Below are 47,626 nucleotides of genomic sequence, written 5' to 3'. Positions count from 1 at the left end.
TCGGGCCGTCTCCGTGTCGGGCCGTCTCCGTGTCGGGCCGTCTCCGTGTCGGGCCGTCTCCGTGTCGGGCCGTCTCCGTGTCGGGCCGTCTCCGTGCCGGTCGGCCCCTGGTGTTCCGTTCGCTTTGGAGCTGATGTCACGAACGATTCAGCTGGGTGACCGCTGTCGCACCCATCGAGTGTCCGTCCAGGGCGATCCGTGCCGGGTCGACCGCCGGGCGGCGGCCTGAATCGTTGGCGACATCAGCTCCAAAGTGTGTGGGGGTGGTGGTGCCGGCGTCGCTACGGGCAATGCGGGGATTTTGGACCGGTCGACCCGCCGGGGGCGGAGACCTACCGGCCGTGACCTGCCGGGAGTCGTCGGAAGCCGCCGCTGCGAACACGGGCGGCCTCGGGTCAGTCGGTCACGCCGGCGGGCGGGTCAGCTCGACCTCGTCGCCCGCCAGGACCTCGACATCGCCTTGCGGGCCACGGATCTCCAGCACGGGTACGCCCTCGTCAAGCTGCATCGTGCGGCGCTCGGTCCCGCTCGGCATCCGCGCGACCACCGTGGCCCCGGGAGGCAGCTCCACCGGTCGGCGCTGGGGCGTCTCACGAACCCGGGTGCCTTGACTGCGGCTGGTCGTGACCAGTCCTTCGGATCGAAGGATGGAGATCGCCATGCGGACGGCATCCCGCCCGATGCCGTACTCCTGCATCAGCCGTGTCTCGCTACCCACGGTCGAACCAGCGGGCAGGGTCTCCGACTCGATCCGCTCGCGCAGCAGGTCGGCGAGCTGCACGTAGACGGGTGTGTGCGAGCGCGGATCGATGGTCATGGTGTCAGCGTGGTGGCCTCGTGGCCAGGGCCCATCGTGGCTATATGGCTACAAGGCCTTGTTGCCTTGTTGCCCCCTTGGTATGGTTTCAGTCACGGTCGGTGCGCGGGCGGAAACGCTGATACGCGCCGACTCTGCTGAGCAGCCCTGCTGCCGTACCGCTGATCTGAGCTGCGGTGGTGGGGCGGGGTGGTCCGCCCGTGCGCGGCGGGCGGGTGCGGCCACCCCTTCCATTCTTCGCGCAGCGAGCAGAGAGGTGAGGCGATCGTGCGTGCCTTCTTCCGGCGACCCCGCCACAACGAGCGGCCTGCGCCGAGTCGCGGGCCCGGCGCCAACTACCGCTCCTCGGCGTACCTGCCCTTGCTGCCCTGGCAGGTGCGCGAGCGGCGGTTCCGGCCGACCCGGCTCGGCCGGCGGGGCCTCGACCCGGAAGAGGTGCAGCTCTTCCTCGACCGGGTGGCCGGCGACCTCGACCTGGCCTACCGGGCGCTGCGGGAGAGCCGACTGGAGACGGCCCGGATCAAGGACGCGTTGCGGCGCTGGCAGTCCGAGCAGGCGCAGCGGGCCGACGCCGGCCGGCGCTGATGGTGGATCGGGAACGCTTCGTCGTACACCTGCCGGTGCTCGCCGCCGACCTGGCCGGCGCGGTCCGACTGGCCCGGGCGGTGGCCCGGTGGGCGAGCCTGCTCTCCCCGGCCGATCCGGGGGAGACCACCGTCTCCGCCGAGGACGAGCAGGGCGTACGCCATCGGGTCTTCTGCGACCTGCGAATGCCGGGCGGCCGGCGCTGCCTGCTCCGGGCCGACCACGACGGACCCTGCGCCCGCCGCCTCACCCGCCGCTGACCGGGTCGTTACTCCCGCCGGTAGTTGCGAGACGACGCTCCGAGAAGGGCGACGATCCCGCAGGCGCCCCGTACCAGTGGTCCGGGCCGTTGTTCGGGTTCCGCTCAACGGGCCGGGGGCTGCGCCTGCCGCGCCGCTTGGCCTGCCGGCGGATCTCGGCGTACGCCCGGACGTCGGCCTGCCAGGCGCGCCTGCTCGCGACCAGGGCGTCCAGTGCCCGCAGGAGCGCGGCCTCGTCCCGGTCGTACGGGCCGGCGATCTCGCCGAGGTAGCTCAGCGTGGCGTGGAAGCCGAGCGGCCGGTACAGCTGCACGCACGAGCGGAGCGCGGACACCCGCCGCCGATGCGGGAGCGAGACGTCCCGGACCGTGCGGGCGTACGCGCTGAAACTCATCCGGCGAAGGCTAGCGGCCGGGTGTGGCGCGGCGCTGCCCCCGAAGGCACAATGCTGATGACTGCCGACCCGACCCCGCCGGAAACGGCCGCCACGAATGCCCAGGGTGGACGGTCAGGAGATGTAGTGCAGGATCACGTTGTGGACGTGGTGGCTCTTCTGCGCGCCCCGGAACTCCACCTCGTAGGTGTGCGTGCCGACGTGGATGGCGATCGCGCCGGTGGAGAAGAACGACCCGCCCCACGACTTGTTGCTCACCACGCTCACGCTGGTGATCTTCGAGTACGGGATGCTGGTGATGGCGTACCGCTTGCCGATGAACGACCGGTCCTGGATGATCACGCGCCGGTCGGTGAGCCCGATGAACCCGGTGCCGGTGCCGACGGCGTCGTAGACGGCGATGATCTGCTCTCCTTCGAGCAGTCCACTCTGGATCTGTTGGAACTGCTCCTTGCGGTCGTACGTCGCATTGGCCATGGACCCCACGGTAGAAAGCGGACGCCAACCCGCCCGGTCGACTAGTCTGCACGCCGCACGGGGGACGCTGGGGAGGGAACAGGACATGACCACCGACGACACCAGGTCGAGGCGACCGGCGCCGCCCGGCCTCCCCGAGATGGCCGAGGGCGAGTGGGAGCCGTGGGCGGGGCGCGGGCCGGCGCGCGGCCGGATGAGCCGGCTGGCGGTCGCGGCCTTCGTCTTCGGCCTGCTCGGCGGCGTGCTGGGGGCGATCTTCGGGGTCGTCGCGCTGCGCCGGATCAGACGGACCGGGGAACGCGGCCGGGGCTTCGCGGTCGCCGGCCTGGTGCTCTTCGGCGGCTGGGCGCTCGCGCTCGCGCTGGTGCTGGTCCTCACCGTGGCAACGCCCCGGTCCGACCCGGAGGACGGCGTCCGGGGGCTGCGGGCGGGTGACTGCTTCCGCGTCGACGACACCCCCACGGGTACGCGCACCGCGCCGGAGGAGGTCAGCACGGTGCCCTGCACCGCACCGCACGACGCGGAGCTGGTCGACCGCCTGCCCGCGTACGAGCGGTACGCCGACGAGGCGTACCCGGGGACGGCCGCGCTCTCGGCGCGGGCCGAGACGGCCTGCCGGCAGCGGCAGGGCAGCTACGTCCTCGACCCGCTCTCGCTCCCGGCGGACGTGCGGCTGCGCTGGTATGTCCCGTCGCGGGTCGAGTGGCAGACATATCCGCAGATCACCTGCTATCTCGCGGCCGGGCCGGCACCGCTGACCCGGCAGCTCCGCCAGGACGCGACGGCGGTCCGCCCCGAGCAGCTCACCTACCTGACGGCGACCCGTGAACTCGACGAGGCCCGGGCCGTCCTCGCCGCCCAGGGCCCGACCGCCGCGCCGGCCGAGCTGCGCGCCCTGGTGGAGCGAGCGGCGACCGCCAACGGCAGGTTCTGGCTGGCGCTCAGCGCGCAGGCCTGGCCGGCGCAGGTCATGGAGCCGATGGAGAAGCTGATCGCCGAGGCGCAGGAGGCGGCGACGTACTGGCGGGACGCCGAGAAGGCCACCGACCGCGACCAGACGCTGCGGCTGGTGGCGCAGGCCGAGCAGCGTCGCGAGGCGCAGACCGAGCTGGCCGTACGCCGGGCTCTTGGTCTGTCGACGGTGCAGGGCGAACCGGCCCGCTGACCGTGAAGCCCCCGCCGGTCGCGCCCGAGGACGCGGCACGGCGGAGCTGCGGAGCGGGACGATACCGAGCGTCACCCACCGGCCACTCGGCCGGCCCGGTCCCGCACGTTCCGGGGAAGCCGCGCGGCACCCGGTGGCCATAGGCTGGTGAGAGGCCGCCGGTCCACCGGCGGGCGCGGAGACGGGGGCCGCCGGATGGACATCTGGCACGGGGCTGCGGTGCTGACGCGCGCCGCTCAGGGGCCGGTGACCGCCCGGTACGCGTCCTCGATCCGGGCCGCCAGCAGGACCTCACCCTCGGTCAGCGGCTCGCCGTCGCCGTGCCCGACCCGGATCTGGGTCTCGGAGTCCCGGCGGCTGATCTCGGGACGGAGCCGGAGCGCATCCGCGACCACCTTGACCCGCTCGGTCAGGGCGGCGTGCTGGGTGTCGTCCATGACGAGGATCCGCCGGATCTGCTCACCCTCCCGGGTCCACCCGGTGAGGAGCGTCAGCGCGTCGCTGAGATAGTCGTGCTTCGCCCGGCTGTTGAACAGCCCGCGCATCACCGCACCTCCCAGGCGTCGTTGCCGGCTTGTGGCCAAATCGTCGCCGTCCCGTGTCCTCACGATGTTCTCTAGTCTGTCGTCAGGTGAACGGTGTGTCCACGCCCACACTTCCGTGTTCTGTTGGCCTACCGGTCGGGCACGGTACCCAAACCGACGATTGATCTGGCACGCTGGACGCCCGTGCGGACCGAACGGGTAGGCGGAAACGGACAGGCCGAGCGGCGCGAGCCGAAGGTGATCGTCGGGGCGGCGATCATCCGCGACGGGCGGGTGCTGGCCTGCGCGCGCTCCGCGCCGCCGGAGGTGGCCGGGATGTACGAGTTTCCCGGCGGCAAGGTCGAGCCCGGCGAGAGCGAGACCGCCGCGCTGGCCCGCGAGTGCGCCGAGGAACTGGCCGTACGCGTGGAGATCGGCGACCGGGTCGGCCGCGACGTACGGATGGCCCACGGCCGCTCGGTGCTCAAGGTGTACGTGGCCCGGCTCCTGCACGACGACCAGCCGAAGGCCCTGGAGCACCAGGCGATGCGCTGGCTCTCCGCCACCGAGCTGGACACCGTCACCTGGCTCCCCGCCGACGCCCCCATCGTGGCCGCCCTCCGCCCCCTCCTGCTCGCCGCCACCCCGTCCTGACCCCCGCCCGCACCCCCGGGACCGCCGTCGATCACGAAGCTGTTGTCGCGACACGCGACGGACGACAACTTCATGGTCAACAAGTGAGGTGCCGGTGGGGAAACCGACAGGGGGGCGAAAAGGGGACGGGGGCCGGCGGCTGTCGCCGCGGCCCCCGTCGATGCTGTCGTGCTCAGTGCTTCTCGTCCTGGCCCGGGTGGGCGAAGTTGAGGTGCTCGGGCGGCAGCGGGAAGGTGACGTCGTCGCCGAACGGCGACGGGGCCGCCGCCCGGTCGAAGGTCAGCTCCGTCAGCGGCAGCTTGCCGGTGGCGTCGACCGCCGGGGCGGTCGGGTGCGGGACCTCGCGGTGCCAGTTCACGCCCTGCTGCGCCTGTACCTCGGCGCTGGGGTCGTGCGACCCGCCCGCGTGCGAGTGGATCCCAGCCTGACGAACGCCGCTGTGCACCACTGACTCCTTCCCCGCGCTGCCCGCGGTGCTCTGGGGCGTGTCACCCCGACGGAAGATCTTGCTACCAAGCCACACGAGGGGATCGTACCTGCGGTCGACGACCCGCTCCTTCATGGGGATGATCCCGTTGTCGGTGATCTTGATGTGCTCGGGGCAGACCTCGGTGCAGCACTTGGTGATGTTGCAGAACCCGAGCCCCTGCTCGGCCTGCGCGTAGTCCTTGCGGTCGGTCTTCGCGTCCAGCGGGTGCATGTCGAGCTCCGCGGCCCGGATGAAGTACCGCGGGCCGGAGAAGGCCTGCTTGTTCTCCTCGTGGTCGCGGATCACGTGGCAGACGTTCTGGCAGAGGAAGCACTCGATGCACTTGCGGAACTCCTGCGAGCGCTCCACGTCGACCTGCTGCATCCGGTAGTCCCCGGGCGCCACCCCGGCCGGCGGCGCGAAGGCCGGCGTCTCCCGGGCCTTCTCGTAGTTGAAGGAGACGTCGGTGACCAGGTCCCGGATGATCGGGAAGGTACGCAGCGGGGTGACCGTGACCGTCTCGCCCTCCTCGAAGGTGGACATCCGGGTCATGCAGCTCAGCCGCGGCTTGCCGTTGATCTCCATGGAGCAGGAGCCGCACTTGCCCGCCTTGCAGTTCCACCGGCAGGCGAGGTCGGGCGCGTCGGTGGCCTGGAGCCGGTGGATGACGTCGAGGACCACCTCGCCCTCGTTCACCTCGACCATGTAGTCCTGCAGGTCGCCGCCGCTCTCGTCGCCCCGCCAGATCCGGAACTGTCGCTTGTTGCCCATCTACTTGCCCGCCTCCTCAGCGAGGGCGTCGAACTCCACGAGCTCCTCGTCGGTCAGGTACTTGGCCAGCTCGGCGCGGTCGAAGAGGCCGATCAGCTCCGGCCGCATCACCGGCAGCGGCTTGTGGTCCAGGCGTACGGCGTCGCCGTCCAGGGAGCAGACCAGGTTCACCTGCCGCCACTTCGGGTCCATCTCCGGGAAGTCCTCCCGGGTGTGCCCGCCGCGGGACTCCTGCCGCTCCAGCGCCGCCTTCGCGGTGCACTCCGACACCACCAGCATGTTGCGCAGGTCCAGCGCCAGGTGCCAGCCCGGGTTGTAGCGCCGGCCGCCGCTGGCGCTGACCTTGGCGACCCGCTCGCGCAGCTCCGCCAGCCGGCTCAGCGCGTCGGCCAGCTCGCCCTCCCGGCGGATGATCCCGACCAGATCCCCCATCACCGCCTGGAGGTCCTGCTGGAGGGTGTACGGGCTCTCGCCGGTGTCCCGCTGCAGGGGCGCCAGCGCCGTCTCCACCGCCGTCTCGACCGCGCCGATCGGCACCTTCGGCCGCGCGCTGAGCTGGTCGGTGTACGTCGCCGCGTGCCCGCCGGCCCGCTTGCCGAAGACCAGCAGGTCGGACAGGGAGTTGCCGCCGAGCCGGTTGGAGCCGTGCATGCCGCCGGAGACCTCGCCCGCGGCGAAGAGCCCCCGCACGGTGCCGTACGCGGCGCCCGAGTCCGGGTCCACCTCGACGCCGCCCATCACGTAGTGGCAGGTCGGGCCGACCTCCATCGGCTCCTTGGTGATGTCGACGTCGGCCAGCTCCTTGAACTGGTGGTACATCGAAGGCAGGCGGCGGCGGATCTCCTCGGCCGACTTGCGGGAGGCGATGTCCAGGTAGACGCCGCCGGCCGGCGTACCCCGACCGGCCTTGACCTCGCTGTTGATCGCGCGGGCGACCTCGTCCCGGGGGAGCAGCTCCGGCGGCCGCCGGTTGTTGTCCGGGTCGGAGTACCAGCGGTCCGCCTCCTCCTCGGTCTCCGCGTACTGCTTGCGGAAGACGTCGGGGACGTAGTCGAACATGAACCGCTTGCCGTCGGAGTTCTTCAGCACGCCGCCGTCGCCGCGGACCGACTCGGTGACCAGGATGCCCTTGACCGAGGGCGGCCAGACCATGCCGGTGGGGTGGAACTGGAGGAACTCCATGTTGATCAGCGTCGCCCCGGCGCGCAGCGCCAGCGCGTGTCCGTCCCCGGTGTACTCCCAGGAGTTCGAGGTGACCTTGTACGACCGGCCGACCCCGCCGGTGGCCAGCACCACCGCCGGCGCCTCGAAGAGGACGAACTCGCCGGACTCCCGGTAGTAGCCGAACGCGCCGGCGACCCGGTCCCCGTCGAGCAGCAGTTCGGTGACGGTGGTCTCGGCGAAGACCTTGATCCGGGCCTCGTAGTCGCCGTGGTCGCGCTTGTCCTCCTGTTGGAGGGAGACGATCTTCTGCTGGAGGGTGCGGATCAGCTCCAGGCCGGTGCGGTCGCCGACGTGCGCCAGCCGCGGGTACTCGTGGCCGCCGAAGTTGCGCTGGGAAATCTTCCCGTCCTTGGTGCGGTCGAAGAGCGCCCCGTACGTCTCCAGCTCCCAGATCCGCTGCGGCGACTCCTTCGCGTGCAGCTCGGCCATCCGGAAGTTGTTGAGGAACTTGCCGCCGCGCATGGTGTCGCGGAAGTGCACCTGCCAGTTGTCCCGGTTGTTCACGTTCCCCATGGCGGCCGCCGCGCCGCCCTCGGCCATCACCGTGTGCGCCTTGCCGAAGAGCGACTTGGAGATGATCGCCGTCTTCTTGCCAGCCAGCCGGGCCTCGATCGCCGCGCGCAGGCCGGCACCGCCGGCTCCGATCACGACGACGTCGTAGTGGTGTCGTTCGATGCGAGTGGTAGTGGTCATGTCCAGGCGCCCTCTAGTTGATGAACCGCAGGTCGGTGAACCAGCCGGCCGCGACCGCCATGACGTAGAAGTCGGTGAAGGCGAGGGTGCCGAGGGTGATCCAGGCGAGCTGCATGTGCCGGGTGTTCAGGCTGGACACGAACGTCCACGCCTTGTACCGCACGGGGTGCGCGGAGAAGTGCTTCAGCCGCCCGCCGATGATGTGCCGGCAGGAGTGGCAGGAGATGGTGTACCCCCAGAGCATCACCACGTTGCCGATCAGGATGAGGTTGCCCAGCCCGAAGCCGAAGCCCTTGGGCGAGTGGAACGCGTAGATCGCGTCGTATGTGTTGATCAGCGAGATGATCGCGGCGGCGTAGAAGAAGTAGCGGTGCGAGTTCTGCCCGAGCAGCGGGAACCGGGTCTCGCCGCCGTACGCCTGGTGCCCGTCCGGCACCCCGCAGGCCGGCGGCGACAGCCAGAACGAGCGGTAGTACGCCTTGCGGTAGTAGTAGCAGGTCAGCCGGAACAGCAGCAGGAACGGCAGGGTCAGCGCCGCGTCCGGGATGATCCACCAGCCGGGCAGGAAGCTGCCGAAGTGCGAGGCGCCCTCGACGCACCGGTTCGTCACGCAGGGGGAGTAGAACGGGGTCAGGTAGTGGAACTCGTCCACCCAGTACCACTTGTGCATGAAGACCCGGACCGTCGCGTACGCGATCCAGGCGGTGAGCCCGACGACGGTGAGCAGTGGGGCAAACCACCAGCGGTCGGTCCGCAACGTCTTCGCCGCGATGGCGGCGCGCGCCCGCGCTCCCCGCGGCTTCGTTGCCGTTGATGTCATTCGAGTCGTCTCCCTGACGGGGCCCTCACGGGCGGCGGATCACGTTCCGATCGGTCAGCGGACCGGCGAGACCGCGTCCACTGCCACGTCTTGCGCACGCAGGCGACCGCACCGGCACACCGGCGCAGCTAAATGACACACGTTACGCCGATCTCCACGGCCCGGCCGCGCAACGCAGTGTCCCGTGTGTCCCGCTGGTTGGAAAGACCCGGAGCATGATCAATGTGCGGTGACCGGAAAAGATCGACTCCGGGTCGACGCCGGACGCCTCAGCCGGACGCGCCACCGGTGAAGTTCCAGGCCGCCAGCCGCAGCGGCGGCGCCTCCCACCAGACGCCGTCCAACCGGTCCGGCTGGCGGACCGGCCGCCGGCCCAGGCCGAGCACCGCGCCCGGCGCCAGCGCCCGCGGGTACGACTCGGTGAACCGGAAGTCGCGAACCGCCCGGGTCGGCACGCCGTCCTCGACCAACCACACCCCGTTACGGGTCAGCCCCGTGATCACCAGGCTCTTCGGGTCAAGTACCCGGGTGTACCAGAAGTCGCTGACCAGCAGCCCGCGCCGCACCCCGGCGACCAGCGCGGCCGTGTCCCGGTCCGCCACCGCCCCGGGCGTGGCGTCGGCCCCACCGTCGAACGGCCCGCCGGTGCCGGTCGGGGCGAGCAGACGGAGGTTGCGCGGGATCGGGCCGAAGGTGGACGCCCCGACCATGCCGTGACCGGTGGACCCGCCGCCCACCTCGGCGCCGCTGCGCCGGTCGTGCGCCACCGCGCGGGTGACCCCGGCCTCGACCAGCGTCAGCGCCCGCCGGGCGGTGCCCTCCAGGTCGTACGGGAGGGCGGAGCCGTGCAGCGGGTCGTCGACCAGGGTCACCGACGGGTCGAACTGGGCGGCGCCCGGCTCGGCGAAGGACTGCCGCTCGGCGTACCGCTTGCCGTTGAAGCCGTACCAGGAGAAGTTCTGCAACAGGTCGGCCACCGCGGCCGGCTCCAGCACCACCTCGTACCGGCCCGGGCGCAGCTCCACCGGGTCGGCGGCGGCGCGTGCCTTGCCGGCGGCCCGGGCGCCCAGCGCCGCGCCGTCGAGGTCGGCGAGGCGGTCGGCGCAGAGCCGGGCCACCCCGTCCGCGCCGCCGGCCCGGGCGATGCCGTCCATCGCCGCCTCGGTGGTGCGGCCCTGCGCCGTGTGGCCGGCGGAGTTGGCGAACGCCCCGGACCGGTACGACGTCCTGCAGTAGCCGGCCGCCTCCAGGCCGCCCACCGCGTCGACGAAGGCGCGGACCCGGTCCGCCCGGGCGTCCGGCTCGGAGTAGGCGGTGTCCTCGTCGAGGATGCCGCTGGAGCGCACCGCCGTGGGCGGGGTCAGCCCCGGCCAGGCCGGATCCGGCGGGCAGAGCCGCGCCGCCGCCACCGTCCGCTCGACCAGCGCGCGCAGGCCGTCGGCGTCGACCAGGCTGCCACCGCCGGCCGCGGTCCGGCCGTCGACGTGCAGGCGCAGGCGCAGCGAGACGCCGGACTCGGCGACGTTCTGGTGGATGAAGGAGTTGGCGAACCGGGTCAGCGCCAGGTCGTGCCGGGTCACCGCCACCTCGGCCTGCGCGTCCGGCCCGGCGAGCCGGCGGACCAGCTCCACCACCTGACCGGCGACGTCCAGCTCGGTCATGCTGCCACCTCTTCGTTCGCGACTGCGGGACTCGCTCGCTGCGCTCGCTCATTCCTCGCGCTCACGCACGGACCCCCACCCGGACGTCGCGGAAGCGGGCCGGTGCGGCCGGGTGGCCGGTGTGGCCGACCTGGCCGGGCTGGCCCTTCCCGCAGTTGGGCGTGCCCCAGGCGACGGTCTCGGAGGAGAGCATGTCCATCGAGCGCCAGAAGAGCGGGCCGATGCCGGTGTAGGTGGGGTTGCGCAGCATCCGCCCGCGCCGGCCCTTCTTCACCTCCCAGCCGATCTCGCAGCCGAACTGGAAGTTGAGCCGCTTGTCGTCGATCGACCAGGAGCGGTTGAGGTCCATCAGCACCCCGTCGTCGGTGGCGGCGACGATCTCGTCGAGGGTGTGCGGACCCGGCTCCAGGCCCACGTTGGTCATCCGCACCATCGGCAGCCGGGCCCAGCCGTCGGCCCGTACGCTGCCGCCGTGGTCGAGACCGGCGACGGCGGCCGAGTCCCGGCCGGCGAGCACCCCCACCCAGCGCCCCTCGCGGACCGCGTCCCGCCGCACCGCGGGGGAGCCCTCGTCGTCGAAGCCGAAGCTGCCCAGCGCCCCGGGGATGGTCGGGTCGATGGTGACGTTCATCAGCTCGGAGCCGTAGCGCAGCGACCCGAGCTGGGCCAGGTCCAACCAGGACGTGCCGGCGAAGGCGGCCTCCCAGCCGAGGATGCGGTCCAGCTCGATGGCGTGCCCGACCGACTCGTGGATCTGCAACGCGAGCTGCTCGCCGCCGAGGATGAGGTCGGTCTCGCCGGCCGGGCACTCGGGCGCGGTGAGCAGCGCCCGGGACTCCTCGGCGATCCGCGCGGCGTGCGCGGCCAGGTCCAGCGACTCGACCAGTTCCCAGCCGGTGGTGCCGTACTGGCCGCGGTAGCTGGGGTAGGAGCGGCGCTGGGTCTCGCCGTCGCCGATCGAGGTGGCCGAGATGCCGCCGCCGCACTCGCGGATGCGCTGGTCGATCCGGTGCCCCTCGCTGGAGACGAACCACTTGGCGGTGTCCCAGACCTGGTAGAGCCCCTCGGCCAGGTCGGCGCCGTGCTCCCGCATCGTCGCGGTGGCGCCGACCAGCAGGGTCGCCCTTGTCGGAGAGGGCGACCCCGAGGGGGTCGACCCGGCACGGCGAGGCCCAGCTCGCGACGGCCGCCCCGGCCGGCACCAGGTCGATCGGCGGGCCGGGCACCCGCGCGCTCGCGGTGGCGATCGCCGCGGCGCGCCGGCCGGCGTCGCGGGCCGCGGCGCCGGACAACTCGGGTACGGCGTGGAAGCCCCAGCTCGACCCGACCAGCGCCCGCACGCCCAGGCCGACGCTCTCGTCCTGGGTCAGCTCCTCGATCGCGCCGTTGCGGGCCGACATCGACTCGTAGCGGCGGTGCATCACCCGGGCGTCCGCGTACCGGGCGCCCGCGTCGAGGGCGGCCTGGACGGCGGCGGAGGCCGCGTCGAACTCGGTCATGCGCCCGACCCTAGGCGAGCCGGCCGACATCCGTCAGGGGACGAGCTCCTCCGGCCGGATCGTGGCTCGTACGGGCTCGATGAGTTCCAGTGCCTCCCCGGGCTTGGTCACCGACATCTCCTTGTAGTGCCTGCCATGCCGCCGGTAGAGGTGCAGGGTGGCGTTCTCCTGCTCGACCAACAGGTACCACTCGATGCCGGCAGCCGCGTAGTAGTGCATCTTGAGCACCTTGTCCGTGGCCGCATTGCTGGGGGAGATGATTTCGCAGACCATCCGCACATCGCTGGCCTCGACGTTGACCTCGTCGAAGTCAATGGGGCCGGTGATCACCAGATCGGGGATCGGAATTCGGCCGGGCCGGAGCCGGACGTTGACCGCTTCGAGCACGTGCAGCCCAGCGTCGCGTGCGGGGGTGCGGAACGCTACGCGCAGCTCACCGGAGATGTTCTGGTGGCGGGGGGTGGGGGCTGGGGTCACGTGGAGGCTCCCGTCGAAGAGTTCGACGCGTTGCTGCGTCTCGCCGAGGGCGAGGTACTCCTCTTCCGTCCACGGTCCGTCGTGGCCGAACACCGCCGCGGTCATGGTCACCTCCACCTCTCTGGCGGGAATCCTTTCGTGACTGCCGCAACCATGGTCGCACCTGACGTGCGACCGCGGACCGAGGCCATCAAGTTGCGGTGGTGGATGTCCTGGTGAGGACTGTCCGGGCCCGTTGTCGACTCGTTACGCTGTGGGCCGCTGACAGCTCCGCCTCTGTAGCTTATTTTCACCCTCGGAAGCTTGTTGTAGGTTCTCTACAACCTGAGGGAGGCGGTCGTGGACAGTCCGGAACCCGTGTCGTCCGGGCAGTCGGACGACCGCCCCGGCGTGCCGGAGCAGCGCGCCGGTGAGGCGGCCCACCTGCGGGTCGACGACCTGCGGGTCCGGTTCGACACCACCGACGGCGTGGTGCGCGCGGTCGACGGGGTGTCCTTCTCCGTGGCGCGGGGGCGGACGCTCGGCATCGTCGGCGAGTCCGGCTCGGGCAAGAGCGTCACCTCGCTGGCCATCCTGGGCCTGCACGACGCCAAGCGGACCACCATCACCGGGGAGATCACCCTCGGCGGTCGCCAACTGGTCGGCCTCCCCGAGGAGGAGGTACGCCGGCTGCGCGGCCGGGACCTGGCGATGATCTTCCAGGATCCGCTGTCGGCGCTGCACCCGTACTACACGGTCGGCCGGCAGATCGCCGAGGCGTACCGGGTGCACCACCCGGCGGCGGGCCGGCGGGAGGCCCGCACCCGGGCGGTCGACATGCTCGGCCGGGTCGGCATCCCGCAGCCGGCCCGCCGCTTCGACCAGTACCCGCACGAGTTCTCCGGCGGCATGCGGCAGCGGGCGATGATCGCGATGGCGCTGGTCAACGACCCGGACCTGCTGATCGCCGACGAGCCGACCACCGCGCTGGACGTGACCGTGCAGGCGCAGATCCTGGACCTGCTCACCGACCTGCAGGCCGAGTTCCACTCGGCGATCATCCTGATCACCCACGATCTGGGCGTGGTCTCCCAGGTCGCCGACGACGTGCTGGTCATGTACGGCGGCCGGGCGGTCGAGCGGGGCACCGTCGAGCAGGTGCTGCGGCGCCCACAGCACCCGTACACCTGGGGGTTGCTGTCGAGCGTGCCCTCGCTGCACGGCGACGCGGACGCGGACCTGCTGCCGATCCCCGGCACGCCGCCCTCGCTGATCAACCTGCCGTCGGGCTGCGCCTTCCACCCGCGCTGCCGGTACGCCGGCCGCAACGGCGACCGCTCCCGCACCGAGGTGCCCGAACTGGGCCCGGCGGGCGAGGCCGGGCACCTGGTCGCCTGCCACCTGCCGGCGGCGGAACGCACCCGGCTCTACCGGGAGGACGTGGCACACGTGGGGGTGGCTCGGTGAGCGCGAGGAACGCGGCGAAGCGGAGTCCCGCAGTCGCGAACGAAGGTCGGCGTCGATGAATGGGACCGAACCGCTGCTGCGGGTACGCGGACTGGCCAAGCACTTCCCCGTGCACAGCGGATTCCGGTCGACGGGGGTGGTGCGGGCGGTCGACGGGCTGGACTTCGACGTGCGGGCGGGGGAGACGCTGGGCCTGGTCGGGGAGTCGGGCTGCGGGAAGACGACGACAGGTCGGATGCTGGTGCGGTTGCTGGAGCCCACGGCCGGGAGCATCGCGTTCGCCGGCCGGGACATCACCCACGCCCGGCGGCGGGAGTTGCGGCCGCTGCGGCAGGACCTTCAGATCATTTTCCAGGACCCGTACGCCTCCCTGAACCCGCGGCACACCGTCGGCCGGATCGTGGCGATGCCGTTGCAGGTCAACGGCATCGACCCGCCCGGCGGGGTACGCAAGCGGGTGCAGGAGCTGCTGGAACTGGTCGGGCTCAACCCGGAGCACTACAACCGGTATCCGCACGAGTTCTCCGGCGGGCAGCGGCAGCGCGTCGGGATCGCCCGGGCGCTGGCGTTGCGGCCGAAGCTGATCGTCGCCGACGAGCCGGTCTCCGCGTTGGACGTGTCGATCCAGGCGCAGGTGGTCAACCTGCTGCGGGATCTGCAACGCGATCTCGATCTGGCGTTCGTGTTCATCGCCCACGACCTGGCCGTGGTGCGGCACTTCTGCCAGCGCGTCGCGGTGATGTATCTCGGGAAGATCGTCGAGATCGGCGACCGGGACGACATCTACGAGCGGCCCCAGCACCCGTACACCCGGGCCCTGCTGTCGGCGATCCCGGACGTAACGAGCCTCGGATCGGGCGGGCGGATCCGGTTGACCGGTGACGTGCCGACGCCGCTGAACCCGCCCTCGGGCTGCCGCTTTCGGACCCGCTGCTGGAAGGCCCGGGACGTCTGCGCCACCGAGGAGCCGGCCCTGGTGGCCCGCGACGGCGGCCGGCAGGACGTCGCCTGCCACTTTCCGGAGACCGGCCCGGCCGCGACCGGTGGCCCGGCGCCGAGCGCCGGGCGGCGTGACGAGCCGGCCGTGGCGAGCCCCGAGGAGGTGGCGAAGTGAGTCTGTCCCCGGTGGAGGGCGTGGCGCTGGCCGAGATCGAGTCCGGCGCCGACGCGGGAGAGAAAAAGGGTTTCGTCGGCCGGTCACCCGGGCAGCTGGCCTGGGCGCGATTGCGCCGCGACCGGACCGCCGTGGTCAGCGGTGCCATGCTGGTCTTCTTCGTGCTGGTCGCGCTCGCCGCCCCGCTGATCGAGATGGCCTACGGCATCGGCCCCCGCGAGCAGTTCCAGAGCCGGCTGGACGACTTCAGCATGCCGCTCGGCTACGCCGGTGGGGTCACCGCGGAGCACTGGTTCGGCCTGGAGCCGGGACTCGGCCGGGACATCTTCATCCGGCTGGTCCACGGCCTGCGGACTTCGCTCTTCATCGCCTTCGCGGCGGCCGTGATCACCGCCGCGATCGGCATCGTGCTGGGCACCCTGGCCGGCTACCTCGGCGGCTGGATCGACGCGGTGATCAACTGGATCACCGACCTGACCCTCGCCATGCCGTTCCTGATCATCGCGCTGGCGCTGACCCCGACCATCGCGCTGCGCTTCTACGGCCAGCGCGAGGCGGTGCCACCGTCGTTCCAGGTCGGGGTGCTCATCGCCATCTTCGCGCTCTTCGGCTGGACCAGCACCGCCCGGCTGGTCCGCGGGCAGGTCATCACGCTGCGCGAACGGGAGTTCGTCGAGGCCGCCCGGGCCAGCGGCGCCGGCCTGGGGCACATGCTCTTCCGGCAGCTGCTGCCGAACATCTGGGCACCGATCCTGGTGTCGTTCTCGCTGGCGGTGCCGGCGTACATCACCAGCGAGGCGGCGCTGTCGTTCATCGGGGTCGGGCTCACCGACGACACGCCGAGCTTCGGCCGGATGATCTACCGGAGCCTGGATTTCCTGCAGACCGACCCGGCGTACGTCTTCTTCCCCGGCATCACGATCTTCGCGCTCGTGTTCGCCTTCAACCTCTTCGGCGACGCGTTGCGCGACGCGCTCGACCCGAAGTCGTCCCGGTAGGTGATGTCGAGATGGCGCGATTCCTGATCAAGCGGATCTTCTCCGCCACGCTGACCCTGTTCGTGGTGAGCGTGCTGACCTTCCTGATGTTTTTCGCGCTGCCCCGGGACCCGGTCAGCGGCATGTGCCCGAAGAACTGCAACCCGGAGCGGCTGGAGCGGGTCCGCCAGGAACTGGGGCTGCGCGACCCACTGGTCACCCAGTACGCCGGCTACATGAAGGGCATCGTCACCGGCCGGGACCTGGGCAGCGCCCAGGGCGGCAAGTGCGATGCGCCCTGCCTGGGCTGGTCGTACGTGGCCAACGAGGCGGTCTCCGACACCATCGCCCGGGTGCTCCCGGTGACCCTGAGCATCGTCATCCCGGCGGCGGTGCTCTGGCTGCTGCTCGGGGTGGGCCTCGGCATGGTCTCCGCGCTGCGCCGCGGCACCTGGCTGGACCGGGCCGCGATCGGCTTCTCGCTGACCGGCGCCTCGTTGCAGCTCTACTTCGTCGGCGCGGTGCTGCTGATGGTCTTCGTCTACAGCCTGCGGCTGCTGCCGGTGCCGAGCTACACGTCGCTGTTGGACAATCCGTTGAAGTGGGCCAGCGGACTGGTCCTGGCCTGGGTGGCGCTGGCCTTCCTCTTCTCGGCCATCTACGCCCGGCTCTCCCGCGCCCAGATGTTGGAGACGCTGTCGGAGGACTTCGTCCGGACCGCGCGGGCCAAGGGCCTCTCCAGGACCGAGGTGTACGGCCGGCACGCGCTACGCGCGGCGATCACCCCGGTGGTCACCATCGCCGGCCTGGACATCGGCGGAGCGCTCGGCGGCACGGTGATCACCGAGCTGACGTTCGGCCTGACCGGGATGGGGCGTACCGCTGTGGACGCCGTCAAGGCGGGCGACCTGCCGACCATCATGGCCACCGTGCTGATCTCCGCGGTCTTCGTGGTGCTGGCGAACGTCCTGGTGGACCTGCTCTACGCGGCGATCGACCCCCGGGTCAGGCTGCGTTGACCCCTCGTCGCCGCAGGCGGGGACGACCGCCGGCCGACGGTGACGAAATTTATCGACAACTGTTACACAACTCGAAGGTTTTCTTCTTTACGATCCTCGGGACGTCGGCGTTCACGCCCGGCGGCACCTGGGTGGAGGAGGTAAAAGATGCGACTACGCGCAGCGGCCGCCGCAGGCGGTGCGATCGCTCTGGTTGTGACATTGGGTGCGTGCTCGGAGAACACGGGCGAGGGCGCCAAGGTGGACACCAACCGGCAGCAGACCGGGGTCATCGCCACCGACCCGAAGGACTCGCAGGGTCCGGCGGCCGAGGTGGACGGGGCTAAGAAGGGCGGAACGTTCACCATCATCCGGGAGACCCCCATCTCCCACCTGGACCCGCAGCGGACGTACTCGTTCGCCGGCCTGATGACCAACCCGCTCTTCGCGCGCTACCTGACCACCTGGAAGGACGACGGCAAGGGTGGCCTGGTGCTCGTCGGTGACCTGGCCGAGACGCCCGGCACCAACGTCAACAACGACTGCAAGGTCTGGGAATTCAAGATCAAGGACGGGGTGAAGTTCGAGGACGGCAGCCCGATCACCGCCAAGGAGATCGCGTACGGCATCGCCCGTTCCTTCGATCCGGACCTCACCGGCGGCCCCACGTACATCCAGGAGTGGCTGGCCGACAGCCCGCAGTACGACACCAAGTGGGACTTCAAGAAGAACAAGACCTCGCTGCCGCCGGGCCTGACCGCGCCGGACGCGAGGACGCTGCGCTTCGAGTTCGCCAAGCCCCGCTGCGACCTGCCCTTCGCGGTCTCCCTGCCGACCACCGCCCCGCTCAAGCCCGAGCAGGACACTGGCGTCAACCTTGACCAGAAGCCGTTCTCGTCCGGCCCGTACAAGATTGCCAAGAACCAGGTCGGCGTGCAGCTCACCCTCGACCGCAACCCGAACTGGGACCCGAAGACCGACCCGGTGCGCCACCAGTACCCGGACCAGTTCGTCTGGACCTTCGGCCCGACCGCGGACGCCGCCAACAACCGGGTGATCGCCGACAACGGCGCCGACCAGAGCGCGCTCGCCTTCAACTCCGTGCCGGCCTCGCTGGTCGCGCGGGTGGCCCAGGACGCGGCACTGAAGTCGCGGACCCTCCTCTCCCCGACGCCGAGCGCCAACCAGCTCGTGATCAACAACCAGCGGGTGAAGGACCTGAAGGTCCGGCAGGCGCTGAACTGCGCCATCGACCGGGAGGGCCTGATCAAGGCGATCGGCGGGCAGACCGTGGCCCAGCCGTTGACCACTCTGATGCCGCCGGCCACCATCGGCTACAAGGCGTACGACGCGTACCCGGCCGGGGCTAACGGCAACATCGACAAGGCCAAGGAGTTGCTCGGCGGCCAGACCCCGGAGCTGGTCCTCGGGGTGGCCGACAACACGACCGAGCAGCAGATGGCCACCCAGCTCAAGGGGAACCTGGAGCGGGCCGGCTTCAAGATCACCGTCCGGAACATCCCGGACGACTCGAAGCTCGACGAGGTCAAGAAGAAGGACAACCCGTGGGACCTGTACATCGGTAACTGGGCGGCGGACTGGCCCAGCGGCGCGTCCATCCTGCCGGTGCTGTACGACGGACGGACCATCAAGGCCGAGGGCAACAGCAACAGCGCCTACTTCAACGACCCCGCCATCAACGCCGAGTTCGACCGGGTCCTGGCCCTGCCCCCGGCTCAGCAGGGGCCGGAGTGGGCCAAGCTCGATGAGCGGATCATGAAGGAGCAGGCGCCCGTGGTGCCGCTCTTCGTCGACGTGGCCTACAACGTGCACGGCTCCAAGGCCGGCGGGGTCTTCATCTCCAGCGTCTTCGGTTACCCCTCCTTCGTGAACGCGCACGTCAAGCAGTAACCCGCGGTGCAGACGGGCCCCGGTCGACAACGGCGTCGGCCGGGGCCTCCGTACGTCTAGAGGTGGGTACGCAGGAAGTCCAGCTCCAGCCGGAGCAGCCGTTCGGACAGCCCGTTCGCGGCCAGGTGGCTGGCCCCGGTCAGCGGCAGCACCGCGTGCGGGCGGCCGGCGGCCAGCAGCGCCGCCGACAGTCGCAGCGTGTGCGCGGCCACCACGTTGTCGTCGACCAGGCCGTGCACCAGCAGCAGCGGCCGGGCCTGCTCCGCCCCGACCAGCGGCTCGGCGGCCAACTCCACCAGCGAGTGGTGGCCGTACACGTCGATCCCGTCGTCCGGCAGGCCCAGGTAGCGCTCGGTGTAGGCGGTGTCGTACAGGTGCCAGTCGGTGACCGGGGCGCCGGCGATGCCGCACCGGAAGAGCTCCGGGTGGCGCAGCACGGCCAGCCCGGCCAGCCAACCGCCGAACGACCAACCCCGGATCGCCACCCGGTCGAGGTCCAGGTCCGGGTGCTTGCCGGCCAGCGCGGTCAGCGCGTCCACCTGGTCGGTCAGGATCACGTCGGCCAGCCGGCGGTGGACCGCCTTCTCGAACGAGGGCGCCACCCCCGGGGTGCCCCGGTTGTCGACGGTCACCACCGCGAAACCCGCGTCCGCCCACCACTGCCGCTCCAGCCAGGCCGCCCGGGCGGCCACCACCTCCTGGTGCCCCGGGCCGCCGTACACGTCCAGCAGCACCGGCAACCGGGTGCCCTTGACGTGGTCGCGCGGGTACAGCACCCCGGACGGCAGCCGCCGGTCGGTCACCCGGACCAGCGTCGGGCGCGGGGCATACGGCGGGGTGGCGGCCAGCGAGCGCAATTGGGCCACCTCGTGGTCGCCGCGCCAGATTGACCAGTTCGTCCCGGCGTCGTCCAGCGAGGCGGTGCCGACCGCCAGCACGTCCCCGCCGACCGCGGCGGTGTGCCAGCCGGGGGTGCCGCTCATCCGGCGGGCGTCCACCCCGCCGCCGATCACCGTGCGGACCCGGTACAGGTGGCGCTGGCTCGGCTCGCCCTCGCTCGCCTCGACCAGCAGGTCCGCCGGGCCGTTGCCGGTGGGCAGCCGCCCCACCACCCGGCGTACGTAGAGCGAGGGCGGGGTGAGCAGGGTCCCGTCGGCGAAGAGGCAGCGGGCGTCGTACCCGTCGTGGGCCAGCTCCCCGCCGACCAGCACCCGGCCGTCCGGCAGGTGCGCCGGGGTGCCCGGGACCGGCTCCACCCAGCGCGGGTCGGCCAGCTCGGCGTGCACCTGCGTCTCCCCGGTACGCGGGTCGACGGCCAGCACCAGGCCGTGCTGCTGCGAGCGGCGCAGCACCGTGATCAGCGGCCCGCCGTCGGCCCACTCCACCGAGGCCAGGTAGGGATAGGTCTCGCGGTCCCAGTGCACGTCGACCCAGCCGCCGTCGAGGTCGAGCAGGTGCAGGCTGACCTCGGCGTTCGGCCCGCCCGCCTGGGGGTACGCGACGGTCGTCGGCGGGCTCGTCGGGTCGGCCGGGTCGTGCAGGTACCAGCGCGGCAGCCGGGACTCGTCCACCCGGGCGGCGAGCACCGACCGGCCGTCCGGCGCCCACCAGTAGCCGCGGAACCGGCCGAACTCCTCCGCCGCGACGTGCTCGGCCAGCCCCCAGGTCACGCCGGAGTCCTCGCCGGCCAGCAGGGTGTCGGCGCCGTCGGACTCGACCACCCGCAGCTGGCCCCGGCGAACCCCCTCGGCGGCGTCGGTGACGTACGCCAGCCGCTCGCCGGTCGGGTCCGGCCGCGGGTCGATCACCGGCCCGACGGTGCTCACCTCGACCACGTCGCCGTGCACCAGGTCGGCCCGGAACAGCCGCCCGGCCAGCGGGAACACCGCCACCCGGCCGGCCGCGTCCAGGGCGTACGAGCCGATCCCGGCGCTGCTGAGCCGCAGCCGTTCGCGCAGCGCCCGCTCACCGGGGCCGAGCGCGCCCGCGTCGGCCTCGGCGCCGAGCAGCGCGGCCGGCTCGGCGATCAGCCGTTCCTCGCCGCTGGGGACGTCGAGCGACCAGAGCGCGTCGGCCGGGTCCTCGGGACCGCCCGAGCGGAGGAAGACCACCCGGGAGCCGTCGTCGGCCACCGAAACGGCGCGCGGCGCCCCGTGGCTGAACCGACGGGTGCGGGCGGCCAGCTCGGGAAAGTCCACACCTGCAGATCGTAGGGCGGCGCCAGTCGTGATGTGGCCGACCTGGGCGGACGCGTCAGGCTCGGCGGACAGAGACCGCCGGTTAGAGTGACGGTCGTGACGACGCTGCCCGATCGACGCCTCCTGCTGGTTCACGCGCACCCCGACGACGAGTCCATCGGCACCGGGTCGACGATGGCGTGGTACGCCGCCGGCGGCGCCCACGTCACGCTCGTGACCTGCACCCTCGGCGAGGAGGGCGAGATCCACGTGCCGGAGCTGGCGCAGCTCGGCGCGGCCGAGGCCGACCAGCTCGGCGGCTACCGGATCGGCGAGCTGGCGGACGCCTGCGCCGCGCTCGGCGTCACCGACCACCGCTTCCTCGGCGGCGCCGGCCGCTACCGCGACTCCGGCATGATGGGGCTGGCCACCAACGAGCACCCCCGGGCCTTCTGGCAGGCCGACCTCGACGAGGCCGCCGGGCACCTGGTGGAGATCATGCGCGAGGTCCGCCCGCAGGTCATGATCACGTACGACCCGAACGGCTTCTACGGCCACCCCGACCACATCCAGGCCCACCGGGTGGCGACGCGGGCGCACGAGCTGGCCGCCGCCGAGGGCTGCGCCCCGGCCAAGGTCTACTGGACGGCCATGCCGCGCAGCGTGCTGGAGGCCGGGCTGACCCACTTCACCGAGTCGTCCGACAACCCCTTCGAGGGCATCGGGAACGCCGACGAGCTGCCCTTCGGCACCCCGGACCCGGAGATCGCCGCCCGGATCGACGCCACCGACCAGCACGCCGCCAAGGAGGCGGCGATGCGTGCGCACGCCACCCAGATCCCGGCCAACTCGTGGCTGTACTCGATCGCCGGCAACTTCGGCGCCGAGTTCATGGGCGTGGAGTACTTCACCCTCGCGGTGGGCGAGAAGGGCCCCGGCAGCGGCCCGTACGGCTGGGAGGACGACCTCTTCGCCGGACTGGCCACCGACGGTAAGGACCGCTCCCCGGTCGCGGTGGCCGGGCTCCGGTGACCCTGCCCGCCGCGCCGATGCCGGTCGTCGAGGAGCAGCTCACACCGCCGCCCCCGGGCCGGTCCGCGCGGCTGCTCGATCTCGCCCTGCGGATCGCCGGCGGGCTGGTCTCGGTGGTCGGCGGGGTGCTCACGGCCCTGCTCGGGCTGCTGCTGTCCACCGTCCGGGTGGGCGGCCACCTGATCGGGGTGTCGGTGCCGGTCACCATCGGCGCGGCCATCGCGGTGAGCTGGTTCGCGTACGCGACAGTCGGCCGGAAGTGGGCGGTGGCGCTGCCCGCGCTGCCGTGGTTCGTGCTGATGGCCGTGGCGGCGGTCCGCACCGCCGAGGGCGACCTGCTCGTCGCCGGGGACAACTGGGTGGGGCTGGGCATGATCACCGCCGGGGCGATGACCTTCGCGGTGATGGCGTTCCGGCAGATCCTCGGCCCGGCGCAGCGACGTCACGACGGGTGATGACGCGACACCGGCTGTGGTGGTAGACATTCCTGCCAGAAGGCCCGCCGGTGGGGCGGGCGTACGGCGGGAGGCGTGCGATGGGGAATCGGTGGCGGGCGGTCAGCGTGCTGGCGGCGGCGCTGTTCGCGGTCAACGTGGCGGCTCGGGTGACCATCAAGCTCGGCTTCGACGGGAACGACACCGCCGCCGACCGGGTTTCGCTGGGCATGTTCGTGGTGATCGGGCTGATCCTCGCCGGGGTGGTCTTCGTCCAGGGCCGGACCCGTCCGGCCGGGCGGTGGGGCGCCGACGTGGGTGCGGCGGTGCTGGTGGCGCTGCTGCTGACCGTGCTGGTCGGACCGCTGCTGGTGGGCGACAACCCGTTCGGCGGGGGCGCCGGCCTGTTCTTCGCCCAGATCTGGCTCTACCTGCTGGCCGCCGGGGCCGGCGTGGCGGTCGGCTACCTGGTGCTCACCGCGCTCGGCCTCGACCACCGCTCACAGCTGCTCAAGCGGTACGCCGAGGTCAAGTCGGCCAAGCCGCGCCGGGTCGTCCGCCGCTGACCCCCGCGGCTCCGGTGCGCGCACGTCCGGCGCGCGCCACGCCCGGCCCCGGCACCGTCCGGGTGTCCGGTTCCGATCGGCCCGCGCACGGTCCTCGCCCCGGCGTCGGGGCGGCGGCAACCTCGGTTTGAGCGACATGCCTGAGAGGCATGTTCATGCCTGCCCGGCATGTCGCTCGTGAGGGTGTTCGTTCTCCGGCCGGAGCCGGGCCGGGCGTCGCCGGTCCCGGCGCGGCCGCCGATTCTCAGTGCGGGGCGACGCGGGTGAGGTAGGTGTGGTGGGTGGTGAAGCCGAGCGCCCGGTAGAGCGCCACCGCGCCGCTGTTGCGCTGCTCCACCTGGAAAAAGGCGTGCGTCGCGCCCTCCGCAAGGCCCCAGCCGACCAGGGCCCGGACCACCCGGCCCGCCAGCCCTCGTCGCCGGGCCTCGGGCACCACCTCGATCAGGCTGAGCCCGAGCCAGCGTCCCTGCCCGGTGACGGTGCCCCGGCCGATCGCGACCAGCGCGCCGTCGGCGTACACGTGGGCGAAGCGGACTCGGTCCACGGCGGTGAGCACGTGCCGCGCGGCGTCCGGCAGGCCGCCCTTGCGGCCGGCGGCGATCGCGAGCCAGTCGTCCGACGGCGCGGCGGCCAGCTCGACCGGCGGCGAGCCGGCGCGGGCCGGCGTGGCCGGCGGCACCGTGGCGAGCGCGACGGTCTGCACCAGCACCGGCGGCCCGCTGCCCCAGCCCCGGGCGTCCAGCTCCGCGCCGACCGGCGCGGCCAGCGGGAGCGGGGTGTTGACCATGGCTGGTTGGCCCTGGTCGGCGTACCAGCGTTCCACCGCGTCCAGCGCGGCCGGCAGCGGCCGGTCCGGGTCGCCGACCGGCAGCGCCGAGTTGGCCCGGCCGGACCAGCCGGCGGCGGCGCGCAGCCGCCAGTCGCCCAGCCGGCCCCGCACGACGGCGGGCCAGGCCTCGTCGGAGGCCAGCTCCAGCTCGACCACGGCCGAGGCGGTCGGCCGGCGGGTCGGCGGCACCCGCTTGGCCCGGTGCACCTCGGCCACCGGCACCCGCAGCCGGCCCTGCCCGGTGGCGAGAGTGAGATGGGTCTCGGTCAGCTCGACCAACTCGCCGAGAGCGTCCGAGAAGAGGGGCCGGCCGTCGCGAATCCCCACAATGCGGCGCACCACGATCCGGTGGCCCACGTCCTGCTGTCGGAGCACGATCGACCTCCTCCCCGGCGAGATACTAGGCTCTTACCGTCGCGGGTGATCGCGGCGAGTCTTGCGGAGGAGAAGACCGGTGACCTACATCATCGCCGAGCCGTGCGTGGATGTGCTCGACAAGGCATGCATCGAGGAGTGCCCGGTCGACTGCATTTACGAGGGCAACCGGATGCTCTACATCCACCCCGACGAGTGCGTCGACTGTGGTGCCTGTGAGCCGGTCTGCCCGGTGGAGGCCATCTTCTACGAGGACGACGTCCCGGAGCAGTGGAAGGACTACACCGGGGCCAACTACGAGTTCTTCGAGGACCTGGGCTCGCCGGGTGGCGCGTCGAAGATCGGCAAGGTGGAGAAGGACGCGACCTTCGTCGCCGCCCAGCCGCCGCGCGGAGAGGGCCACTGAACCGGTCCGCGCCGGTCTCGTCCCGGCTGCCCGAGTTCACCTGGGACACGCTGGACGCCGCGGCCACCCTGGCCGCGGCGCACCCGGACGGTCTGATCAACCTCTCGATGGGCACGCCCGTCGACCCGGTGCCCCCGGTGATCCGGCAGGCGCTGGCGGACGCGGCCGACGCGCCGGGCTACCCGCTGACCGCGGGCACCCCGGCGCTGCGGGACGCCATCGCGGCCTGGGTGGCGCGGTCCTGCGGCGCCGGCGTCGACGGGCTCGGGGTGCTGCCGACGATCGGCTCGAAGGAGCTGGTCGCGTGGCTGCCCACCCTGCTCGGCCTCGGGCCCGGTGACGTGGTCGTGGTGCCGTCGATCGCCTACCCGACGTACTCCGACGGGGTCCGGCTGGCCGGCGCCACCACCGTACGCGCCGACTCGCTGACCGCCGTCGGTCCGACCTCCCGGGTACGCCTGGTCTGGATCAACTCGCCCGGCAACCCGACCGGTCGGGTGCTCCCCGCCGCCCACCTGCGCAAGGTGGTCGACTGGGCCCGCGAGCGGGGCGCCGTGGTGGCCAGCGACGAGTGCTACCTGCCGCTGGGCTGGTCGGCCGACGCCGAGCCGGTCTCGGTGCTCTCGCCCGAGGTCTGCGGCGGGTCGTACGACTCGGTGCTGGCGGTGCACTCGCTCTCCAAGCGCTCCAACCTCGCCGGATACCGGGCCGGGTTCGTCGCCGGTGACCCGGCGCTGGTGGCCGAGCTACTCAAGATCCGTAAGCACGCCGGCATGATCGTGCCCGCGCCGGTGCAGGCCGCCATGGTGGCCGCGCTGTCGGACCAGGCGCACGCCGACGAGCAGCGGGAACGCTACCGGGCCCGGCGGGAGACGCTGCTCGCCGCGTTCACCGGGGCCGGTTTCACGGTGGAGCACTCCGAGGCCGGGCTCTACCTGTGGATGACCAGGGGCGAGGACTGCTGGGCCACGGTCGACTGGCTGGCCCGCCGGGGCATCCTGGTCGCCGCCGGCGTCTTCTACGGCCCCGGCGGGGCGCAGCACGTCCGGGCCGCGCTGACCGAGTCCGACGCGCACGTCGCCGCCGTCGCCGCCCGGCTCGCGCAGGCCTGACGCACCGATGGGCGGGGCCGGCGCGGTGGTCCGGGCGGCGGTGGTCGGCACCGGGCTGATCGGCGGTTCGGTGCTGCTCCGGTTGCACGCCGCCGGCTTGGACGTGGCCGGCTGGGACCCGGACGAGTCCACCCGGCGGCAGGCCCGGCGGGTCGGCGTACCCGCGCCGGAGCGCCTGGTCGACGCGGTGGCCGACCGGGACGTGGTCTTCCTCTGCGGGCCGCTGCCCACCCTGCCGCAGATCCTGCTGCAGGTGGCGGCGGTGACCGGCGAGGACTGCCTGCTGACCGACGTCGGGAGCACCAAGGCGGAGCTGGCCGCGTTCGCCGCCGCGCGGGGGCTGACCCACCGCTTCGTGCCCGGTCACCCGATGGCCGGCACCGACCGGGCGGGCCTCACCGCGGCGGTGCCGGGGCTCTTCGACGACGCCGCCTGGGTGCTCTGCCCCGCCCCGGGGCCCGGTCTGGCCGCGTTCCGCCGGCTCACCGCGCTGGTCATGGAGGTGTTCGCCGCCCGGGTGGTGCCGATGGCGGCCGACCGGCACGACGCGGTCGTCGCGCTCGCCTCGCACGTGCCGCACCTGCTCGCCGGCGCCCTCGCCGGCGCGGCCGAGCGCTCCCCGCTGCGCGACGCGGTCCTCGGCCTGGCCGCGGGCAGCTTCCGCGACGGCACCCGGGTTGCCGGCACGCCGCCGGAGCGGACCGCGAACATGCTGCTCTCCAACCGGGCGGAGGTGCTGGCCGCGCTGGCCTCGGTCAGCTCCTTCCTCGACGAGTTGGCCGCCGCGCTGCGCGACGACGACCGGGCCGCGCTGACCGCCCGGCACCGGGAGGGCCGGAACGCCCGGTCCGCGCTGGCCGGCCGCCCGACGGTCGAGCTGCGGCGCGCCTTTCCGCTGGCCGGCGACGGGGACGCGGAGCTGCGCTTCCTGCACGAACTGGGCGCGGCCGGCGGCTACCTCGACGGGTGCCGGACGACCGGCGACGAGGTCGAGTACTCGGCCCGCCGGTTGGCCGTGGACCCGGGCGGCCCATCGGTCCCGCCGTTAGGGTGAGGGCGTGACGGACGGACCGGTCGTGGCGGTGCGCGGCGAGGCGTACCGCGAGGTTCCGCCCGAGCTGGCCCGCTTCCAGGTCACCGCGACGGCCCGCGAGCGGGACCGCGAGGCCACCCTGACCCGGCTCGCCGAGCGGGCCGCCGCCGTGCGGGTGCTGCTCGACGAGCACGCCGCCGCGCTCGACCGCCGGGAGACCGGCGACCTGCGGGTACGCCCCGAGACGAACCGCTCCGGCGAGCGGGTGGTCGGCTACCACGGCAGCGTCACCACCGGCGTCACCGTCATCGACTTCACCGTCCTCGCCGAGCTGATGCTCCGCCTGGCCGACCAGGAGCAGGTCCAGGTGGCCGGGCCCTGGTGGTCGCTGCGGCCGGACAGCCCGGCCCGCCGGGAGGCCCGGCACGCCGCCATCGCCGACGCGCTGCACCGCGCCCGGGAGTACGCCGAGGCGCTGGGCTCCCGGGTGACCGCCCTGCTGGAACTGGCGGACGCCGACGAGGGGTTCGGCCCGACGGCGTCCGGCGCGACGTTCTCGTACCGGATGGAGAAGGGCGCGCCGCCCGAGCTGGAGCTCGACCCGCAGCCGCAGACCGTGCACGCCGTGGTGCGGGCCCGGTTCACCGTCAGCGACCCGGTCCTGCCCTGATGCCCGAGGCGACCCCGCTCCCGGTCGAGGGCCTGGTGGCGCGGGCCCGTGCCCTGGCCGAGGCCGGTCCCCGGCAGCTGCTCGGCATCGCCGGCGCGCCCGGCGCGGGCAAGTCCACCCTCGCCGAGCGGATCGTCGCGGCGGTCGGCCCGAGCGCCCGCCTAGTGCCGATGGACGGCTTCCACCTGGCCCAGGCGGAGCTGGAGCGGCTGGGCCGCGCCGCACGCAAGGGCGCGGCGGACACCTTCGACGCCAACGGGTACGTCTCGCTGCTGCGCCGCCTGCGCCGGCTGGAGCCGTCCGCGGTCCACGCCCCGCTGTTCCGCCGGGACCTGGAGGAGCCGGTGGCCGGGGCGGTCGAGGTGCCGCCCTCGGTCCGGCTGGTGGTGACCGAGGGCAACTACCTGCTGCTCACCGACCCGCCCTGGGACGAGGTGCGGCAGCTGCTGCACGAGGCGTGGTTCCTCGACCTGGACGCGGAGTCGCGGCTGCGCCGGCTCGTCGCCCGGCACGAGGCGTACGGACGGACGCCGGCGCAGGCGGCGGCCTGGGCGCACGGCACTGACGAGTCCAACGCCGCCCTGGTCACCGGCACCGCGCACCACGCCGACCTGGTGGTGCGCCTAACCGACCCCCTGCCGGGGTGACGGGACGGTCCGTCGCAGCAGCCGGGCGACGACGGCCCGTTCCCGGTGGAACTCCACCGCCTCCGGGTACCCGCTGTGGTTGCGGATGGGCGGGTCGGCGACCTCCCCGCCGCTGGGGTGCAGCGCCTCCGGGTCGGTGACCGGCACGTCCCGTTCCCCGGCGGTGACCTGCCAGCCCAGCGGGTCGGTGGGGCGCCAGAAGTTGGTCCAGGCGACGCACCCGTCGGGCCAGGTGAGGGTGCCGGCGAGCACCCGGAGCCGGTCCGGTCCGAAGTACGCCGGGAAGATCCGGCCGTAGAGCCGGGTGAGCTGGCAGCCGTAGGAGAAGAACCAGATCCGCCGGCGCCAGCGAGCCGGCAGTTGGAGCAGCATCGCGGCGCAGATGACGGTCCCCTGGCTGTGCCCGGAGAGGATCACCCCGTCCATCCGGCGCGGGTCGTGCTCGGCGAGCGCGAGGAGCCCGGCGACCCGGGTCTGGAGTTCGGGCACCGCCCGCTCCGCGTAGCTGGGCGGGGCCAATGGGTGGGCCGCGCGGGGCCAGAAGGTGCCGATGTCCCAGACGACGCCGACCGAGCGGCGGACGGTGTCGTTGCGGTAGACGAGCAGCCCCAGCCCGGCGATCACCGCCGGCAGCCAGCCCAGCATCATGTCGCCGACGTCCGCGACGGTGTGGACCACCGCCTGCCAGCCGGTGGCGGGCTCCGGGCTGGGGTGGCTGCCGGAGAGCGCCGCCGCGCAGCAGAGGGTGGCCAGCACCACCGCCACGGTGGCACAGCAGCCGACCAGCCAGACCGCGTGTTCGCCGACCAGCCGGTGCAGGGCCCGGTAAGCGCTGACGTCGCGGCAGCGGCGCAGGTCGTGGGCGGAGTGGTGGACGGTCCCGGGCGCGGTCAGCGTGGCGTACTCCCGGCGGCGCAGCTCCTGGAAGAGCAGGCCGGCGCGGATTCCGGTGCCGGCGAGGACGAGCAGCGCGACCGCGAAGGCCAGCCCGGCCCAGTACACGGCCAGCGGTGGCCGCACCCGTTCGGGCCCGGCGCCGTCGAGCCGGCCGGCGACCAGGTGCAGCAGCCCGGCGCTGTAGGCGATGGCCATCATCCAGCCGGCGCCGGCGATCAGGGCCGGGCCGCGGCCGCCCCAGGCCAGGCCGGTGTGCGGGCCGAGGGGTTGCTGCTCGGCGTCCGTCCGGGCCGGGGGCAGCAGCAGGCCGGTCGCGGCGACCGCGATCGCCGGTACGGCGAGCATCCAGGTCTCCAGCCCGTCGGGTGCGGCGGGGGCGCCGGGCAGGCCGCCCTCGGTCCAGCCCACCCCGAGCGGCAGCAGCGCGGCGCCGGCCACCGGCGCGAGCAGCGCCTGGCGCCCCGACCGGGTGACCGTGCCGATGGCGATCAGCAGCAGCACCTGGTACGTGGCCAGCCAGGCGACGGTCGTGTCGTACCCGGGCAGCGACCGGTCGGCCAGGCAGCCCGGCGTGTCGGGAGCCCGGGCGCAGCCGGCCGGTGGCCGGAACTCCGACAGCGGCCGGCCGGCGGGCCCGTCGGGCATCATCAGGAGCACGAAGGTGCCGGTCAGTCCCAGGCCGACGAGCACGCCGACGGCCGTGCTCCACCGGCCGAGCGGGGTGTCCCCGCGGCGTCGGGTCAGGTAGGGCCGGCCCACCGCGACGACCGCCGTTCCCACCACCGCGGCGAGGGCGGCGACGGTGGGCCAGGCGACGGCCGCCCGGACGCCCCGGGGCGGGTCCATGACGAGCACCGCCGCGAGCGGTACCGACGCGGCGACCGCGGCCGCGGTGCACAGGTGCAGCACGGCCGCCCGGCGCAGCTGCCCCTCGCCGCACCAGAAGGTCGGGTCCTGCAACGGGTTGGCCAGGGGCGGCGGCTGGTCGGCGGGGAGCGCCGCCTCGGTCGGGCGGCGGGCGGGGCGGGGGCGCGGCGGGGCGGGCATCTCGGCCTCGTACTGGTAGGTGCGCCAGGCGACCATGCCGAGCCCGGCCAGCACGGCCAGCGGCAGCAGCAGGCCGACGGCCAGCGCGTGGGCATCCGCCCGCCACCAGCCGTGGCCGAGGAACTCCCACGGGCCGGGCAGGTGACGCAGGCAGTCCTGGTCCACGCACTGCCAGGCGATCAGGTCAACGCCGACCCCGGTCATGGTGATCGCCAGGGTGGCGGTGAGGCTCAGGCAGAAGAGGCGGATCAGCCAGGCGGCGATGCCGGAGCGGCTGGCCCAGCGTTCCCGGTCCGGGTCCGGCGGGATCTCGGGGCGGGCGTGCAGGGCCACGTTGGCCAGGGTGAACGGGAGCAGCAGCGTCCACAGGGCCCGCTCGACGTCCCGTGCGGTCCGCGCGCCGGAGGTGAGCTGCCCCCAGCTGTACGCCTCGACCGCGATCGGGTCGTCCGGGCCGGCCGCGGTGGACCGGTAGAAGCCGGTGACCCTGCCGCCGGCCACCAGGGCGGGTTGCGGGCCGTTCCCGCCGGGTTCGGCTCGCAGCCCGAGGGTCTGGTCGGGCGGGGTGTTGGACACCCCGTGCACCCGTAGTTCGAGCACCCGTTCGCCCATCCGTGCCCCCTGGTGTCGCGCTCACTACCCAGAGTGCACTCTGTTGCCCGGTTCCGCCCACCCCCGGACCGCCGTTTCAGCAGCTCAAACCGGTTATTCCAGGGCGCGTACCGGTCGGGCGGGGTTGCCGACAGCGACCACGTCGGGTGGCAGGTCCCGGGTGACCACGGCGCCGGCGCCGATCACGGTGTTCGCGCCGACGGTGACCCCGGCGAGCACGATGGCCCCGCCGCCGAGCCAGACGTTGTCGCCGATGGTGATCGGCTTCGCCGCCTCCCACTTGTCCCGGCGGGGTCCCGCTTCGATCGGGTGGGTGGGGGTGAGCAGTTGCACGCCGGGTCCGATCTGGACGTCCGCGCCGATGGTGATCCGGGCGACATCGAGGAAGACCGTGTTGAAGTTCACGAAGCAGCGGGGGCCGATGTGGATCTGCCAGCCGTAGTCGCAGTGGAACGGCGGGCGGATCCAGGTGTCCTCGCCGAGCGAGCCGAGCAGCTCGCGCAGCGCGGCCAGCCGCCCCTGCGGGTCGGTGGCGGAGCTGGTGTTGAAGCGCTCCGTCAGCTGGGCCGCGCGGTCGAGGTCGGCGATGATGTCCGGCTCGTTGGCGAGGTACGGCTCGCCGGCGAGCATCCGTTCCCGCATGGAGGTCACCGGCCGATCATGCCTGGCCGGGTCGTTGCCTTGTGCCAGGAGCGTCATGTTCCGGACTTCACTTTGCATACCCGGTATGCAATCCTGGTCGCTGTCAATGTGACTCCTGTCAATGACGACGCTTCACGAGGAGGATCCGTTGCACCGAACCAGAAGGAAGACCGCCGCGCTCGGTCTCGTGCTCGGCCTGGCGCTCGGCGTCCCCGCCACCGCCTCGGCCGCCGCACCGACCGCCCCGGCCCGCCCCACCGGGGCGTCCCGGCCGGCCGTGCCGCCGCCGACGGCGACCGGGGGGTCGACCACCGTCACCCTGCTCACCGGGGACCGGGTCACCGTCACCGCCTCCGGCGACGCCGCCGTCCGGCCCGCCGCCGACCGGGGCGACCTGCGATTCCTGGTACGCCGGGAGCGCGGGCACCTCACCGTGGTGCCGCAGGACGCGCTGCCGCTGATCCGCTCCGGCCGGGTGGACCGGCGGCTCTTCGACGTCACCGAGCTGATCTCCGCCGGCTACGACGACGCCCGCCGCGACGACCTGCCGCTGCTGGTGTCGTACGCCTCCGGGGAGGCCCGGCGCGGTGTGGCCGCGCTGCCCGGCGCCCGGGTGACCCGGGACCTGCCGGCGATCCGCGGCGCGGCTCTGACCACCGGCAAGTCCACCGCCGGCGCGGTCTGGTCCGCGGTCACCACCGGCTCCACCACCCGGCTCGGCGCGGCGGGGGGCGTCGAGCGGATCTGGCTCGACGGCCGCCGCCGGGTCACCCTGGACCACAGCGTCCCCCAGATCGGGGCGCCCACCGCCTGGTCGGCCGGCTTCACCGGCAAGGGCGTGACCGTCGCGGTGCTGGACACCGGCGTCGACACGGCCCACCCCGACCTGACCGGCAAGGTGGCCGAGTCGCGCAACTTCACCGAGGTCACCGACGACCGGGACACGGTCGGCCACGGCACCCACGTGGCCTCGACCATCGCCGGCAGCGGCGCCGCCTCCGGCGGCCGGTACAAGGGCGTGGCGCCGGACGCGACGCTGCTCAACGGCAAGGTCTGCGAGGACGTCGGATGCACCGACTCGGCCATCCTGGCCGGCATGCAGTGGGCCGCCGTCGACAAGCGGGCCACCGTGGTCAACATGAGCCTCAGCGGCTGGGACTACCCCGAGGTCGACCCGCTGGAGGAGGCGGTGCAGACGCTGACCGCCCAGACCGGCACCCTCTTCGTCACCGCCGCCGGCAACTCCGGGTCGGACGCCTCCGTCGGCTCCCCGGCCAGCGCCGACGCGGCGCTCGCCGTGGGCGCGGTGGACCGCGACGACCAGCTCGCCGGGTTCTCCAGCCGCGGACCCCGGGTCGGTGACGACGCGGTGAAGCCCGACATCACCGCGCCCGGCGTGGACGTCGTCGCCGCCCGGGCCGCCGACGGCTTCATCGGCGACCCGGTGGGGGACAGGTACGTCAGCCTCTCCGGCACCTCGATGGCCACCCCGCACGTGGCCGGCTCGGTGGCGCTGCTGGCCCAGCAGCACCCGGACTGGAAGGCCGGCCAGTTCAAGGCGACCCTGATGGCCGCCGCGAAGCCGCACCCGGCGCAGACCGCGTACGAGCAGGGGGCCGGCCGGGTCGACCTGACGCGCGCGATCGGCCAGCAGGTCACCAGCGACCCGGTCAGCGTCTCGTTCGGGCGGGCGCTCTGGCCGCACGGCGACGACGCGCCGGTCACCCGCACGGTGGCCTGGCGCAACGCCGGCCCGACCGCCGTCACCCTCGACCTGACCACCGAGGTCACCGGGCCGGGCGGCCAGCCGGCGCCGGCCGGCATGTTCCGGCTCGGCGCGACGCGGGTGACCGTGCCGGCGGGCGGCCGGGCGGAGACCACCGTCACCGCCGACACCCGGCTCGGCGACACCGACGGCTACTGGACCGGCCGGGTCGTCGCCCGTAACGGCGCCACGGTCGCGGTGACCCCGGTGGCGGTGAACCGCGAGGTGGAGAGCTACACCGTCACGGTGACCCACCTCGGCCGGGACGGCAGCCCGTTCGGGGACTCCTACACCACCCTGGTCAACCTGGCCGGCTTCGACGTGCGCGACATCCACGACGCGGACGGGGTCGCCGAGGTGCGGGTCCCCAAGGGCCGGTACGGCCTGAACAGCGTCTTCATCGAGACCGCTCCGGACGGCGGGCTGGGCGGGCTCGCCCAGCTGGCCCAGCCCGAGCTGGTGGTCGACCGTGACCTGAAGATCACCCTGGACCTCCGGCGGACCGCGCCGGTGGAGATGACGGTCCCGCAGGCCGGCGCGAGGCCGGCGCTGGTGGACATCGGCGCCAACTTCACCGCCGACGACGGCAGCACCTACGGCTTCGGCCTGATCTCCTTCGACTCCTTCGACGGGCTGGCCACCGGCCAGCTCGGCGGCACGGTGTCGGCGGACCGGTTCGTCTCCACGTTCAGCAGCCAGTGGACCGAGCCGGAGACGCGGGACAGCCGCTACCTGTACGCGCTGAGCGAGGCCGTCCCGGGCCGGCTGCCCACCGGCTTCGTGCGGCACTACCGCACCGGTGGCCTGGCGACCGTGGTGCACCGGTTCCGGGACCCGTACCGGGGCCTGGAGTCCGCCCGGCTGGTCTTCCCCGACACCGGCTACAACACCGGAGGCTGGGCGATCATGCTGCCCACCGCCACCCCCGGTCAGCGGGTCGAGCACTACAGCACCAAGGGCGTCCGGTGGAGCTCCGAGCTCGACTTCGGCGTGCGCGACCCGGACGGCTGGCTGAACACCAGCGCCGTGCTGGAGAGCATGCCGGTCGCCTACCGGGCGGGCCGGACCGTCCACGAGACCTGGGGCGAAGCGCCGCTCGGGCCGTCCTTCCCGGCTCCACGCTGGCCGGACCAGAGCATCAGCCGGACGGGTGACTCGGTGTTCGTCGGCCTGCCGTTGCACAGCGATGCCGCCGGGCACCCGGGCGGATCACTCGCCGACAAGGCCCGCACCGCGCTGTGGCGCAACGGGAAGTTGGTCGGCGAGACCGGGGATCCCGGCTACGGCCAGTTCGACGTGCCGGCCGGCGCGGCCGACTACAAGCTGACCGTGTCGTCCACCAGGAGCCTCACCGACCTGAGCACCGAGGTGGAGTCCACCTGGACCTTCCGGTCCGGCCATGTGACCGGTGCGGAGCCGGTACGGCTGCCGGTGTCGGCGATCCGGTTCGCCCCACCGCTGTCGGCCGACAACAGCGCCTCGGCCGGCCGGCTGCTGCGCGTTCCCGTCGAGGTGCGGCGCCAGCCCGGCGCGGGCACGGCCACCGTGGAGAAGCTGACCGTCGACGTCTCGTACGACGGCGGAAAGACCTGGCAGAAGGTCACCGTCCTGCGGCTGCCCCGGACCGGGTGGGTGGCGCTGGTCAAGCACGCCGCAGCCCCCGGGTACGTCTCCCTGCGCGCCAGCGCGCGGGACAGCGCCGGCAACACGGTGACCACGCGGATCATCCAGGCGTACCGCCTGCGGTGACCCGCCGGTCCGGGTCCGCGGTCTCCCCGCTGCGGCCCCGGGCGCCAATCGTGACGGGGCCGGGGCGCGTTGCCCCGGTCTCGGTCACGGTCAGTCGTTTGCGTGCAGGGCGGCGTTCAGCTCGATGCCCCGGCCGGTCCGCGGCTTCGCCTCCAGCGCGCCGGTGACCGAGTTGCGCCAGAAGAGCAGCCCGTCCGCGCCGGAGAGCTCGCGGGCCTTCACCACCCGCCCGTCCGGCAGTGTGATCTTCGACGCGGCGGTGATGTAGCAGCCCGCCTCGACCACGCAGTCGTCGCCGAGGGAGATGCCGACGCCGGCGTTCGCGCCGATCAGGCTCCGCTCGCCGATGCTGACCCGCTCGGTGCCGCCGCCGGAGAGGGTGCCCATGATCGAGGCCCCGCCGCCGATGTCGGAGCCGTCGCCGACCAGCACGCCCTGCACGATCCGCCCCTCGACCATCGAGCTGCCCAGCGTGCCGGCGTTGTAGTTCACGAAGCCCTCGTGCATCACGGTGGTGCCGGCGGCCAGGTGCGCGCCGAGCCGGACCCGGTCCGCGTCGGCGATCCGGACCCCGGCGGGGACCACGTAGTCGGTCATCCGGGGGAACTTGTCCACTCCGTACACCGCGAGGTGGCGGCCGGCGGCCCGCTCGATCACCCGCAGCTCGTCGACCCGCTCCGGCGGGCACGGCCCGGCGGACGTCCACGCCACGTTCGCCAGCTTGCCGAAGACGCCGTCGAGGTTGAGCTCGTTGGGCCGCACCAGGCGGTGGGAGAGCAGGTGCAACCGGAGGTACGCGTCGGAAGCGTCCTTGATCGGGTCGTCCAGCGAGCCGATCACGGTGGTCACCTCGACGGTACGCAGACCCGGCAGCGCCCGCTCGCCGATCGCGCCGGGCGGCAGGTCGAGCACGTCGGCCTGGTCCTCGCCGGGGACCAGCGGCAGCTCGCCGAGTCCGAGCTTGCCGGTCGGGTACCAGGTGTCGAGCACCTGTCCGTCGGCGGTGACGGTGGCCAGGCCGATGCCCCAGGCGGGTACTGCGGACGTCACTGTTCTACCTTTCGTTCGCGACTGCGGGCTCGCAAGCTCACTCCTCGCGCTCACCGAATTTGACGGTACCGTGCCCAGCATGGAGAACCCGCTGACCCCCGAGGTCTTGGCTGATCCGGTGGCGCTGACCCGTGCCCTGGTCGACATAGAGTCCGTCTCCCGCAACGAGAAGGTCATCGCCGACTGCGTCGAGGAGGTGCTGCGGGGCGTGCCTCACCTGGCCACGTTCCGGCACGGCAACACGGTGATGGCCCGTACCGACCTGGGGCGGCCCTCCCGGGTGGTGCTCGCCGGCCACCTGGACACGGTGCCGCTGAACGACAACTTCCCGTCGACCATGCGCGGCGACCTGATGTACGGCTGCGGCACCTCGGACATGAAGTCGGGCGTGGCGTTCGCGCTGCACCTGGCGGTGACCCTGCCCGACCCGCGCTACGACGTGACGTACTTCTTCTACGAGGCCGAGGAGATCGAGTCGAAGTACAACGGACTCACCCTGGTCGCCGAGGCACACCCGGAGTGGCTCGAGGCCAACTTCGCGGTGCTGCTGGAGCCGACGTACGGGATCGTCGAGGCCGGCTGCCAGGGCACCATGCGGGCGATCGTCACCACGCACGGCGAGCGCGCCCACGCCGCCCGGTCCTGGCACGGGGTGAACGCCATCCACGGCGCGGGCGAGGTGCTGCGCCGGCTGGGGGCGTACGAGGCCCGGCGGGTCACCATCGACGGCTGCGACTACCGCGAGGGGCTGAACGCGGTGCGGATCACCGGTGGGGTGGCCGGCAACGTCATCCCGGACCGCTGCGAGATCGAGGTCAACTACCGGTTCGCCCCGGACCGTGACCCGGCGGCTGCCGAGGCGCACCTGCGGGAGGTCTTCGCCGGCTTCGACCTGGCGGTGACGGACGCGGCGTCCGGCGCGGCGCCCGGGCTGGACTCGCCGGTGGCGCAGGAGTTCCTCGCCGCCGTCGGGGCCGCGCCGATCGGCAAGCTGGGCTGGACGGACGTGGCCCGGTTCGCCGCGATGGGCATCCCGGCGCTGAACTTCGGCCCCGGCGACCCCAACCTGGCCCACCACAAGGACGAGCACGTCGAGATCACCAAGATCCGCGACGGCGCCGCCACCCTCCACCGCTGGCTCGCCCCCGCCTGATCCCGCCGCCGCTCGCCCTCCGCCCGGCCGCCGCCCGCCGGTTGCCCGGCTTCCGGCCGGGCCTGCGCCGGGCCTGGGCCCCGGGCCACCGGGCCCGCCCTCCGCCAAAGATGATCAAGAGGGTTGCGTCTCAGGGAGGGTTCCCAGAGGCGCAAACCTCTTGATCAACAGCGCTTCGCCGGCCCGGTGGGCCAGGGCCGGGGGTGCGGGGTGGTGTGGGTGGTCAGGCGGTGGTCAGGGCAGGGGTGTCGGTGGTCTCGGCGGGGTCGGCGGTGGGTGCCGCCGGGGACTCCAGCTGACGGGCGCGGCGGCGCTCGGCCACCACGTCCCGGATGCGCCGCTGCATCTGCCGGCGGATCCGCATCCGTTCGTTGTTGCTGATCACGCTTGCTCCTCCCCCGAAGGCGCGCGCCGGGGCATACCCGGTATGTGAATAGTAAGACGTACGGGCGACAGAATTAGTTGCCCAAGATCGCGAACTATTTCTCCGGCTCGCCCGGCGCCGCACCCGGCGGGTGCCGCTCCACTACGGTTGCTCCATGAGCCAGAGCAACGGGCGGCAGCCGGGCCGCGATCCGGAGCGGCACCGGGGCGCGGTCACGCTGCGCCGGGGCGCGATCCCGACCAGCACCGCCGACCAGCGGCTGTTGGACTCCCGGGGTCGGGGCGACTGGAAGACCAGGGACGCCTGGCGCGCGCTGCGGATCCTCTCCGAGTTCGTGGAGGGCTTCGACACCCTGGCCGACCTGCCGCCCGCCGTCAGCGTCTTCGGCTCCGCCCGCAGCACCCCCGACAGCCCGGAGTGCCGGATGGCCGAGGAGCTGGGAGGCGCCCTGGCCCGGGCGGGCTACGCCGTGATCACCGGCGGCGGACCGGGCGTGATGGAGGCGGCCAACCGGGGAGCCAGCGAGGCGGGCGGGCTCTCCGTCGGCCTCGGCATCGAACTCCCCTTCGAGCAGGGGCTCAACGACTGGGTCGACCTGGCCATCGACTTCCGGTACTTCTTCGCCCGCAAGACCATGTTCGTCAAGTACGCCCAGGCGTTCGTCGTGCTGCCCGGCGGCTTCGGCACCATGGACGAGCTCTTCGAGGCGCTCACCCTGGTGCAGACCGGCAAGGTCACCCGGTTCCCGGTGGTGCTGATGGGCAGCGCGTACTGGCGGGGCCTGCTCGACTGGCTGCAGGACAGCATGGCCGGCGAGGGCAAGATCGGGCCGGTCGACCTGGAGCTGATCTGCGTCACCGACGACGTGGACGCCGCCGTCCAGCACATCGTCGAGGCCGAGGCCGCCCTCTCCGCCGAGCAGGAGGCCGTACGCGAGGAGGCGGTGGCCCGGACCGCCGCCGACCAGCAGGCCGCCGCGGACAGCTCGGCGAACGCAGCCGGGGGCGGCGGGCCGGGCGGCCGGACCGGGTCGGGCGCGGGCCGGAAGGGCTGAGCCGTGGCGGCGATCTGCGTATTCTGCGCCTCCTCCCGTACCCTCGACCGGCGCTGGCTGGAGTTGGCGGCCGAGACGGGCGCGGAGCTCGCCCGGCGCGGACACACCGTGGTCAGCGGCGGCGGCTGCGTCGGGATGATGGGCGCCCTGGCCGACGGCGCGCGGGCGGCCGGCGGGCGCACCGTCGGGGTGATCCCACAGGCGCTGGTCGACCTGGAGGTCGCCGACCTGGCCTCCGACGAGCTGCTGGTCACCGACGGCATGGCCAGCCGCAAGACGCTGATGGTCGAGAAGTCGGACGCCTTCCTCACCCTGCCCGGCGGGCTGGGCACCCTGGACGAGCTCTTCGAGGTCTGGACCACCGCCACGCTGGCCCTGCACGCCAAGCCGATGGTCCTGGTCGACACCGACGGCTTCTACCGCCCGCTGCTCGACTGGCTCGCCGCCCTCGCCGACCAGACCTTCCTCAAACCCGCCGGCCTCGACCTCCTGCTGGTCGCCGACACCGTCCCCGCCGCCCTGGACGCCCTGGAATCCCGCCTCGCCTGACCGGCGCGCCTCCTCGGCGATCATGAGGTTGACGGCGAAGTCGATCTCTTTCGCTGCCGTCAACCTCACGATCGATACGGGGCGGGGGTGTGGGGGCGGGGTGGTGTCGCACCGGCGTGGTGGGATGTGGGGGTGCAGGAGTACCGGTTGGTGCGCCGGCCTGCCGGACCGGGCCCGGGGGAGGGGCGGTCCGCCGCGGCGGTTCGGGGGGACCGCCGGGCCGGCGGGCCGATCCAGGGGCACGGCCGGGCGGGCGCGGGCGTCGAGGGGGAGCCACGGTCCGGGGGATCGGCGGGCGATGGCGCGCATCCCGGTGCCCGGCTGACCGGCCCGCTCCAGGCCGAGATCGTCGGCCACACCCACGGGCCGATGCTGGTCGTCGGCGGCCCCGGCACCGGCAAGACCAGCACCCTGGTCGAGGCGGTCACCGCGCGGGTGGCCGAGGGCGCCGACCCGGAGCGGATCCTGGTGCTCACCTTCGCCCGGCGGCAGGCCACCGACCTGCGCCACCGGATCGAGGCGCGGATCGCCGGGGCCGGCCACCGCGTGGTCCGCGAGCCGCTGGTACGCACCTTCCCCGCGTACGCCTTCGGGCTGCTCCGCCGCGCCGCCGCCGAGCGGGGCGAACCGTCCCCCCGGCTGCTCACCGGTCCCGAACAGGATCTGATCATCCGCGAGCTGCTCGACGTGGTGGGCGAGGAGCCCGGCGACGACCCGGTCGGCTGGCCGGAGGACCTGCGCCCCGCACTGCGTACCCGGGCCTTCGCCGGTCAGCTGCGCGACCTGCTGATGCGGGCCGCCGAGCGCGGGGTGGGGCCGGTCGAGCTGGCCCGGCTCGGCGAGAAGCTGGGCCGCGCCGACTGGCCGGCCGCCGCCCGCTTCCTCCGCGAGTACGTCGCCGTCCTCGCCCTGCGCGACGTCGGCAACCGCGGCTCGATCGCGTACGACCCGGCGGAACTGGTCCGGGCCGCCACCGGGATGCTGCTGGACGACCCGGAGCTGCTGGCGGCCGAGCGGCGCCGGCTGGCCCACGTCTACGTCGACGAGCTGGCCGACACCGACCCCGCCCAGCAGGACCTGCTCGCCGTCATCGCCGATGGTGGCAAGCCCCTGGTCGCCTTCGCCGACCCGGACTCCTCCACGTACGCCTTCCGGGGCGCCGACCCGGCCGTGGTGCACACCTTCCCGCACCGGTTCCGGACGGCCTCCGGCGCGCCGGCCGCACAGGTCGTGCTGACCACGTCGTACCGGGCCGGGGCGCTGCTGCTGGCGGCCACCGGGCGGCTGGCCCGGCGGCTGCGCGGCCCGGCCGCGCACCGGGCACTGCACCCGCTGCCCGACGTGCCCGACGGCACGGTGGAGGTGCGGACGTTCCGCTCCGGCACCAGCGAGGCGGCCTGGCTCGCCCACGCGCTGCGATCCGCGCACCTGCTCGACGGGGTGCCCTGGTCGCGGATGGCGGTGCTGGTCCGCTCGACCAACCTGCACCTGCCCTCACTGCGCCGCGCCCTGCACACCGCCGGGGTGCCGACCGTGGTGCACGGCGAGGACCTGCCCCTGCACCTGCAACCCGCGGTGGCGCCGCTGCTGCTCCTGCTGCGCTGCGCGCTCGAGCCGGACCGGCTGGACGAGGAGACCGCCGTCGCCCTGCTCCACTCCCCGCTGGGCGGTGCCGACCCGCTCGCCGAGCGGCGGCTGCGCCAGGGGCTGCGCGCGCTAGCGCTGGCCGCCGGCGACCGCCGCCCCTCCGGCGAGCTGATCGTCGAGGCGCTGCGCGACCCGGCGGAGCTGGCCGCGATCGACCGACGCTGGGTCGAGCCGGCCCGGACGGTGGCCGAGCTGCTGGCCACCGCGCGGGCGGCGGCGGCCACCCCGGGCGCCACCGCCGAGGACGTGCTGTGGGCGGTGTGGCGGGCCAGCGGGCTCGCCGAACGCTGGGCCGGGGCGATCAACCGGGGCCGGGCCGCCACCGGCGAGCACGAGACCGCGCAGCGCTGGCGGGCCGAGGCCGCCGACCGGGACCTCGACGCGGTGATGGTGCTCTTCGACGCCGCCGCCCGCTTCACCGACCGGCTGCCCGGCGCGCGTACCGAGGTCTTCCTCGACCACGTCCTCGGCCAGGATCTGCCGGCCGACACCCTGGCCGCCAGCGCCGACCGGGGCGAGGCGGTCCGGCTGCTCACCGCGCACGCGGCCAAGGGTCTGGAGTGGGACCTGGTCGCCGTCGCCGGGGTCCAGGAGGGGGTCTGGCCCGACCTGCGGCTGCGCGGCAGCCTGCTCGGCTCCGAGCGGCTGGTCGACGTGCTCGCCGGCCGGGCCGACGGCGCCGGCACCCGGGCCAGCCTGGTCGGCCAGACCTCGGCCCTGCTGGACGAGGAGCGCCGGCTCTTCCACGTCGCGGTGACCCGGGCCCGGCACCGGCTGCTGGTGACCGCGGTCGCCTCGGCGGCCGTCGGCGGCGACGACCACGAGGAACAGCCCAGCCGCTTCCTGCACGAGCTGGGCGTCACCGAGCCACCCGCCGCCGGCGCGGGCGGCCCGCCGGCCGGTCCGACGCCGCCCGGCCCCGCCCCGGACGGACCGGGGGATCGCGCCGCCCCGGCGACACCGCGCCCGTCCGCCGACACCGCAGCATCGACCGTGGACGACGACGCCGAGCCCTACCGGCCGGGGGAGCTGCCGGTCGGGCGTCCGCCCCGGGCACTCACCCTGTCCGCGCTGGTCGCGGAGCTGCGTACCGCGGTCACCGACCCGGCGGCGCCGCCCGCCCGGCGGCGCGCGGCGGCGGCCGAGCTGGCCCGCCTCGCCGCCGCCGGCATCCCCGGCGCCCACCCCGACGACTGGTGGGGCCTGCGTGGCCTCTCCGACGACCGGCCGCTGGTCGACGAGGGCGAGCCGGTCCGGGTCACCCCGTCGGCGATGGAGAGCGCGTTGCGGTGCAGCCTGCGCTGGCTGCTGGAACGGCACGGCGGCAGCGGCCCGGCCAGCGCCGCGCAGGGCGTCGGCAACCTGGTGCACGCCGCCGCGATGCTCGCCGAGGACGCCAGCGCCGACCGCACCGCCCTGCTGGAGTACGTGGCCGCCCGGTTCGACGCGATCGAGCTGGCCGCCCGGTGGATGGTCGGCCCGGAACGGTCCCGCGCCGAGGCCATGGTGGACAAGCTGCTGCGCTGGCTCGCCGGCAACCCGCGCCGGCTGCTCGCCATCGAGCACGAGTTCGCCGTCCGCCTGGACGACCCGGCCCGCCCGGTCGAGCTGACCGGCCGGGTGGACCGGCTGGAGGTGGACGCCGACGGCCGGCTCGTGGTGATCGACCTGAAGACCGGCAAGTCGACGGCGGTCACCGAGCGGGAGGTGGCCGAGCACCCGCAGCTCGGGGCGTACCAGGCGGCGGTGGAGGCGGGGGCGTTCGCCGAGTTCGGCGAGGAGTCCGGCGGCGCCGCGCTGGTGCAGCTCGGCACCGGGGCGCGGGACGCCAAGGAGCAGGCCCAGGCCGCCGCCGGGGAGGGCCCGGAGGCCGGCTGGGCCAACGCCCTGGTCCGGCGCACCGCCGATACGATGGCCGCCGCCACCTTCGCCGCGGTCGCCAACTCGAAGTGCCGGGTCTGCCCGGTGCGCACCAGCTGCCCGGTCTCCGGCCAGGGCCGCCAGGTCGTCGAGCCGCCGGCCACCCGTCGTCCGGAGCAGCCGTGACCCAGCCGACCCTGTTCAGCACCGCCGCCCCGGCGCCCCGGGCCGCCGACGCCGGGCCCCGCTACACCCCGGTCGAGCTGGCGAAGCTGCTCCGGCTGCCGGCCCCTACCCGGGAGCAGGCGGCGATCATCGCCGCGCCGGTGGAACCACTGCTGGTGGTGGCGGGCGCCGGGTCCGGCAAGACCGAGACGATGGCCGCCCGGGTGGTCTGGCTGGTCGCCAACTCGTACGTCCGGCCGGAGCAGATCCTCGGCCTCACCTTCACCCGCAAGGCGGCCGGCGAGCTGGCGCACCGGGTGCGTACCCGGCTCGACCAGCTGGTCCGGCGGCTGGGCCGGCGCGGGCGCGACCCGCTGGACGACCCGCTCGCCGGCGAGCCGACCGTCTCCACCTACCACTCGTACGCCGGCCGGATCGTCACCGAGCACGGGCTGCGCGCCGGGTACGAGCCGACCACCCGGCTGCTCACCGAGGCGTCCCGCTGGCAGCTGGTCGACCTGTTGGTGCGCAACTACGACGGCGACATGTCCGAGGTCGACCGGATGCCGAGCACCATCACCGACGCCGTGCTGGCGCTGGCCGGGGAGCTGGACGAGCACCTGGTCGACCCGGACGAGCTGGCCGCCTGGACCGGCCGCTTCTTCGCCGACGTGCAGTCCCACCCCGGCCGGGTCTACGCCGACGTGCGCAGGGCGTTGCAGCTCCAGCAGATCCGGCTGAAGCTGCTCCCGCTGGTGCGGGCGTACGCCCGGCGCAAGGACGACTTCGAGGCGATGGACTTCGCCGACCAGCTCGCCCGCGCCGCCCGGGTGGCCAGCGACCACCCGGCGGTGGGCGCGATCGAGCGGGACCGCTTCCGGGTGGTGCTGCTCGACGAGTACCAGGACACCAGCCACGCCCAGGTGGTGCTGCTCAACGCGCTCTTCGGCGGCGGCCACCCGGTCACCGCGGTCGGCGACCCCTGCCAGTCCATCTACGGCTGGCGTGGGGCCAGCGCCGGCACCCTGGAGCGCTTCCCGACGGAGTTCGCCCGCGCCGACGGCGTACCGGCCGAGGTGCTGAGCCTCACCACCAGCTGGCGCAACCGGCCGGAGATCCTCGGCGTGGCCAACGCGCTCTCCCTGCCGCTGCGCGCCGCCGGCGCCCGGGTGCCGGAGCTGCGGGCGGCGCTGAGCGTCAAGGACCCGATCCCGCACCGCAGCCCCCACGGCCAGGCCGCCGGCACCGTGCACTGCGCCCTGCTGGAGACGTACGCCGACGAGGCGGACTGGATCGCCGACAGCGTGCTCGCCGCCTGGCGGGGCGCCGCCCGGACGCCCGGGGCGCTGCCCGAGCACATTCCCGTGCCGCAGCGCCCCACCACCGCCGTGCTGGTGCGGCTGCGCAGCCAGATCCCGGCGATCGAGGCGGCGCTGCGCGCCCGCGGCCTGCCGGTCGAGGTGGTCGGGCTGGGCGGCCTGCTGGACACTCCCGAGGTCCGCGACGTGGTCTGCACCCTGCGGGTGCTCGCCGACCCGACCGACGGGGCGGCGCTGCTGCGGCTGCTCACCGGCGCGCGCTGGCGGATCGGGCCGCGTGACCTGGTGGCGCTGCACCGTCGCGCCCGGGCGATCGCGCGGGCCCGGCGCCGGCTCACCGGCGACGACGGGCCGGAGATCACGGTGGACGTGCTGGACGAGGCGACGCTGGTCGAGGCGCTGGCCGACCTCGGGTCGGCGCAGGCGTACTCGGCCGAGGGGTATGCGCGGCTGCGCGCGTACGGGATGGAGCTGGCGCTGCTGCGCTACCGGCTGGACCAGACCCTGCCGGAACTCATCGCGGACATCGAGCGGACCATCGGCCTGGACGTGGAGGTGGCGGTCCGGGCCGGCCGGGACGGCGCCGGCGACGCCGGGCTGGCCCGCGGTCACCTCGACGCCCTGGGCGACGTGGCCGCCCGGTTCGGCGGCGAGACCCCGGGGGCCACCCTCGCCGGGTTCCTGGCCTTCCTCACCGCCGCCGAGGACGAGGAGCGCGGCCTGACCCCCGGCGAGGTGGAGGTGGTCGAGGGCGCCGTGCAGGTGCTCACCGCGCACGCCGCCAAGGGCCTGGAGTGGGACGTGGTGGCGGTCGCCGGGCTGACCCGGGGGGTGTGGCCGGGGCCGGTCCGCAACTCCGACCACTGGCTGGGCGGGCTCGGCGTGCTGCCGTTCCCGTTGCGCGGCGACGCCGACGGACTGCCCGAGCTGGGCCTGGCCGGGGCGGAGGACCAGCGCGGGGTGGCCCGGGCCCTGGCGGACTTCACCGACGCCTGGCGGGCGCACGACGAGCGGGAGGAGCGCCGGCTGGCGTACGTGGCGGTGACCCGGCCGCGTCGGCTGCTGCTCTGCTCCGGCTACTGGTGGGGGGAGGGGACCAAGCGCTTCCGTGGCCCGTCGGTTTTTCTCCGCGAGGTGCACGACGCCTGCCTGGGCGGCGTTGCCGGGCACCTGGTCGACGCCTGGGCGCCCGAGCCGCCCGGGGACGCGGTCAACCCGACCACCGAGATGGTGCTGCGGGCCGAGTGGCCGGCGGACCCGCTGGGCGCCCGCCGGCCGGCGCTGGCCGAGGCCGCCGTGCTGGTCCGCCGGTTCCTCGCCGACCCCGACGCGGCCCGCCGCGAGCCGGTCGCTGCCGGGGCCGGGCCGGGCGGCGGCGGCTCCGGCGGGGACGCTTCGGCGGTCGGAGCGGGGCCGGTCGACGTGGACGCGGGCGCGGACGACCCGGAGGTGGCGCGCTGGCGGCGGGAGGCCGACCTGCTCCTCGCCGAACGGGCCGAGCTGCTCCGGCAGGCCGAGGCGGTGGAGGTGGCCCTGCCCGGGCACCTGTCGGTGACCCAGTTGGTGGCGCTGCGCCGCGACCCGGAGGCGCTGGCCCGGGCGCTGCGCCGGCCGATGCCCACCGAGCCCAACCCGTACGCGCGGCGGGGCACCGCGTTCCACACCTGGCTGGAGCAGCGCTTCGGCGCCGACCGGCTGCTCGATGTGGACGAGCTGCCCGGCGCGGCCGACGCGGACGCCGCGCCGGACGAGGCGCTGGCCGAGTTGCAGGAGCGCTTCCTGGCCAGCGAGTGGGCCGAGCGGGTACCGGTGGAGGTGGAGGTGCCGTTCGCCACACTGATCGCCGGGGTGGTGGTCCGGGGCCGGATGGACGCCGTCTTCGCCCGCCCCGGCGGCCGGTACGACGTGGTCGACTGGAAGACCGGCCGTCAGCCCACCGGCCGGGAGGCCGAGGTGGCGGCGGTGCAGCTGGCCGTCTACCGGCTGGCCTGGGCGGAGCTGGCCGGGGTGCAGGTCGACCGGGTGGGCGCGGCCTTCCACTACGTCCGGGAGGGCGTGACGGTGCGGCCGGCCGACCTGCTCGACGGCGACGGGCTCACCGCGCTCATCGCGGGTGTGCCGGAAGTTCTGGAAGGGGATGGCGCGCCGGGCAATCCGTGGTAGGTTGGCTCCGTTGCAGTTTTGGTTTCCAGAGACTCTGTGTGCGCCTGGCGGATTGTGGCCCCAGGCGCTCTTTGTTGTGTCCGGAGTTCTCCGGGCGGGGCGACCAGAAGCGACAGGCGATTCGCGCATTCCCGCGCGGAGCGCTCCTCTTCGAGTCCGCAACAGGTGCGGGTTCGACGTTCCGTCAAGGAGACAGAACACATGGCTATTGGCACCGTCAAGTGGTTCAACGCTGACAAGGGCTTCGGCTTCATCACCCCGGACGGCGGCGGCGCCGACGTCTTCGCCCACTTCTCGGCGATCCAGTCCTCCGGCTACCGGAGCCTGGACGAGAACCAGCGGGTCGAGTTCGAGGTGACCCAGGGCCAGAAGGGCCCGCAGGCGGAGAACATCCGCCCGCTCTGATCTTCGGATCGACTCGGTAACACCCTCCGCGCCCTCCGGGCGTGGTGACGGGACCGGTCCGCCGTGCCGCCCCCCGCTCCGGCGGGCGCGGCGCGCCGCGGCGGACCGGCCCGTACCCCTTCGGTTCGTGCTTGTGAGTCGCGGCGGTTCTTCTCCGCCGACGACAGCGCCGCTTCCCGGCGCCCTCCCTCGACACGTGCCGCGTCGAGGAAGGCATTCCGCATGACCATGACCATTCCCACCTTCGCCGCGACCGGCCTGGCGCCGGCGCTGCTCACCGAGCTGTCGGTGCAGGGCATCACGGAGCCGTTCCCGATCCAGTCGGCCACCCTGCCGGACTCGCTCGCCGGCCGGGACGTGCTCGGCCGGGGCCGCACCGGTTCCGGCAAGACCCTCGCCTTCGGGCTTCCGCTGCTGTCGCGTACCGCCGGCCGCCGCGCCCGCCCCGGCCGCCCGCTGGCGCTGGTGCTGGTCCCGACCCGTGAGCTGGCCCAGCAGGTCACCACCGCGCTCGCCCCGTACGCCCGCGCCGTCGGGCTGCGCTGCGCCACCGTGGTCGGCGGCCTGTCGTTGCAGCGGCAGGCGGACGCGCTGCGCGCCGGCGCCGAGGTGCTGGTGGCCACCCCCGGCCGGCTGCACGACCTGATCAACCGGGGCGACGCCCGCCTCGACCAGGTCGCCATCACCGTGCTGGACGAGGCCGACCAGATGGCCGACATGGGCTTCCTGCCGCAGGTCACCAAGCTGCTGGAGCAGGTCGCCCCCAATGGCCAGCGGATGCTCTTCTCCGCCACCCTCGACGGCGGCGTGGACAAGCTGGTCCGTCGCTTCCTGAGCAACCCCGTCTCGCACTCGGTGGACCCGGGCACCGCCACGGTGACCGCGATGACCCACCACGTGCTGCACGTCGACGCGGCCGACAAGCCCGCCGCGCTCACCCAGATCGC

40 protein-coding genes and 1 pseudogene (1 of these 41 only partly in view) are annotated in these 47,626 nt (G+C 73.7%); 25 read left to right on the top strand and 16 right to left on the bottom strand.

Features of this window, described 5'->3' with window-relative positions:
* Positions 1-403 precede the first annotated feature (403 nt).
* Positions 404-817, bottom strand: a complete 414-nt coding sequence (locus AB0I41_RS06120) for a GntR family transcriptional regulator (RefSeq protein ID WP_357102356.1) — start codon at positions 815-817, stop codon at positions 404-406.
* Between the two features lie 267 nt (positions 818-1,084).
* On the opposite strand from AB0I41_RS06120, the gene AB0I41_RS06115 reads away from it, so the two are divergent.
* The gene (locus tag AB0I41_RS06115) at positions 1,085-1,402 is read left to right on the top strand and encodes a DivIVA domain-containing protein (RefSeq protein ID WP_357102354.1); all 318 of its coding nucleotides are present in this window, start codon (positions 1,085-1,087) and stop codon (positions 1,400-1,402) included.
* Positions 1,402-1,662 carry a hypothetical protein gene (locus tag AB0I41_RS06110; RefSeq protein ID WP_357102352.1) on the top strand — a complete coding sequence of 87 codons (261 nt, stop codon included), beginning with the start codon at positions 1,402-1,404 and terminating at the stop codon, positions 1,660-1,662. Before AB0I41_RS06115 ends, AB0I41_RS06110 begins: the two co-directional genes overlap by 1 nt.
* Here AB0I41_RS06110 and AB0I41_RS06105 read toward each other — a convergent pair.
* Both AB0I41_RS06105 and AB0I41_RS06100 read right to left on the bottom strand, forming a co-directional pair.
* Positions 1,649-2,056, bottom strand: a complete 408-nt coding sequence (locus AB0I41_RS06105; protein WP_357102350.1) for a hypothetical protein — start codon at positions 2,054-2,056, stop codon at positions 1,649-1,651. The genes AB0I41_RS06110 and AB0I41_RS06105 overlap by 14 nt on opposite strands.
* 114 nt (positions 2,057-2,170) lie before the next feature.
* Positions 2,171-2,533, bottom strand: a complete 363-nt coding sequence (locus tag AB0I41_RS06100) for a PH domain-containing protein (RefSeq protein WP_130320299.1) — start codon at positions 2,531-2,533, stop codon at positions 2,171-2,173.
* An 85-nt stretch (positions 2,534-2,618) separates the two neighbouring features.
* On the opposite strand from AB0I41_RS06100, the gene AB0I41_RS06095 reads away from it, so the two are divergent.
* A complete protein-coding gene (locus AB0I41_RS06095; RefSeq protein ID WP_357102348.1) occupies positions 2,619-3,698 on the top strand; it encodes a DUF4190 domain-containing protein in 1,080 nt (359 codons plus the stop codon).
* A gap of 236 nt (positions 3,699-3,934) precedes the next feature.
* On the opposite strand, the gene AB0I41_RS06090 is transcribed toward AB0I41_RS06095, so the two are convergent.
* Positions 3,935-4,243, bottom strand: coding sequence for a 4a-hydroxytetrahydrobiopterin dehydratase (locus AB0I41_RS06090; protein WP_357102346.1), 309 nt, complete (start codon positions 4,241-4,243; stop codon positions 3,935-3,937).
* A 183-nt stretch (positions 4,244-4,426) separates the two neighbouring features.
* On the opposite strand from AB0I41_RS06090, the gene AB0I41_RS06085 reads away from it, so the two are divergent.
* Positions 4,427-4,876: a (deoxy)nucleoside triphosphate pyrophosphohydrolase gene (locus tag AB0I41_RS06085; protein ID WP_357102344.1), complete on the top strand. Its 450-nt coding sequence runs from the start codon at positions 4,427-4,429 to the stop codon at positions 4,874-4,876.
* Positions 4,877-5,048: 172 nt separating this feature from the next.
* Here the strand turns inward: AB0I41_RS06085 and AB0I41_RS06080 are convergent, their stop codons facing one another.
* The 6 genes and pseudogenes from AB0I41_RS06080 to AB0I41_RS06055 all read right to left on the bottom strand — a co-directional run bounded on the left by AB0I41_RS06080 (position 5,049) and on the right by AB0I41_RS06055 (position 12,595).
* Entirely contained in the window at positions 5,049-6,116 is a 1,068-nt protein-coding gene (locus tag AB0I41_RS06080) for a succinate dehydrogenase/fumarate reductase iron-sulfur subunit (protein ID WP_357102342.1), read from the bottom strand.
* Positions 6,117-8,033, bottom strand: a complete 1,917-nt coding sequence (locus AB0I41_RS06075; protein ID WP_357102340.1) for a fumarate reductase/succinate dehydrogenase flavoprotein subunit — start codon at positions 8,031-8,033, stop codon at positions 6,117-6,119.
* 13 nt (positions 8,034-8,046) lie between these two features.
* On the bottom strand, positions 8,047-8,853 hold the full coding sequence (locus AB0I41_RS06070) for a hypothetical protein (protein WP_357102338.1): 807 nt from the start codon (positions 8,851-8,853) through the stop codon (positions 8,047-8,049).
* A 269-nt stretch (positions 8,854-9,122) separates the two neighbouring features.
* Entirely contained in the window at positions 9,123-10,514 is a 1,392-nt protein-coding gene (locus tag AB0I41_RS06065; RefSeq protein WP_357102336.1) for a metallopeptidase TldD-related protein, read from the bottom strand.
* A 61-nt stretch (positions 10,515-10,575) separates the two neighbouring features.
* Positions 10,576-12,013, bottom strand: a pseudogene (locus AB0I41_RS06060) (TldD/PmbA family protein).
* A 33-nt stretch (positions 12,014-12,046) separates the two neighbouring features.
* Positions 12,047-12,595, bottom strand: coding sequence for a Uma2 family endonuclease (locus tag AB0I41_RS06055; protein WP_357102334.1), 549 nt, complete (start codon positions 12,593-12,595; stop codon positions 12,047-12,049).
* Positions 12,596-12,880: 285 nt separating this feature from the next.
* On the opposite strand from AB0I41_RS06055, the gene AB0I41_RS06050 reads away from it, so the two are divergent.
* From AB0I41_RS06050 to AB0I41_RS06030, 5 genes are all read left to right on the top strand, one after another.
* Positions 12,881-13,936 (top strand): ABC transporter ATP-binding protein, encoded by a 1,056-nt coding sequence (locus tag AB0I41_RS06050; RefSeq protein WP_357102444.1) that lies wholly within the window; start codon positions 12,881-12,883, stop codon positions 13,934-13,936.
* A 55-nt stretch (positions 13,937-13,991) separates the two neighbouring features.
* Entirely contained in the window at positions 13,992-15,050 is a 1,059-nt protein-coding gene (locus tag AB0I41_RS06045) for a dipeptide ABC transporter ATP-binding protein (protein WP_357102332.1), read from the top strand.
* Positions 15,047-16,048: an ABC transporter permease gene (locus AB0I41_RS06040; protein ID WP_357102330.1), complete on the top strand. Its 1,002-nt coding sequence runs from the start codon at positions 15,047-15,049 to the stop codon at positions 16,046-16,048. Before AB0I41_RS06045 ends, AB0I41_RS06040 begins: the two co-directional genes overlap by 4 nt.
* An 11-nt stretch (positions 16,049-16,059) precedes the next feature.
* Entirely contained in the window at positions 16,060-17,046 is a 987-nt protein-coding gene (locus tag AB0I41_RS06035; protein ID WP_357102328.1) for an ABC transporter permease, read from the top strand.
* 147 nt (positions 17,047-17,193) lie between these two features.
* Positions 17,194-18,936 (top strand): ABC transporter substrate-binding protein, encoded by a 1,743-nt coding sequence (locus AB0I41_RS06030; RefSeq protein ID WP_357102326.1) that lies wholly within the window; start codon positions 17,194-17,196, stop codon positions 18,934-18,936.
* 56 nt (positions 18,937-18,992) lie between these two features.
* Here the strand turns inward: AB0I41_RS06030 and AB0I41_RS06025 are convergent, their stop codons facing one another.
* Entirely contained in the window at positions 18,993-21,134 is a 2,142-nt protein-coding gene (locus AB0I41_RS06025) for a prolyl oligopeptidase family serine peptidase (protein ID WP_357102324.1), read from the bottom strand.
* An 87-nt stretch (positions 21,135-21,221) separates the two neighbouring features.
* Here AB0I41_RS06025 and mshB point away from each other — a divergent pair, with 87 nt between their 5' ends.
* The 3 genes from mshB to AB0I41_RS06010 all read left to right on the top strand — a co-directional run bounded on the left by mshB (position 21,222) and on the right by AB0I41_RS06010 (position 23,145).
* Positions 21,222-22,145: an N-acetyl-1-D-myo-inositol-2-amino-2-deoxy-alpha-D-glucopyranoside deacetylase gene (mshB, locus tag AB0I41_RS06020; RefSeq protein ID WP_357102322.1), complete on the top strand. Its 924-nt coding sequence runs from the start codon at positions 21,222-21,224 to the stop codon at positions 22,143-22,145.
* Positions 22,146-22,162: 17 nt separating this feature from the next.
* The gene (locus tag AB0I41_RS06015; RefSeq protein ID WP_357102442.1) at positions 22,163-22,600 is read left to right on the top strand and encodes a hypothetical protein; all 438 of its coding nucleotides are present in this window, start codon (positions 22,163-22,165) and stop codon (positions 22,598-22,600) included.
* Positions 22,601-22,680: 80 nt separating this feature from the next.
* On the top strand, positions 22,681-23,145 hold the full coding sequence (locus AB0I41_RS06010; protein WP_357102320.1) for a hypothetical protein: 465 nt from the start codon (positions 22,681-22,683) through the stop codon (positions 23,143-23,145).
* A 244-nt stretch (positions 23,146-23,389) separates the two neighbouring features.
* On the opposite strand, the gene AB0I41_RS06005 is transcribed toward AB0I41_RS06010, so the two are convergent.
* The gene (locus tag AB0I41_RS06005) at positions 23,390-24,349 is read right to left on the bottom strand and encodes a GNAT family N-acetyltransferase (RefSeq protein ID WP_357102318.1); all 960 of its coding nucleotides are present in this window, start codon (positions 24,347-24,349) and stop codon (positions 23,390-23,392) included.
* Between the two features lie 79 nt (positions 24,350-24,428).
* Between AB0I41_RS06005 and fdxA the strand changes: the two genes are divergently transcribed.
* The 5 genes from fdxA to AB0I41_RS05980 are packed head-to-tail and all read left to right on the top strand — an operon-like array spanning position 24,429 to position 28,217.
* Positions 24,429-24,755 carry a ferredoxin gene (gene fdxA, locus AB0I41_RS06000; protein ID WP_007464872.1) on the top strand — a complete coding sequence of 109 codons (327 nt, stop codon included), beginning with the start codon at positions 24,429-24,431 and terminating at the stop codon, positions 24,753-24,755.
* Positions 24,752-25,867 carry a succinyldiaminopimelate transaminase gene (gene dapC / locus AB0I41_RS05995; protein WP_357102440.1) on the top strand — a complete coding sequence of 372 codons (1,116 nt, stop codon included), beginning with the start codon at positions 24,752-24,754 and terminating at the stop codon, positions 25,865-25,867. Before fdxA ends, dapC begins: the two co-directional genes overlap by 4 nt.
* A 7-nt stretch (positions 25,868-25,874) precedes the next feature.
* On the top strand, positions 25,875-26,921 hold the full coding sequence (locus AB0I41_RS05990; protein WP_357102315.1) for a prephenate dehydrogenase/arogenate dehydrogenase family protein: 1,047 nt from the start codon (positions 25,875-25,877) through the stop codon (positions 26,919-26,921).
* A gap of 4 nt (positions 26,922-26,925) precedes the next feature.
* Positions 26,926-27,570 (top strand): SIMPL domain-containing protein, encoded by a 645-nt coding sequence (locus AB0I41_RS05985; protein ID WP_357102313.1) that lies wholly within the window; start codon positions 26,926-26,928, stop codon positions 27,568-27,570.
* Entirely contained in the window at positions 27,570-28,217 is a 648-nt protein-coding gene (locus tag AB0I41_RS05980; protein WP_357102311.1) for a nucleoside/nucleotide kinase family protein, read from the top strand. The genes AB0I41_RS05985 and AB0I41_RS05980 overlap by 1 nt, the downstream gene beginning before the upstream one ends.
* Here the strand turns inward: AB0I41_RS05980 and AB0I41_RS05975 are convergent.
* Together AB0I41_RS05975 and AB0I41_RS05970 are read right to left on the bottom strand one after the other, a co-directional pair.
* Positions 28,194-30,773, bottom strand: coding sequence for a hypothetical protein (locus AB0I41_RS05975; RefSeq protein ID WP_357102309.1), 2,580 nt, complete (start codon positions 30,771-30,773; stop codon positions 28,194-28,196). The two genes, AB0I41_RS05980 and AB0I41_RS05975, sit on opposite strands and share 24 nt — an antisense overlap.
* A gap of 93 nt (positions 30,774-30,866) precedes the next feature.
* Positions 30,867-31,424: a sugar O-acetyltransferase gene (locus AB0I41_RS05970; protein WP_357102307.1), complete on the bottom strand. Its 558-nt coding sequence runs from the start codon at positions 31,422-31,424 to the stop codon at positions 30,867-30,869.
* Positions 31,425-31,602: 178 nt separating this feature from the next.
* On the opposite strand from AB0I41_RS05970, the gene AB0I41_RS05965 reads away from it, so the two are divergent.
* On the top strand, positions 31,603-34,929 hold the full coding sequence (locus tag AB0I41_RS05965; protein ID WP_357102438.1) for a S8 family serine peptidase: 3,327 nt from the start codon (positions 31,603-31,605) through the stop codon (positions 34,927-34,929).
* 90 nt (positions 34,930-35,019) lie between these two features.
* Here the strand turns inward: AB0I41_RS05965 and dapD are convergent, their stop codons facing one another.
* On the bottom strand, positions 35,020-35,979 hold the full coding sequence (gene dapD, locus AB0I41_RS05960) for a 2,3,4,5-tetrahydropyridine-2,6-dicarboxylate N-succinyltransferase (protein WP_357102305.1): 960 nt from the start codon (positions 35,977-35,979) through the stop codon (positions 35,020-35,022).
* 79 nt (positions 35,980-36,058) lie between these two features.
* Here dapD and dapE point away from each other — a divergent pair, with 79 nt between their 5' ends.
* A complete protein-coding gene (dapE, locus tag AB0I41_RS05955; protein ID WP_357102303.1) occupies positions 36,059-37,132 on the top strand; it encodes a succinyl-diaminopimelate desuccinylase in 1,074 nt (357 codons plus the stop codon).
* Between the two features lie 223 nt (positions 37,133-37,355).
* On the opposite strand, the gene AB0I41_RS05950 is transcribed toward dapE, so the two are convergent.
* Positions 37,356-37,517, bottom strand: coding sequence for a hypothetical protein (locus AB0I41_RS05950; protein ID WP_357102301.1), 162 nt, complete (start codon positions 37,515-37,517; stop codon positions 37,356-37,358).
* A 154-nt stretch (positions 37,518-37,671) separates the two neighbouring features.
* Between AB0I41_RS05950 and AB0I41_RS05945 the strand changes: the two genes are divergently transcribed.
* From AB0I41_RS05945 to AB0I41_RS05920, 6 genes are all read left to right on the top strand, one after another.
* A complete protein-coding gene (locus tag AB0I41_RS05945) occupies positions 37,672-38,571 on the top strand; it encodes a TIGR00730 family Rossman fold protein (protein WP_357102299.1) in 900 nt (299 codons plus the stop codon).
* Positions 38,572-38,574: 3 nt separating this feature from the next.
* Positions 38,575-39,120 (top strand): TIGR00730 family Rossman fold protein, encoded by a 546-nt coding sequence (locus AB0I41_RS05940; protein WP_357102297.1) that lies wholly within the window; start codon positions 38,575-38,577, stop codon positions 39,118-39,120.
* A 132-nt stretch (positions 39,121-39,252) separates the two neighbouring features.
* A complete protein-coding gene (locus AB0I41_RS05935; protein WP_357102295.1) occupies positions 39,253-42,813 on the top strand; it encodes an ATP-dependent DNA helicase in 3,561 nt (1,186 codons plus the stop codon).
* The gene (locus AB0I41_RS05930; RefSeq protein ID WP_357102292.1) at positions 42,810-46,274 is read left to right on the top strand and encodes an ATP-dependent DNA helicase; all 3,465 of its coding nucleotides are present in this window, start codon (positions 42,810-42,812) and stop codon (positions 46,272-46,274) included. Before AB0I41_RS05935 ends, AB0I41_RS05930 begins: the two co-directional genes overlap by 4 nt.
* A 201-nt stretch (positions 46,275-46,475) precedes the next feature.
* Positions 46,476-46,679, top strand: a complete 204-nt coding sequence (locus AB0I41_RS05925) for a cold-shock protein (RefSeq protein ID WP_007464836.1) — start codon at positions 46,476-46,478, stop codon at positions 46,677-46,679.
* A gap of 222 nt (positions 46,680-46,901) precedes the next feature.
* On the top strand, positions 46,902-47,626 hold the 5' portion of the coding sequence (locus tag AB0I41_RS05920) for a DEAD/DEAH box helicase (RefSeq protein ID WP_357102290.1). Its footprint extends 580 nt past the window's final position; the window shows 725 of its 1,305 coding nt (coding positions 1-725); it begins with the start codon at positions 46,902-46,904; the stop codon falls past the right edge of the window.

The organism is Micromonospora sp. NPDC050200, assembly GCF_040656135.1.
Taxonomy (GTDB): Bacteria; Actinomycetota; Actinomycetes; order Mycobacteriales; family Micromonosporaceae; genus Micromonospora.
Note: the sequence above shows the minus strand (reverse complement) of the source record. Positions and strands in the feature narration are given on the sequence as shown.

Bases quoted from the DNA above. Each gene is read 5' to 3' on its own strand.
- AB0I41_RS06120 (WP_357102356.1), bottom strand. From the start codon at position 817: ATGACCATCGATCCGCGCTCGCACACACCCGTCTACGTGCAGCTCGCC.
- AB0I41_RS06110 (WP_357102352.1), top strand. From the start codon at position 1,402: ATGGTGGATCGGGAACGCTTCGTCGTACACCTGCCGGTGCTCGCCGCC.
- AB0I41_RS06105 (WP_357102350.1), bottom strand. From the start codon at position 2,056: ATGAGTTTCAGCGCGTACGCCCGCACGGTCCGGGACGTCTCGCTCCCG.
- AB0I41_RS06100 (WP_130320299.1), bottom strand. From the start codon at position 2,533: ATGGCCAATGCGACGTACGACCGCAAGGAGCAGTTCCAACAGATCCAG.
- AB0I41_RS06095 (WP_357102348.1), top strand. From the start codon at position 2,619: ATGACCACCGACGACACCAGGTCGAGGCGACCGGCGCCGCCCGGCCTC.
- AB0I41_RS06090 (WP_357102346.1), bottom strand. From the start codon at position 4,243: ATGCGCGGGCTGTTCAACAGCCGGGCGAAGCACGACTATCTCAGCGAC.
- AB0I41_RS06080 (WP_357102342.1), bottom strand. From the start codon at position 6,116: ATGGGCAACAAGCGACAGTTCCGGATCTGGCGGGGCGACGAGAGCGGC.
- AB0I41_RS06075 (WP_357102340.1), bottom strand. From the start codon at position 8,033: ATGACCACTACCACTCGCATCGAACGACACCACTACGACGTCGTCGTG.
- AB0I41_RS06070 (WP_357102338.1), bottom strand. From the start codon at position 8,853: ATGACATCAACGGCAACGAAGCCGCGGGGAGCGCGGGCGCGCGCCGCC.
- AB0I41_RS06065 (WP_357102336.1), bottom strand. From the start codon at position 10,514: ATGACCGAGCTGGACGTCGCCGGTCAGGTGGTGGAGCTGGTCCGCCGG.
- AB0I41_RS06055 (WP_357102334.1), bottom strand. From the start codon at position 12,595: ATGACCGCGGCGGTGTTCGGCCACGACGGACCGTGGACGGAAGAGGAG.
- AB0I41_RS06045 (WP_357102332.1), top strand. From the start codon at position 13,992: ATGAATGGGACCGAACCGCTGCTGCGGGTACGCGGACTGGCCAAGCAC.
- AB0I41_RS06035 (WP_357102328.1), top strand. From the start codon at position 16,060: ATGGCGCGATTCCTGATCAAGCGGATCTTCTCCGCCACGCTGACCCTG.
- AB0I41_RS06030 (WP_357102326.1), top strand. From the start codon at position 17,194: ATGCGACTACGCGCAGCGGCCGCCGCAGGCGGTGCGATCGCTCTGGTT.
- AB0I41_RS06015 (WP_357102442.1), top strand. From the start codon at position 22,163: ATGCCGGTCGTCGAGGAGCAGCTCACACCGCCGCCCCCGGGCCGGTCC.
- AB0I41_RS06010 (WP_357102320.1), top strand. From the start codon at position 22,681: ATGGGGAATCGGTGGCGGGCGGTCAGCGTGCTGGCGGCGGCGCTGTTC.
- AB0I41_RS05990 (WP_357102315.1), top strand. From the start codon at position 25,875: ATGGGCGGGGCCGGCGCGGTGGTCCGGGCGGCGGTGGTCGGCACCGGG.
- AB0I41_RS05980 (WP_357102311.1), top strand. From the start codon at position 27,570: ATGCCCGAGGCGACCCCGCTCCCGGTCGAGGGCCTGGTGGCGCGGGCC.
- AB0I41_RS05975 (WP_357102309.1), bottom strand. From the start codon at position 30,773: ATGGGCGAACGGGTGCTCGAACTACGGGTGCACGGGGTGTCCAACACC.
- dapE (WP_357102303.1), top strand. From the start codon at position 36,059: ATGGAGAACCCGCTGACCCCCGAGGTCTTGGCTGATCCGGTGGCGCTG.
- AB0I41_RS05945 (WP_357102299.1), top strand. From the start codon at position 37,672: ATGAGCCAGAGCAACGGGCGGCAGCCGGGCCGCGATCCGGAGCGGCAC.
- AB0I41_RS05925 (WP_007464836.1), top strand. From the start codon at position 46,476: ATGGCTATTGGCACCGTCAAGTGGTTCAACGCTGACAAGGGCTTCGGC.